Below are 57,671 nucleotides of genomic sequence, written 5' to 3' on the forward strand. Positions count from 1 at the left end.
TGCGCCTTCCCCGGCTGCGGCGCACCACCCGCACACTGCGAAGGCCACCACGTCAAACACTGGGCCGACGGCGGACCCACCGACCTCGACAACCTGGTGCTGCTGTGCCGCTACCACCACCGACTACTCCACCACTCGCACTGGGACGTCGAGATCGGCCCCGACCGGCAACCGTGGTTCACACCACCGAGTTCGGTCGACCCCTACAAGAAGCCCATCCCGGCACACAACCGGGCCGGACCACGCGCAGCATAGGCGCGTGTTTCCCGAGAGCCGTCCGTCAGGCGCGGAAGGTCTACTCCCGCGTGATCGACAGCGTCACCTTCGTGCCCGCCTTGAGCGTGCGGCCGACGGTGCAGACCTTGTCGACCGAACGCTCGACGAGTGCGATGAGGCGTTCCTGTGCCTCCGCGTCGAGTTCGCTGAGGTCGAGTTCGAGAACCTCGTCGAGCTGCGGGTAGACCTCGTTCTCGCGGTCCGCGGCACCGGAAACCCGAATGGTCGCGTCGTAGTCGTCACCCAGTCGGCGGGAGAGCGGGAAGTCGGAGCTCATCCCGGAACAGGCCGCGAGCGCGATCTTCAGCAGCTCACCGGGGGTGAAGACCCCGTCCACGGATTCCGATCCGATGCGCACCTCGGCCCCGCGGGCACTGCGGCCCGTGTAGAGGCGGGTACCGGTGCGCTCCACCCACAGTTCGGTGGGCGCGGGGGCAGGAGTCTGTTCAGCCATGAGTGGAGATCCTGCCATCCGCCGGGGCCTCGTCCCACACCTGGATGCCCGAGATCTCGGGCAGATCGTCACGCTGGAAGGATGGATCCTTGCCGGCCGCACGCTGACTGGTGTAGTGCTTGAAGAGCAGGAACGCGATGCCCGAGAGCGGCAGCAGCGCCGCGAGATTGACGGTCGCCATGACGCCCATGACCAGATCGGCCAGCGCCCACACGAGCGGCAGCGAACCGATGGCGCCGGCGAACACGCACACGACGACCAGTGCGCGGAAGCCGTTGAGCACGCGCCGGGACCCGGTGAGGAACTCGATGTTGGTCTCGCCGTAGTAGTAGTTGCCGATCACCGAGGTGAACGCGAGGAAGAAGATCGCGACGGTGAGGAAGTGCACGGTCCAGCCGCCGAGCTGCGCGCTGAGGGCGTTCTGGGTCAGCGACGCACCCGCCTTGGTGCCGTACTCGGGATTCGACAGCAGGATGATGAACGCCGTCGCCGTGCACACCAGCAGCGTGTCGAAGTACACGCCGAGACTCTGAACCAGTCCCTGCTTGACCGGGTGCGACACCGCCGCGGTGGCGCCCGCGTTCGGCGCCGAGCCCATGCCCGCCTCGTTCGAGAACAGGCCACGACGGATGCCGTTCATGAAGGCTGCCGCGAACCCGCCACTGACCACCTCGCTGATGCCGAACGCGTTCTCGACGATGAGCCGGATCATCCCGGGCACCTCGGTGATGTTGAGCGCGACGACGACGAGCGCGAGCACCAGGTACCCGCCCGCCACCACCGGCACCACCACCTGCGAGACCGACGAGATCCGGCGCACGCCGCCGAAGATCACCGCCGCGGTGAGCGCGGCGACGACGAGTCCGACGGCCACCGCGATGCCGCGGCCCTCCGAGTCGAGCGAGGTCGACACCGCGTCGACGATCGAGTTGGTCTGCACCGCGTTGAAGACGAAGCCGTAGGTCACGGTGATCACGACCGCGAAGATGACACCCATCCATCGGCGGCGAAGTCCGTGCAGCATGTAGTAGGCCGGTCCGCCGTGGAATCCGCCGTCCTCGTCGCGGACCTTGTAGACCTGTGCGAGCGTCGACTCGATGAATGCGCTCGCGGCGCCGATGATCGCCATCACCCACATCCAGAACACCGCGCCGGGCCCACCGACGCTGATCGCAATCGCGACGCCGGCGATGTTTCCCGTCCCCACGCGGGACGCCGCGGAGATCGAGAAGGCGCGGAACGCCGAGATTCCCTTGCGCCCGTCGGGAAGCGTCTCAGCGGGTTCCGCCACCGACCGCAACATGTCCGGCAGCAGCCGCACCTGGACGAATCGGGAGCGAACGGTGAAGTACAGCCCCAACCCGACGAGCAGCGCGATGACGACGTACCAGTACGTGTCGTTGATGTCGGTGACGACGTCCACAAGAGAGTCCACTCCTGGGACTATGAAGGACGACCGTCCCCGACGCCAGTCCGAAACCGACCGGTAGCGCTACTCCTGGAACCGGTATCCCATCCCGGTCTCGGTGAGCAGATGCCGCGGCTTGGACGGGTCCACCTCAAGTTTGCGCCGCAACTGGGCAAGGTAAACCCGCAGGTAGTGGGTCTCGGTGGCGTACGCCGGACCCCACACCTCACGGAGCAACTCCTTCTGCCCCACGAGCTTGCCCTTGTTGCGGACGAGCATCTCGAGCATCCCCCATTCGGTGGGCGTCAAGTGCACCTCGGCCCCATCTCGCGTGACTTTCTTCGCTGCCAGGTCCACCGTGAACGAGTCGGTGACGACCACCGGCTCGCTGGTCTCCGCCGCTGCCGCACCACGCCGGACCGCGGCCCGCAGACGGGCGAGGAACTCGTCCATTCCGAACGGCTTGGTGACGTAGTCGTCGGCGCCGGCGTCGAGGGCCTCCACCTTGTCCGACGAGTCGGTCCGGGCCGACAACACGATGACCGGCGCCGTACACCAGCCCCGCAGTCCGGCGAGGACCTCGATGCCGTCCATGTCGGGCAGGCCGAGATCGAGCACCACCACCTCCGGGTGCCGCTCTGCCGCCGCCCGCAGGGCAGCCGCGCCGGTCGAGGCTGTCGTGACCTCGTAGCCGCGCACACTGAGGTTGATCCGCAGTGCGCGCAGAATCTGTGGTTCGTCGTCGACCACCAGTACCCGCGTCATCGAACGCCTCCCCCTTCATCGGCCGACTCCACCGAGTCTCCCGAGTCTGCCGCCAGTTCGACCACCATGGTCAGGCCGCCGCCCGGCGTGTCCGTCACACCGACCGTGCCCCCCATCGCCTCCACGAATCCCTTGACCACCGACAAACCGAGCCCCACTCCTATCGTGTTGTCCCGATCGCCCAACCGCTGGAAGGCGTCGAACACCTGATCCTCGGTGCCGCGTGCCAGGCCGGGCCCCGTGTCGGCGACGGTGATCGTCATCCGGTCCCCCACTCGGGCCGCACCGATCCGGACGGGTTCGTCGGGTGCATAGCGCAACGCGTTGTCGACGAGGTTCGCCAGGACTCGCTCGAGCAGGCCGGCGTCGGCCATCACCACGGCGTCCCCCACCTCGACCTTCACCTGGTCCCGTACACGTCGCGCCGAGGCTGGCCCGCCGAACCCGGCGCCGACGAGGGCCCGGTGAACCACCTCTTCGAGGTACACCCGCCGCAGCGTCGGCTTCACCACGCCGGCCGCGAGCCGCGACGAGTCGAGCAGGTTGCCGACGAGCGCGGTGAGCTGATCCGTCGACTCCTCGACGGTGGCCAACAGTTCGGCGGTGTCCTCGGGCGAGAACTCGATGTCGTCGCTGCGCAGGCTCGACACCGCCGCCTTCACTGCGGCGAGCGGGGTGCGCAGGTCGTGGCTGACTGCCGACAGGAGCGAGCGGCGCAGCCGATCGGCCTCCGCGAGGGCGTTCGCCTGGCTGGCCTCCTCCGCGAGCTGCCGCTGCCGGATCAGGCCGACAGCCTGGTTGGCCACGGCACCGAGCACCTTGCGGTCCCGGGCGCCGAGTTCACCGCCCGCGAGCAGCAGGGTGTACTCGCCGTCGCCCGCCTCGCACGCCGTTCCGGCCTCGTCGACGGTGCCCGGCGCCGACGTGCCCGCCGAGCTGATGACGCCCTCACCGCGCCGGATGACGCTGACACCGGTCTGCGAATAGGTTTCCCGCACCTTCTCGAGAAGCGCCGGAAGATCCGCGCCGCGCAGCACCGACCCCGCGAACAGTGCCAGCAGCTCGGCCTCCTGCGAGGCCCGACGCGCCTCCCGGGCGCGCTTGGCGGCGGCGTCGACCAGCACCGCGACGGCGACCGCCACCACCAGGAGCACGATCGTGGTGATGAAGTTGTCGGGCTGCGCGATCGTGAAGCTGTAGAGCGGTGCGGTGAAGAAGTAGTTGAGCAACAGCCCCGAGATGAGGGCCGACAGGATCGCCGGCCCCACACCGCCGAGCAGCGCCACCGCCAGCACGACGACGAAGAACAGCGCGTTCTGCCCGCCGACACCGGCCACCCTGTCGATCACGGCCATGAGCACGGCCGCGAGCGACGGCACGACGACGGCGGCCAGCCACGACATCAGCCTCCGTTCACCGCGACCCAGGATCGAGATGCGGTGTCGGGTCGCGGCCTCGTCGTGCGTGACCATGTGGACGTCGATCTTCCCGGACTGCTGGACGATCGACGCACCGATGCCCTCGTCGAGGATGCGGGCCCACCGGGAGCGCCGGGAGGTCCCGATCACCAACTGGGTCGCGTTGACCTCGCGGGCGAACTCGAGCAGCGTCGTGGGGACGTCGTCGCCGACGACGCTGTGCAGGCTCGCTCCGATGCTCCCCGCCAGTTTGCGGACCCTGCCCATCTCGGCTGCGGCGACGCCCTCGAGGCCGTCGCCGCGCACGACGTGCACGACCATCAGCTCGGCGCTGGCCTTGTTCGCGATGCGGCTCGCCCGCCGGACCAGGGTCTCCGATTCGGGGCCGCCGGTGACCGCCACGACCACCCGCTCGCGGGCCTCCCACGTGTCGGTGATCTTGTTCTCGGCACGGTACTTCGCGAGCGCGGCATCCACCTGGTCGGCCACCCACAGCAGCGCGAGTTCACGCAGGGCCGTGAGGTTTCCGCGCCGGAAGTAGTTCCCCAGCGCCGCATCCACCTTCTCCGCGGAGTAGACGTTTCCGTGAGAGAGCCTGCGTCGCAACGCTTCCGGCGTGATGTCCACGAGCTCGACCTGGGTGGCGGCACGCACCACCTCGTCGGGGACGGTCTCCTGCTGCACCACGCCGGTGATCTGCTGGACGACGTCGTTGAGGCTCTCGAGGTGCTGGACGTTGAGTGTCGAGAGCACATCGATGCCGGCGTCGAGCAACTCGTAGACGTCCTGCCAGCGCTTCTCGTTGCGGCTGCCCGGGGTGTTGGTGTGCGCGAGCTCGTCGACCAGGACCACCGCCGGGCGCCGGGCCAGCACGGCCTCGACGTCCAGTTCCGGCATCGCGGTGCCCCGATACTCGATGTACTTGGGTTCGATGACCTCGAGACCTGAGAGCTGCTCGGCGGTACGGGCGCGGCCGTGGGTTTCCACCACGGCCGCGACCACGTCTCCGCCGCGCTCGCGGCGTCGGTGCGCCTCGCCGAGCATCGCGTAGGTCTTGCCGACACCCGGCGCCGCACCGAGGTAGATCCTCAGCTCGCCTCGGCGACGACTTCGCCGCTCACCGAGGGGCGGCGCACCGGGCTTCTCGGAACTGCTCACACCGCCATCATTCACCCGAGGACGCCGCACCGCATCCAGGCGCGGTGAGACCGAGCGCGAGGTTGAGTTCGAGCACGTTCACCCGTTCCGCGCCGAGGAACCCCAGCTGGCGGCCCTCAGTGTACTGGGCGACGAGGTCACGGACGCGGTCCTCGCTCAGACCGTTGGCCGCGGCGACCCGTCGAACCTGCAGCGCCGCATACTGGGGCGAGATGTGCGGGTCGATACCGGACCCGGATCCCGTCACGGCGTCGACCGGCACGTCCTGCGGTGTCACGCCCTCGCGCTCGGCGACCGCGGCGCGCCGCTCCTCGACGAAGCGCGCGAGCACCTCGCTGCTCGGCCCCTGATTGCTCGGCAGGGCCGCGGCCGGGTCACCGGGCGCGAAGGGATCGTCGTTCGCGACCGAGCCGACGACCCGGTTGTGGAAGAACGGATCCGGCTCACCGGCCGCCACCTGCGGGTCGACCCCGATCCAGCGACTGCCCACGACGCAGCCTGACGCGTCGGACACCGGCGAGCCCTCCGACGATCCTGAACTGATTCGTCCGACGCCCCACACCGCGGCCGGATACAGCACACCGACGATCGCGGTCAACGCCAGCAGGACCAGCAGTCCCGCCCACACCTGCTTGAGAAATCCGATTGCGAATCTCATTGGTCGATCACCCGATTCCAGGAACGAGACGGACGAGAAGGTCGATCAGCCAGATGCCGACGAAGGGGGTGATGACACCGCCGAGACCGTATATCAACAGGTTTCGTCCGAGCAGCTTCGACGCCGCCGCCGGCCGGTAGCGAACTCCCCTGAGGGCCAGCGGGATCAGGCCGACGATGACGAGGGCATTGAAGATCACTGCCGACAGGATCGCGGACTGCGGGCTCGCGAGGTGCATGATGTTGAGCACCGCGAGCTGTGGGTAGATGCTGCTGAACAGCGCCGGCAGGATCGCGAAGTACTTCGCGAGGTCGTTGGCGAGGGAGAAGGTCGTCAGGGCGCCGCGGGTGATCAGCAACTGCTTGCCGATCTCGACGACCTCGATCAGCTTGGTGGGATCCGAGTCCAGATCCACCATGTTGCCGGCCTCCTTGGCCGCCGACGTCCCGGTGTTCATCGCGACACCGACGTCGGCCTGCGCCAGCGCCGGGGCGTCGTTGGTGCCGTCGCCGGTCATCGCGACCAGGCGCCCGCCCTCCTGTTCCGCGCGAATCCGTTCGAGCTTGTCCTCCGGCGTGGCCTCGGCCATGAAGTCGTCGACCCCGGCCTCCTCCGCGATCGCCCGAGCGGTGAGCGGGTTGTCACCGGTCACCATGACCGTGCGAATACCCATGGCCCGCAGTTCCGCGAACCGCTCCGCGATGCCCGGCTTGACCACATCGGTCAACGCGATCACGCCGAGAACCGTCGCGGTTCCCTGCTCGGCCACGGCGACGACGAGCGGCGTGCCGCCCCCGAGGGCCACCTTCTCCACGGAATCGGTGACAGCGGGATCGACCACGGCGCCGTAGCCGGCCACCCAGGCCAGCACCGCGTCGCCGGCGCCCTTGCGGATCTGCTGCGAACCGACCGGGGTCGCGAGATCCAGTCCGCTCATCCGGGTCTGCGCGGTGAAGGGCACGAACTCGCCCCCACGCTCGTCCTCCGACGAGTCGGCCGCGAGCCCGAACCGGTCGGCACACAGGTCGACGATGCTGCGCCCCTCGGGAGTTCCGTCGGCGAGACTCGACAGCCTTGCGGCCGAGGCCAGTTCGATGTCCGAACGGCCCGGTGCCGGGTACAGCGCCGTCGCGCGACGGTTGCCGAAGGTGATGGTGCCGGTCTTGTCCATCAGCAGCGTGTCGATGTCGCCGGCTGCCTCCACCGCCCGACCTGACATCGCCAGGACGTTGCGCTGCACGAGGCGATCCATGCCCGCGATACCGATCGCGGACAGCAGCGCACCGATCGTGGTGGGGATCAGGCACACCAGCAGGGCGATCAGCTTGATCGGATCCTGCTCCTGACCGGCGTACTGCCCCATCGGGCCGATCGCGACCACCGCGAGCAGGAAGATGATCGTGAGCGACGCCAGCAGGATGTTGAGCGCGATCTCGTTGGGCGTCTTCTTCCGGGACGCCCCCTCGACCAGTGCGATCATCCGGTCGACGAACGACTGGCCGGGCGCACACGTGATCCGTACGACGATCCGGTCCGAGAGGACCGTCGTGCCACCGGTCACCGCACACCGGTCACCTCCCGATTCCCGCACGACGGGAGCGGATTCGCCGGTGATGGCGGACTCGTCGACGGTCGCGATGCCCTCGACGACGTCCCCGTCGCCGGGGATCGACTGTCCGGCCTCGACGACGACGGTGTCGCCGATCGCGAGCTGGGTGGCGGATACCTCCTCGATCGCCCCGGACAGGGTCAGCCGTCGAGCAACCGTGTCCTGCTTCACCTTTCGTAGGCTCGCCGCCTGGGCCTTGCCGCGGCCCTCGGCCACCGACTCGGCGAGGTTGGCGAACAGCACGGTGAACCACAGCCAGGCGGTGATCAGCCACGAGAACAGCGTGGGCTGCGCGATCGCCATCACCGTGGTCACGACGGACCCGACCAGGACGACGAACATCACGGGGTTCCGTGCCTGATGGCGCGGATCGAGCTTGCGCACCGCACCCGGGAGCGACGTGATCAACTGGCGCGGGCTGAAGATTCCCGCCTTGACGGGCGAGCGTCCGTGAGCAGCGTCTTCGAGGGTCACGTCGGGTACGACGTCGATCGGTTTCACGTTCATGTCAGTCCGCAGACTCATTGCAGGGCCTCCGAGATGGGCCCGAGTGCCAGGGCCGGGAAGAAGGTGAGGGCCGCGACCAGCACGACGGTGCCGGTGAGCAGGCCCGCGAACATGGGGCCGGACGTGGGCAGGGTGCCGGCGCCGGCAGGTGTCTTGCGCTGTGCGGACAACGATCCCGCGAGCGCCAGGACGAAGAGGATCGGCAGGAAGCGGCCGAGCAGCATACACACACCGAGGGCCGACTGGAACCAGTCGCTGGTCACGGTGAGGCCACCGAAGGCACTGCCGTTGTTGTTCGACGCCGACGCGAACGCGTAGAGCACCTCGCTGAATCCGTGGATGGATCCCGGCGTGCCCGGATCGCCGCTGTTGCCGAGGTATCCGACGGTGGATCCGAGGATCACGGTGATCCCGGTGCCGATCAGCACCAGGGCGGGCATCACGAGCACGGACAACGCCGCGAGGGTGATCTCACGCTGTCCCAGCTTCTTGCCGAGGTACTCGGGCGTCCGGCCGACCAGCAGGCCACCGACGAACACCGCGATCAGTGCGAGCACGAGGATGCCGTAAAGACCCGTACCGACACCGCCGGGAGCGATCTCACCGAGCAGCATGTTGAGCAGCACGGCGCCGCCGCCGAGCGGCGACATACTGTCGTGCGCAGAGTTCACCGCGCCGGTGCTGGTTCCGGTCGTGGTGACCGCGAACAGCGCCGATCCGGGGATTCCGAACCGCACTTCCTTGCCCTCCATCATCGAACCGGCCGCGGTGGCCGCGACACCGCGCGCCCCGGACTCGGCGGCCAGGGTGACCGCGAGCAGTCCGAAGTACAGGGTCGACATGACAGCGAGCAGCGTCAGGCCCTGCCGGCGATCACCGACCATGGTGCCGAACGTGCGCGTCAGGCTCACCGGGATGAGGAGGATCGCGAGGATCTCGACGATGTTGGTGAGCGGGGTCGGGTTCTCGAACGGGTGCGCCGAGTTGGCTGCCAGGATGCCGCCGCCGTTGGTGCCGAGTTCCTTGATCGCTTCCTGTGACGCGACGGGCGCCAGCGCGTTGGTGACGCCGTTTCCGTCGAGCCCGGTCGACGCGAATCCGGTATGGAACGACTGGATCACGCCCTGGCTCAGCAGGATCAGCGCGATCACGAACGCAATGGGCAGCAGGATCCGCAGGCAGCCGCGGGTGAGGTCCACCCAGAAGTTGCCGATTTCACCGCCGCGCGAGACGCGGACGAATCCACGGATCAGGGCCGCGGCCACCGCCATACCGACCGCCGCGGAGACGAAGTTCTGCACCGCCAGGCCGGCGGACTGGGTGAGGTGGCTCATCGTCGTCTCGGGTACGTACGACTGCCAGTTGGTGTTCGCGACGAAGGATGCCGCCGTGTTGAAGGCCACGGCCGGACTCACACCTTCGAGCCCGCCGTTCAGCGGTAGTACTCCTTGCACGCGCTGCAGGAAGTAGAGGAACACGACGCTCGCGGCCGAGAACCCGAGCAGGCTTCCGGCGTAGCCGTACCAGGTCTGTTCGGCACGGGGGTTGATCCGGCAGAGCCGGTACAGCAGGGACTCGATGCGCAGATCGCCCGATCGGAGATCTGTGTCGGTGGTGTAGACCTTCGCCATGTAGTCACCGACGGGGACATACAGAATCGCAAGCACGGCCACGACCAGTGCTATCTGCAGTCCCGCTGCGAGAGCGGGATTCATGTGGGTATGACCTCTCGGAGACTAGAACCGCTCGGGGTTCAGGAGCGCGATGAGCAGGTAGATCACCAGGGCAGCGGCGATCACGACGACGGCTACGGTGACCGTCCCCGCGACGGTCACCGCATGCTCCGCGCCTGAAGACCTCGCAGCACGAGCGCGCAGACGGTGAAAACACCGATGATCAACCCGACGTAGGCCATATCAGCCATGGCGTTCCTCTTCGACTTCCTCATGGATCAGGGCGCCGCATCTCGACGCTCACTGTGGAGCGTGCACCCGTTTCTGCCATGCAGCCGTCGCTCTTACGCTCTACTGACGCCGCCATCCGAGGTCATTGACACGATCTTTACACGCCCTCGTGCCTCGCTGTGAGCGCGCGCACCGACGCCGGGACCGGCACGTCGTCACGGACCCAGGTCGCCCGGACCGGCTCTGCCGCAATCGTTCGCATCGGAACCAGTCCCGCCCAGACGTCAGGATTCCCATCGCCCGGGCCGGGCGGGCCGGAACGGGCCTTGACCGTCCACTGCCCCGGATCGATCGGCAACGCAATCGTCAGGGTCGCCGCAAGCTCCTTGCGGGTGGATTCCCGGACCTCGCCGCTGCGCCCGGGTATGAGGGCGTCGGACAGCGCGACGAGGGCGGTCTCGGCCACGTCGTCGGGAACCCGCTCGAGGTTTCCCCGCACCACCGCCGACCTGTAGTTCGCCGAGGAGTTGAAAAGGTTGTCGGCCACCACGATCGCGTCGAGCAGCGTGATGCTCAGGGCGGCGGGTGCGCCGGCCGCGACATGCCTGAGTGCACCGGCACCGGTCGATCCGTGCAGCAGGATCCGGTCACCGACGCGCGCGTACAGCATCGGCACGGCCCACGGGAGGCCGTCGACGACCGTCGCGAGGGTGCCGACGGCCGCCGCGTCCAGCACGGCGTCCAGGTCGGCGCGGTCGGGGCGGGAGCGTTCGGGAAGTCGGCGGATTCGCCCCAGTTCGGGGGTAGTTGTAGTCACGGTTCCAGCCTGGCCCAATTCCGGTCTCGTATACAGAACCAGAATCGGCGATCATTGCAGACCAGTATTGTGACGGCATGGCCCGCACCTCGCGCGATGTACACCTGCATCTCGAACTCGCGCCGGCCGGCGAACCTCTGCGCCGGCGCGTCGCCGCCGCGATCGTGGAGGCCGTGCGCACGGGCGCCCTCGGCCCGGGAGACGTCCTCCCCGCCTCACGGTCCCTGGCCGCCGATCTCGGGATCTCACGGACGGTGGTCGTCGACGCCTACGACGAGTTGGCGGCCGCGGGCTACGTGCTCACCCGGGCCGGGTCCGATACCCGGATCGCTCCCGGCGCCGACGCCGCGGCCCGTGCCGGCGTCGGTTCGCACGTCGCGCCGACCGTCCTTCCCGACGAGAATGCGCCGAACGACCACCGGGACAACACGATCGATCTCTCCCCCGGATACCCCGACACCGGCCTCATCTCGGACCGGGACTGGCGCAGCGCGTGGCGCGGCGTGACCTCCGCACCCGTCCCCCACCGCGTTCCGGGGCCGGACGAACACCTGCTTCTGCGCGAGGCGCTCGCGGTGCACCTGCGTCGGACCCGCGGGATCGCCGTTCGTCCGGACGAACTCGTGATCGTGCCGGGAGTGCTGTCGGCACTTCGCGCCCTCGCCGCGGCCCGCGGACTGTCCGGCCGTCATCTCGCATTCGAGGAACCCGGATACTCGAGGGCGCGACACACCCTCGAATCCGCGGGCGCGCTCGTCCGCCCGGTCCCGGTCGACCACGACGGCCTGGACCCGGCGCTGATCCGGCAGACCGACGCTGCGGTGTACTGCACACCGGCACACCAGTATCCGATCGGTGCACGGATGCCGGCCGCACGCCGCGCACGACTCGTCTCCGATGCACTCACCGCGGATCGCCTCCTGATCGAGGACGACTACGACGGCGAATTCCGATACGGCGTTTCGACACTGCCGGCGCTGCGGTCGATCGACGGGGGCCACGACTGCGTGGCGTACGTCGGTACCGCATCGAAGATCCTGTCCCCCGCCCTACGGCTCGCGTGGCTCGTCCCGCCGAGACCGATGCTGACCGCGGTCCGCCAGGCGCTGCAGATCAGCGGGGAATCCGCCTCCACGATCACCTCCGCCGCTCTCGCACGGTTCATCGAATCCGGCTCGCTCAGCAGGCATCTGGCCCGTGCCGCGCGAACCTACTCGGCCCGCAGACGGTCGTTCGTCGACAGCCTGCGCAGACACCTGCCCGACGTCGAGCCGAGCGGCGTCGAGGCAGGATTGCACGTGGCGCTGCGCCTGCCCGACGGGGTCGACGATGCCGCGATCGCGGCGGAACTGGAACGACGGGGAGTGACGGTTCGGGGGCTGGGGGCGTATCGGATACGCGACGACGGCCCGCGCGGACTGTTGTGCGGCTACGCGCGGTTGCCCGAATCGCGGGCCGATGCCGCGGCGAGGGTGATCGCCGATGTCATCCGCGAATCGACCGGGGCCGCGGCCGGCACTTGGGACAGCTGCACGACGAACGGTTCGTGAACCTGCCCTGGTCGTACAGGTAGTCGCGTGCTCCCAGCGCATGCGTCCGCACTGCCCTACTCGGAGTCGAGTCCACTTGCCGGGGCCCGCACGACAATCGGTCGGGACGGTGTGCCCGCCTCCGTCATCGGCTCCCGAAGCCCGAGCCGCTCTTCCTCGGCAGCAGATTCGGTCACGGCGGATATCGCCTGTTGCAGCCGAAGGAAATCCGCCCATCCACCGTCGCACTCGATCGAGGGCAGCCCGAAGCTCTCCGCTCGTCGCGCCCAGGTCAAATGCACCTCGGTGAAGCGTTCGGGATCCTCCACGTGCTGGCAGAGAACGTCGTCGAAGGCGACATCGTGCGCTACCACCTCAACCGCCACCCCGAACAACGGATGCTCGGCTGACACTTCTACAGCGACTTCCTCTGCGATCCCCGAGTGCGACATGTCGCATTCTTCACTGGGCCGGGCAGTGGCGCACCAGCCTTCGGGCAATGCGGAGAGCTGTGACTCGGTCAGGGGCATGCGCTTCATCCGCGAACGAGGCGGGGCCGCGGCTGGCACTTGGGACAGCTGTACGACGAGCGGTTCATGAACTTCTCGCGCCGGATGGGCGCACCGCATCGCCGGCACGGCAGATTCTCCTGCCCGTATGCGGCGAGCGAGCGGTCGAAGTAGCCGGACTGCCCGTTCACGTTGACGTACAACGCGTCGAACGACGTGCCGCCCTGTGCGAGCGCCTCGGTCATGACGGATTCGACCGCCTCGAGGAGGCTGCGCAGTCGCGGTCCACTGATCTTGTCCGTCGGGCGATTACCGTGAATTTCGGCGCGCCACAGGGCCTCGTCGGCGTAGATGTTCCCCACGCCCGACACGACCGTCTGGTCAAGCAGGGCCCGCTTGATCTCGGTGTGCTTGCCCCGCAACACCTTCACGACCCGGTCGGGGTCGAATCGCGGATCCAGTGGGTCGCGGGCGATGTGCGCCACCGAATCCGGTAGTTCCGTGCCGTCGACCGTGACGAGATCGGCGAGCGCCCACCCACCGAATGTGCGCTGATCGACGAAGCGCAGGTCGGTTCCCGACGCGAGCCGGGCCCGGATCCGCAGGTGCTTCTCGTCGGCGGCCGAGGGTTCCTGCACGAGCATCTGGCCGCTCATCCCGAGGTGAACGACCAGCGCGACGTTGCTCGGCTCGAGGATCAGCCAGAGATACTTGCCGCGACGCTCAGCGGCGGCGATGGTCTCGCCCTCGATCCGACGGGCCATGTCGATCGAACCGGGCAGGTGCCGACGGACCGCACGGGGATGCAGCACGTCGACCCTGTCGACGGTGTGGCCGACGACGTGAGCCTCGAGGCCACGTCGGACGACCTCGACCTCGGGAAGTTCGGGCACGGTCCGTCTCGCTCGATTCGAAGGGTTACTTCTCGGCGACGGACTCGTCGGCCCCGGCAGGTCCCGAAGACTGGGCGGCCTCGGTGGACCCGGCCGCCTCGGACAACGCACTCCAGGCCGTGCTGGCGGCCTTCTGCTCCGCTTCCTTCTTGGAACGACCCACACCCACACCGAGGGCACCACCGGCGACGACGACCGTCGCGGTGAATTCCTTGTCGTGGTCCGGACCGGTCGCGGTGATCTCGTACACCGGCACGCCGACTCCGCGTTCCGCGGTGAGTTCCTGGAGGCTGGTCTTCCAGTCCAGGCCGGCACCCAGTTTCGGAGCGCGGGCGAGCAGATCGGCGAACAGGTCGAGCACTACCCGACGGGCGGTGTCGATGCCGTGTTCCAGGTGGATCGCGCCGAGGAGCGACTCCATGCCGTCGGCGAGGATGCTGGGCTTGTCACGGCCGCCCGTCATCTCCTCACCCTTGCCGAGGAGTAGATGCGCACCGAGCCCGCCCGGGCCGAGACCACGCGCGACCTCGGCCAAGGCATGCATGTTCACGATGCTGGCGCGAATCTTCGCGAGTTCGCCCTCGGACTTCTCCGGGTGCGCGAGATAGAGCCGCTCGGTGATCGTCAGTCCGAGGACCGAGTCGCCGAGGAACTCGAGACGCTCGTTGGTGGGCAACCCGCCGTGCTCGTACGCGTACGAGCGGTGCGTGATCGCCAACGTCAACAGCGGCTCCTGCAGAGGCACGCCAAGAGCGGCGAGGAGCGATGCGTGATCCCCCTCGCCGCCGGCGGGTGCTGTATTGCTTTTTATGCTGGTCACAGCGCCACAGAACAGACTAGACCGCGGCGGTAACCTGACGGCCCTTGTAGGTGCCGCAAGACGGGCACGCGACGTGGGGCAGGGTCTTCTCGCCACAGCCACGGTTGGGGCAGGTGATGAGGGTGGGCGCAGTGGTCTTCCACTGGCTCCGTCGCGACCTCGTGTTGGACCGCGACATTCTGCGCTTGGGAACAGCCACGTCTACTTCTCCTCGTTGATCTTGCTGGCATCAGCATGTGCATTGCTGGCTTCGGATCCTGCACCGAATTTGGCTGCGAGCCCAGCCCAGCGAGGATCCATTGTCTCATGACTGTGTCCCGATTCGGCAATCGCCAGGCGAACGCCACATTCGGGGCACAGTCCCTCACAATCGTCGCTGCACAACGGCTGGAGCGGAAGCTCCAATCCGACGGCATCGACGATCACCGACTCGAGGTCGATCTCGTCGTCCACGATCCGGTAGACCTCATCCTCCTCGGTGGTCTCCTCGGTGGCGCTGTCCGGGTACGCGAACAGTTCCGTGAGGTGAAGATCCACCGTGTCGGTGAACGGCTCGAGGCACCGTGAGCACTCGCCCACCGTGTCCGCGTGAACGGACCCGGTGACGAGGACACCCTCGGACACCGACTCGAGCCGTAGGTCGAGCTCCACGTCCGTGCCCTTTTCGATCGCGACCAGGTCGAGACCGATCCGATTGGGAGCCGGTACCACCCGCGACACAGTGTGCATCGAACCTGGACGACGGCCCAGCGAGAGCGTGTCCAGCACGAAACCCGCGTCCCGAGTGGGGCGCGAGGAACTGCGATGATGGGAAGGCAACGAATTCTCTTTCAGGAAGCACATGGAACGGGCAACCATTCCACGGTACGCGATCAGGTGCCCAGGAAGGAAATCGGTAGGAAATCGGCCGGAAATCGGCCGGAAACCAGTAGAAAATCGGCCGGAAGACGGCCGGATTCGGGGTCGCCGGAAAGGCCGGTACTACGGGCCTACTACCGCCGACGTTCGCCGTAGCCGGCGTCGTAGTCCGGAACCCCGGTACCGGTCCGCAACTGCTGCCGACCCCGTCCGACCGACCGGATGGTGCCGTTCAGGAAGTCCTCGAACTCGGCGAGCTTGGTGTCGACGTACAGGTCGCACTCCGAACGCAGGCGATCCGATTCCGCGTGGGCCGCATCGATCACCCGCGCCGACTCGGCGTTGGCGGCCTGTACGACCTCGGCCTGCGAGACGAGCCGTTCCTGCTCGGCGACACCGTCGGCGACCGACCGCTCGTACGACGCCTTGCCGGACTCGATCATGCGGTCCGACTCGGCCCGCGCACGGCCTGTCACCGAGTCGTACTCGCGCTGGCCCTCGGCCACGGTGGCGTCCGCCTCGTCGCGGGCGTCGTGCACCAACTGTTCGGCGTGCGACCGCGCCTCGGCGACCATCCGGTCGGCCTGCGCCTTGGCATCGGCGAGGATGCGGTCCGCGTTCTCGCGGGCATCGGTGACCGTCTCGTGCGCCTGCGCGTTCGCGCTCGACACGGTCTGCTCCGCGTTCTGGCGTGCGTCGCCGACGAGCTTGTCCCGGTGGTCCAGGACGTCCTGCGCGTCGTCCAGCTCGCCAGGAATCGCGTCCCGCACGTCATCCAGTAGCTCGAGCACGTCGCCACGCGGAACGACGCACCCCGCGGTCATCGGAACTCCACGCGCCTCCTCGACGATCGCGACAAGCTCGTCGAGTGCCTCGAATACCCGGTACACGCACAACCCCAATCGTCAGTGCCATCGCTGGTGCTGGAATCCAGTCTGCCCCAGTTGCGGCGGCTCAGCCGCCGCGGCTGCCGGTGTGTCGGCCGTTGTGTTGCGCTCGACAGCCGGACGGCGCGGCCGAGCGGGACCGTCCGACCCGTTCAGGAGTTCTCGGCGGCCCGTTCGGCGATCCTGCTCATCAGCCGCGCATGCACCTTCTCGGGGACCATGTCCGCCACGTCGCCACCGAACGTCGCGACCTCCTTGACCAGCGAGCTGGACAGGAAACTGTAGGTGGGATTGGTCGGGATGAAGAGGGTGTCGACACCCGAGAGCTTCTGGTTCATCTGCGCCATCTGCAGCTCGTAGTCGAAGTCGTTGGCACCGCGCAGGCCCTTGACGATCGCCGAGATCCCTTGCGACTTGGCGTAATCCACCAGCAGTCCGTGCCACGACGCGACCCGCACGTTGGACAGGTGGCTGGTGGCGTCCTCGAGCATCTCGATGCGCTCGTCGACGGTGAACAGACCACGCTTGCTCTTGTTGATCATCACGGTCACGATGACTTCGTCGAACAGCGCCGCGGCGCGTCCGATCACGTCCAGGTGACCGTTCGTCACGGGGTCGAAGGATCCAGGGCACACAGCGCCAGTCATGAATCCAGACCGTAGCAGGTGGCGACCTCGATTCTGGTCTCGCCGTAGCGCTTGACGCGCTCGGCGCGCATGCCCTCGGGCCACGACGTCTCCGGCGAGCGCGACGACCGTTCGACGACCACGATCGATCCCTCCCCGACCCAGCCGTTGTCCAGCAGCGCGGCGAGGGCGGCAGTCACCGCGTCCTCGCTCACGGCGTACGGCGGATCGGCCAGTACGACGTCGTATTCACGTTCCGCCGTGCCGCCCACGACGGCCGCGACCGGTGCGGTCCGCACGACCGCACCGGACAGGCCGACGTCCGCCACGTTCTGCTTGATGACGGCGGCCGCCTTCGTATCCGACTCGACGAGCAACACGTGCTCGGCGCCGCGGGAGAGCGCCTCGAGCCCGAGGGCGCCGGAACCTGCGTACAGGTCGAGCACGGCGGCGCCCTCGAGGTCGATACGGCTGTCGAGCGAACTGAACAGGGCCTCGCGGACTCGTTCGGACGTCGGCCGGGTCCCGCTCGCGGGAACCTTCAAACGTCTGCCTCCGGCACGGCCGGCGACGATTCTTGTCACGCTGCAGTCCTGTTCACTCGCCTGGTCGTCAGTCGTTGCCGGCGGTCTCCCGTGTCGAGACGACCGCCAGGAGGTCGCCGCCCTCGACCTGCTGGACGCCGCCGATGGCAACGCGCGTGACGATACCGCTGCGGGGTGCTGTGATCGCCGCCTCCATCTTCATGGCCTCGATCGTCGCGACGGTGTCGCCCGCGGTGACGTGCTGCCCCTCGCCGACGACGAGGGTGACGACGCCGGCGAACGGCGCAGCGATGTGGGCGGGGTTGTTCTTGTCGGCCTTCTCCGCGGCCGGGACCTCGCTGGCGATGGAGCGGTCACGGACCGACACCGGGCGGAGTTGGCCGTTGAGGATGCACATGACGGTGCGGTAGCCGCGCTCGTCAGGTTCGGAGATGGCCTCGAGTCCGATGAGCAGTTCGACGCCCTTACCGAGCTTGACACGGTGTTCCTCGCTGCGGCGCAGGCCGTAGAAGAACTGGTTGGCCGAGAGCTGCGAGGTGTCGCCGTACTTGTCGCGGTGCTCCTCGAACTCCTTGGTGGGGCCGGGGAACAGCAGCCGGTTGAGCGTGGCCTGGCGTTCCTTCGACGACCCCGACAGACCCTTCTCGTCCTCCGCGGTCAGCGGGGTTTCCGGCTTCGCGGCGCCGCGGCCTTCGAGGGCCTTGCTGCGGAACGGTTCGGGCCAGCCGCCGGGCGGGGTGCCGAGTTCGCCGCGCAGGAATCCGACGACGGAGTCGGGGATGTCGAACTTGGCGGGGTCGGCGGCGAATTCGTCGGCCGCGACGTCGGCGCCGACGAGGTGCAGGGCGAGGTCGCCGACGACCTTGGACGACGGGGTGACCTTGACGAGGCGGCCGAGCATGCGGTCGGCGGCGGCGTACTTGGCCTCGACCTCCTCGAACCGGTCACCGAGCCCGAGGGCGATGGCCTGCTGGCGCAGGTTCGAGAGCTGCCCGCCGGGGATCTCGTGGGTGTAGACGCGTCCGGTCGGGGCCGGCAGGCCGGACTCGAACGGCGCGTACACCTTTCGCAGGGCCTCCCAGTAGGGCTCGAGGTCGCACACGGCCTGGAGGTCGATGCCGGTGTCGTGTTCGCTGTGCGCGGCGGCCGCGACGATCGCCGAGAGCGCGGGCTGGCTGGTGGTGCCGGCGAGCGGGGCGGCGGCGCCGTCGACGGCGTCCGCACCGGCCTGCCAGGCGGCGAGGTAGGTCGCGAGCTGGCCACCGGGGGTGTCGTGGGTGTGCACGTGCACGGGCAGGTCGAAGTTTGAACGCAGCGCGGACACGAGCTTCGCCGCGGCCGGGGCGCGCAGCAGTCCGGCCATGTCCTTGATCGCCAGGATGTGCGCACCCGCCTCGACGATCTCCTCGGCCAGGCGGAGGTAGTAGTCCAGGGTGTAGAGGTTCTCGTTCGGGTTCGACAGGTCGCCGGTGTACGAGAGCGCCACCTCGGCGACGGTGGTGCCGGTCTCGCGGACGGCCTCGATCGCCGGACGCATCTGGTCGACGTTGTTGAGGGCGTCGAAGATCCGGAAGATGTCGATACCGGTGTCGGCGGCCTCCTGCACGAAGGCGCGGGTCACCTTCTCCGGGTAGGGGGTGTAGCCGACGGTGTTGCGACCGCGCAGCAGCATCTGGAGGTTGATGTTCGGCACGGCCTCCCGCAGCGCGGCGAGGCGGTACCAGGGGTCCTCGTGCAGGAAGCGCAGCGCCACATCGTAGGTCGCGCCGCCCCACGCCTCGATCGAGAGCAGTTCGGGGGTCATCCGCGCGACGTGGCCGGCGACGTCGAGCAGACCGGAGGTACGAACGCGCGTCGCGAGCAGCGACTGGTGGGCATCGCGGAATGTGGTGTCGGTGACCGCGAGGGCCTTCTGCTCGCGCAGTGCCTTCGCGAACCCCTCGGGACCGAGCGCCAGCAGCCTCTGGCGGGAGCCGTCCGGGGCCGGAGCGGACAGGTCGATCGCCGGCAGTTTGTCCTGCGGGTACACGGTGGTCGGCCGGGCGCCGTGCGGCTTGTTGACCGTGACGTCCGCGAGGTAGTTGAGGATCTTGGTGCCGCGGTCAGCCGAGCTGCGCAGGGTCAGCAGCTCCGGGCGCTCCTCGATGAAGGAGGTCGTGACGCGTCCCGCGCGGAAGTCCGCGTCGTCCAGCACCGCCTGCAGGAACGGGATGTTCGTCGACACACCGCGAATACGGAACTCGGTGACGGCGCGACGGGCCCGCGCGACGGCGGCCTCTAGATCGCGGCCGCGGCAGGTGAGCTTGACGAGCATCGAGTCGAAGTAGGCGCCCACCTCGGCGCCCAGGTTCGCGCCGCCGTCGAGTCGGACGCCCGCGCCGCCCGGGGTGCGGTACGCGGTGATGCGGCCGGTGTCGGGACGGAATCCGTTGGCCGGGTCCTCGGTGGTGATGCGGCACTGCAGGGCCGCGCCGCGGATCGTGATCGCGTCCTGGGACAGGCCCAGATCTTCGAGGGTCTCGCCGGACGCGATGCGCAGCTGCGCCTGCACCAGGTCGACGTCGGTGATCTCCTCGGTGACCGTGTGCTCCACCTGGATCCGCGGATTCATCTCGATGAACACGTGATTGCCGCGGGTGTCGAGGAGGAACTCGACGGTGCCGGCGCACTGGTAGCCGATCTGCTTCGCGAACGCGACCGCGTCCGCGCAGATCCGATCCCGCAGTGCCGGATCGAGATTCGGTGCCGGCGCCAGCTCGATCACCTTCTGGTGACGGCGCTGGACCGAGCAGTCCCGCTCGAAGAGGTGGATCACCCCGCCCTGGCCGTCGGCGAGGATCTGCACCTCGATGTGGCGAGGGTCGATCACCGCCTGCTCGAGGAACACCGTCGGGTCACCGAACGCCGACTCGGCCTCACGCGAGGCGGCCTCGATCGATTCGCGCAACTGTGCCCGCTCGGCGACCCGGCGCATGCCGCGTCCGCCACCGCCGGCGACGGCCTTGACGAAGACCGGGAACTCCATGTCCTCCGCGGCCGCGAGCAACTCCTCGACATCCGCCGACGGCTCGGACGACGCCAGCACCGGCAGGCCCGCCGCCTTCGCCGCCGCGATCGCGCGCGCCTTGTTTCCGGTCAACTCGAGGATCTCCGCCGACGGGCCGACGAAGGTGATGCCCTTCGCCGCGCACGCCGCCGCGAGGTCCGGGTTCTCCGACAAGAACCCGTAGCCCGGGTAGATCGCGTCCGCGCCGGCCCGCTCGGCCGCCGACACGATCTCCTCGACCGACAGGTACGCGCGGACCGGGTGGCCGACCTCGCCGATCTGGTAGGCCTCGTCGGCCTTCAGACGGTGCACCGAGTTGCGGTCTTCGTACGGGAACACCGCGACCGTTCCGGCGCCCAGTTCGTAGGCGGCACGGAACGCGCGGATCGCGATTTCGCCGCGGTTGGCGACGAGAACTTTGGTGAACATGGGAAGAAAAGTACCGTGCCGCAGGCCACTCCGCGGAGGCACCCTCTCACGATGCGGGATGCTTCGCAAGCTTCACAAATCTCGCCCCTGACGTGCAAAATTGGCAAGTTTGCAAACAAGAGAAGAACCGTGCTGGACAGACACCCGCCAGACCGTTCGTGCGGTTCCGCGTGGCCGGATCCTGCACGGTTCTCCGGCTAGGACTTCTCCAGGAATTCGATCTTCTCGGCGTCCAGCGCGGACGTCACCATCGCCGCCAGTCCGGGATGCTCGGTGAGGTCCGGATCGGACTCGGTGACCCGGCGCGCAAATTCCTGCGCAGCGGCGATGACGTCCTCGTGCTCGAGGAGCGAGAGCAGTCGTAGTGTCGTGACACTGCCCGACTGCGCAGACCCCAGGATGTCGCCCTCGCGCCGCTGCCGCAGATCGAGCTGGGCCAGTTCGAATCCGTCGTTGGTGCCTGCGACGGCACTGAGCCGCTCGAAGGCAGGTGACCCCGGAAGCATCTCGGTGATGAGGATGCACAGCCCCTGATGGCCACCGCGGCCCACACGGCCACGCAACTGGTGCAACTGGCTCACGCCGAAGCGGTCCGCGTCGACGAGCACCATGACCGTGGCGTTGGGGACGTCGACACCGACCTCCACCACCGTGGTGCAGACCAGCACGTCGATCGCGCCTTCCGAGAAGTCGCGCATCACCGCGTCCTTCTCGTCCGACGGCAGCCGCCCGTGCAGCAGACCGACCCGCAGGTCGCGCATGGGACCGGACCTCAACTCGTCGAACAGCTCGACCGCGGACTTGGTGTCCGGCGGCTCCTTGCCCGCCTTGATCATGTCGGCTTCGCTGTCGCCGTCACCGATCCGCGAGCACACGACATACGCCTGGCGGCCGTCCGCGACCTCCTCTCGGATCCGCTCCCACGCCCGGGCCACCCACTGCGGTTTCTCCCGCGCCGCGACGACATTGCTCACGATCGGCGAGCGGCCGCGCGGCAGCTGCCGGAGCGTCGACGTCTCGAGGTCACCGAGCACCGTCATCGCGATGGTGCGCGGAATCGGCGTCGCGGTCATCACCAGCAGGTGTGGGCTCAGTCCGTCACGGGCCCGGGAGCGCAGTTCGTCACGCTGTTCGACGCCGAACCGATGCTGCTCGTCGACCACGACGAACCCGAGGTTGAAGAACTGGACATTGTCCTGGATCAGCGCGTGCGTACCGATCACGATGCCGGCGTCGCCGGTCACGATGTCGAGCAGGGCGGCGCGCTTGACGGCCGTCGACATCGATCCCGTCAGCAGGGTGACTTTGGTGGCAAGGTCCTCGGCGCCGAGTTCACCCGCGATCCCGAGCGGTCCGAGCATCGCGCGCAGCGACCGGTCATGCTGCGCGGCGAGCACCTCGGTGGGTGCGAGCAGCGCGCACTGGTACCCAGCGTCGACGGCCTGCAGCATCGCCCGCAGCGCGACGATCGTCTTTCCCGAGCCCACCTCGCCCTGCAGCAACCGGTTCATCGGATGTGGGCAGGCCAGGTCGGCGGAAATCTCCTGCGCCACCTCCTTCTGCCCGTCGGTCAGCTCGAACGGCAACCGCCGGTCGAACTCCGCGGCCAGGCCGTCCGGCTTCGCCGGACACTGCGGCGCGACGCGGGCCGCGACGTCCCGCCGACGCCGGGCCAGGACCAGCTGCAGCGCCGCGGCTTCGTCGAACCGGAGACGCTCCTGCGCCCGCGCGATGCCGTCACGGGTGTCGGGGAGGTGGACCGTGCGCAACGCCTCGTCGAGCCCGATCAGCCCGTGCTCATCCCGGATCGATCGCGGCAGGGGATCTTCCACCTCGTCGAGCTGATCGAGCACCTGACGGACGCACCGCAGCAGGGTCCAGCTCTCGACCTCACGAGTGGCCGGGTAGAGCGGAATGAGTTCGCGATCGAAGATGGACATGTCCACCGCCGCCCCGGAATCCTGCGTGGCGCGCGCCAACCCGGCCAGCGCCCCGGCGCCCTGCACGTGTGCCATGGGCACGATCGGATCCTCGGACTCTTCCGGCTCCGGCAGGATCAGGTAGCTGGGATGGGTCAGGCTCCACTTGCCCCGGAAGTACTTGACGGTGCCCGAGAACATCGCGCGCACCCCCTTGCGGACCGCGTGCTTGACCTTGTGCGGATTGAAGAAGGTGACGTCGACGCTCTGCGACTCCGCGGCGAGTACGACCTTGAGCATCTGCCCGCGTCGGCTCTTCATGTTCACGACATCCGCGGACACGACGCGGGCGATGATCGTGACGTGGGAGCCCTCCTCGGGTTCCTTCTCCGTCAGTTCCCGACCCTGCGCCGCGTACCGGTGCGGATAGTGCCGCAGCAGGTCCTCGACCGAACGGATGTCGAACGCCTCACCGAGGGCGTCGGCGGTCTTCGCACCCAGCAGGTGGTCGAGCCGGTCGCTCAGCGTCGCCATGCCAAGTCCTCCTGACCGCGCGCATCCCGTTCCGTCGCCCATCGCATCCCCGTTGCCCATCGCATCGACACAGTCGCCATCCACTCGCCCTCTACTCGACCCCGAACTGCAACAGGTCGCGGCTCTGCCCGCCTGTATAAACCATGACCTCGACACCGGGGTGCCGGGACGTGATGTAGCCGGCGACCCGCTCCCCCAGCTCGTCGGTGGCCTTTGCGCCCAACAGAATGGTCACCAGTTCGCCGCCGGCACCCAGGACGAGATCCACGAGACGACATCCCGCCGCCGCGACGTCCCGCTCGATCACCACCACCTCGTGACCGACCAGCCCCAGCCCGTCGCCCGGCTCGCAGGTCCCGACGTAGGTGAGCGCGCGTTCGTCGGCGATCCGCAGCGAGCCCCACCTCGTGGCCGCAGCGGCCTCCGACATCGCGAATGCGTCGTCGACCGCGATCCGATCGGCGTCGTGGACCGCGATCGCCGCCAGCGCCTGGACCGTCGACGAGCTCGGCAGGAACACGACCTCCCGGTCGTCCGCACGCGCCTGGGCGCCGACCGCGACCAGGTCCTGGGCGGCGAGTGCGCCGTTGGGCAGCACCATCACCTCACCGTGACCGGTGGCGCGGATCGCGGCGAGCAGTTGCGCCCGCGTGATCGTGCCGTCGGACCGCAGCACGTGCGCACCCTCCTGCGCGAACAGTTCCGCCGCACCCTCACCCTCGACGACCGACAGCACGGCGCGCGGAGCCGCCCCCAGCTCACGCGGTCGTTCGGTGCGGGTGGCGTCGAGCACGAAACACGTGATCCGGACACCGCGCAGGCGGCCGGCGTCCAGCCCCGCCTCGACCGCGGCACCGGCGTCGCTGCAGTGCACGTGCACCGACCAGGTGGCCGAACCGTCGCTGCCGTCACTGACGATGACCACCGAGTCGCCCAGTTCGCACAGCCGCGCGCGCAGTCGCGCGATGTGGTCCGCGTCCGTCTCCGCGACCAGGTACATCACCTCGTAGTCCTGGCCCGACACGGCATGCGCGACGTGGTCGACGACGCAGGTGTTCTCGCCGTCTCGCTCGTCCGCGCCCGGAGTCCGGAACGGGGCACGCTCCGGGGCCTGCCCGGTGACGACCTCGACCAGGGCATCGAGGATGACGACCAGCCCGCGGCCGCCCGCATCGACCACACCGGCCGCACCGAGGACGTCCAACTGCGTCGGCGTGCGCATCAACGCTTCGGCGGCCGCGTCCGCGGCCAGCGTCGCGATCTCGGACAGCCGCGCGTCCGCGTGCCCCTGCTCGGCCGCGTCGGCGGCCGCCGCCAGAACGGTCACGATCGTGCCCTCCATCGGAACACTCACGGCCTCGAGCGCGAGGGCCGCGGCATGCCGCAACGCCGAGCGCAGTGTCCGGGCATCGATCAGATCGGTGTCCGCGGCCTCGGCCACCCCGCGCAGAACCTGGGAGAGGATCGCCCCCGAGTTTCCGCGGGCACCGGTCACCGCGCCGCGCGCGAGCGCCTTCGCGACGCCGGACGCGCTCGCCGCGGCACTGCCCAGAGAAGACAGTGCGTCGACCGCCGACCTCATGGTCGCCAACAGATTGGTTCCGGTGTCGGCGTCCGGCACGGGGAAGACATTGAGGTCGTTGATCTCGTCGCAGTGCTTCTCGATACCGGCGGCACAGGCGCGGGCCCATCGGTGCAGCGCCGTGCCGTCCACCGTCTCCAGGACCTCGAGCAATCGCCTGTCCTCTCCCTGCACCGGTTCCACACGCTGACGGGACGCGCTCCCTATAGAAGAGGTGGCCCCGGCAGCCAAGCCTAGCGGTGGGTCCGACATACCCGTGGTGGCCCGAGCGCGGCGACCGTGTACGTTCGTTCGCGTCCTTCGTTCTTGGGCCCGACGGTGTGTGTTTTCTCCGTGGGTCCGATGATTTGGCCAATCCGTGCAGATGCGGTTACCCTTGCAGGGTTGCCTCGCACGAGTGGTTCTACTTCGCGTGTTCGTAGGCAAGCACAAGACAATGTTTCACTATCACAAGGAGTTCGCGACTATGGCTGCCGTCTGCGACGTATGCGCCAAGGGGCCCGGCTTCGGTAAGTCGGTCTCGCACTCGCACCGGCGTACCAACCGTCGCTGGAACCCGAACATCCAGACCGTTCGCGCTCAGGTTGCCCCCGGCAACACCCAGAAGCTGAACGTCTGCACCTCCTGCCTCAAGGCAGGCAAGGTCGTCCGCGGCTGATTCGGCCACCAGGACAGTCTTCGACTGAACCCCCGACACCCTCGGTGTCGGGGGTTCAGTCGTCTTCGGGGCAGATCAGGCAGGTCGGGTACGGATCCGTCGCGGTAGGTGGGACCGAACTTCCGGTCGGTTCGGGTCCGGCGGCTACTGTGCTCACGTGACTGCAACTGACGCACCGAGCAATGTCCGCATCGAGGACGGTGTCCTGCGGGTGGCCGTGGCCACCTCCGCGAACGGAACCTCTCTCGACATCGACGGAATCACCGAAGCCACCACCGCCCTGCGCGAGGCCGGCAGCGAGATCGGCGCCGTGCTACTCGCCGGCGACGGCGCGAACTTCTGCGCGGGCGGCAACGTACGGGCATTCGCGTCGGCGGAGAAGCGTGGCGAGTTCGTCGGCGAGGTGGCGGCCGCGTTCCACGAGTTCGTCCGCGCGCTCGACGCGACGACCGTTCCGATCGTCGCGGCCGTCCACGGGTGGGCGGCCGGCGCCGGCATGAGCATCGTGTGCCTGTCCGACATCGCGATCGGTGGAACGTCGACCAAGCTGCGTCCGGCGTACCCGTCCATCGGGTTCACCCCGGACGGCGGCATGTCGTGGACGCTCCCCCGGGTCGTCGGCGCGTCCCGGGCCCGCGAGATCCTCCTCACCGACGCGGTGCTGAACGGCGAGGAAGCCGTGCGTCTCGGAATTCTCAGCCGCCTCGTCGAGGACGATCAGGTGTACGACGAGGCGCTGCGCGTGGCGCGCACCCTCGCCGCCGGACCGACCGCTGCATACTCGGGCATCAAGACACTGTTCACGAGCAGCCGCACCAACACGCTGTCCGAGCAGCTCGACGCCGAGACCGCGTCGATCTCCGCGGCCGCCGACGGCCCGACCGGACGCGAGGGCGTCGACGCGTTCGTCGAGAAGCGCCGCCCGGACTTCTCGTCCGTTCGCAACGCGTAGTTGCGATCTGCGGATCCCGGTCGCCCGTCAGGCCTCCACGGTCACGGCGACCGGGGTCCGGTCCGCACGAAGGTGCACCTTCGGCCAGTAGCCATCCATGAAGGCCTGCTCGAACAATCCCTCGTCGTCGGAGAGATCGATCCCGAAATCGCCCGAGTGGTAGACGGTGACGGCCTCCACGCCGAACCCGGCGACGAACCGCGCACGATCTTCGTCGGTGTCGCCTTCGTCACGCCCCCACTCCCACAGGTAGCCGACGGCCGCATCGTGAACCGCCGTCAGATCCGCCAGGATGTCACGCACCACCGGTAGCAACTCTTCGATCCGCGCGCGGCTCACGCCGTCGAACAGCACCCCGACGGGCCGACCGCCGAACCTGCCGGCCTCCGGGATCTCCGCCGTGTAGCCCATGACCGACGGCACTCGCACGACGATCTCACCCAACACCGGATCGCTCAGCGGCACGTCCGAACCCGACACCTCGATATCGGCGGCCGGAAGGTTCGGAGCATCGAGGAAGGCCCGCTCGTCCTGCTCCTCGTAGTGCGGATTTTCCTGGGCCGGCACGAGGTACGGGACGATGGACAACTGCCCGGGCGACGCGGCGAGGATCCGGCCGTCGTCGGAGTGCAGGTGCACTCGGTTCGCCTCGTGGGCGACCGTCGCGACCCGGAACCGGCGGGGAACCGGGCGCGACCGCCTGCCGATCTCGAGGACCTGACCGTCTTCCGTGTCCAGCACGCGGACGGATTCGACAGGTGTGGTCATGATCGACACCCTGACGACGAACCGGTCCTCAAGGCAGCCGCCAATCCACCGGGTCCGCACCGAGATCCGCGAGCAGTTCGTTGGCGCGACTGAACGGGCGCGACCCGAAGAATCCGCGCCGCGCCGACAGCGGCGACGGGTGCGCCGACTCGATGGTCGGGACGTCGCCGAGCATGGGCTTCAGCGTCGACGCATCGCGCCCCCACAGGATCGCCACCATTGGCGCCTGCCGTTCCACCAGTGCCCGGATTGCCTGTTCGGTCACCGTCTCCCAGCCCTTGCGACGGTGCGAGCCGGCGTCACCGGGCGCGACGGTGAGCACCCTGTTGAGTAACAGCACGCCGTGCTCGGTCCACGGCGTGAGGTCGCCGTTGGACGGGGTCGGGTAGCCGAGGTCCTCGGTGTACTCGGCGAAGATGTTGTTCAGGCTCCGCGGCACCGGCCGGACGTCCGGCGCCACCGAGAAGCTCAGTCCCACAGCATGACCCGGAGTCGGGTACGGATCCTGACCCACGATCAGCACCCGCACGTCCTCGAACGGGTTCGTGAAAGCTCGCAGGACGTTCTCCCCGCTGGGAAGGTAGCTACGACCGTCCTCGATCTCCGCGCGCAGGAACTCCCCCATCTCGGCGATGCGATCCTCGACGGGCGCGAGGGCCTTCGCCCATCCGGGATCGACCAGATCGGCCAGCGCCTTGGCCCCCATCAGTCGAGCCTGCGCAGCGCGTCACGGTAAAACGCGGCATTGGCCTGGTACAGCTTGACGTTGAGGTCGAGGTGTCCCTCGGGAACCTCGTACCCCTCGCGGACCTTCGCCGGCACGCCCAGCGCCATGCTGCGCGGCGGCACCTCGAACTTGAACGGGACCACCGCTCCCGCACCGATGACCGAACCCGCGCCGACGACGGATCCATTGAGGACGACCGATCCGGACGCGATGAGGCAGTTGTCGCCGATCGTCGCACCCTCGATGTGCGCATTGTGTCCGACGACGCACCCGGCGCCGATGATCGTGGCGTCGATCGACGTGCAGTGGACGATCGTGCCGTCCTGGATGTTGGTGCCCGCACCGACACTGATGGTGCCGTAGTCGCCGCGCAGGACTGCCTGCGGCCAGATCGAGGCGCCCGACCCCAGCGTGACGGCGCCGATCACGACGGCGTCGGGATGGACGTATGCGTCCGGCGCGATGTCCGGCTCGCGATCACCGAGTGCGTAGATAGCCATGCCTGCAACCTATCCCGCGTCGAAGCTCTGCCAGCCGCCGGACACCGTCCACGGGTGTCCGTCGACGAGCACCGCGGGACCGTCCTCATCGCCGGCGACCTCGCCGATCACCGTCCACCCGTCGGGCGGGGCCGTCCCGGCGGGGAACGTCGCGGCGAGGGCGTGGTCCTCGCCGCCGGTCAGGACCCAGTCCCACGGATCGACCCCCACCCGCTGCGCCGCGGCGACCAGCATCCGATCGAGCTCGATCCGGTTCCGGTCGATCCGGATCCGGACTCCGGACGCCTCCGCGATGTGACCCAGATCCGCGACGAGTCCGTCGGAGATGTCGGTCATGGCCGACGCGCCACCGCGGGCGGCCTCGATGCCGGCGCGGTACGGCGGCGTCGGCACCCGGTGTGCGGCGACGAGCGCAGCAGACACCTCGTCGGTGTCCTCCCCCGGACGCGCGAGATCGGCGAGCAGCAGCGCGAGCCCCGCGGCCGACCGCCCGAGCGTGCCCGCAACCGCGACGACATCGCCCGGAACGGCTCCCGACCGGAGAACGGGCGCGCGCCCCTCGAGGTCCCCGAGCACCGTGATCGACACCACGACGTGGTCGGACTGCACCAGGTCGCCGCCCACCACTCCGGCACCCAGCGCCTCGGCCGCGAGCCCGATTCCTTCCGAGATCCCTGCAGCCACCGACACCGGGGTGTCGGAGGGACAGCCCAGCGACACCAGAAAGGCCGTCGACCGGGCACCCATCGCGGCGATGTCCGCGCCGTTCTGCGCCACCGCTTTTCGACCCACCTCCTCGGGAGTGGACCAATCGAGGCGAAAGTGCCGGCCCTCGACCAGCATGTCCGCCGACACCGCGACCCTGCCGTCGGCCGCGCGCACCACCGCGGCGTCGTCCCCCGGCCCGAGGAGCGTGGTCGCCGGCTGCCGGCGGCCCTCGACCGCCCGTCCGATCACCGCGAACTCGCCGATGTCGGCGACCGTGCGATCGGCGTCGTCGCGCCTGGGTCCTGCGGTGTCGATGATCGGCCTCCCAGCGTCGGTCCCGGTGGTGGATGGGTCCAGCCGTGCCGGGTCACGGGTTCGAGTCCCGCGACTGCGGTACCTTTTAATTTGCGGCCGGTATCCCGGCACGGAATGCCGGAGGCGGCGTTCCGGGGTCCCGGATCTCTCGAGACTCTACCGAGATACCGGCGCACGACGACGGGAAGGGACGGACCCGCGGTGCAGGCTTTCGTACTGATTCAGACCGAGGTCGGCAAAGCCGCTGCAGTCGCGGCCACGCTCTCGCGCATCCCGGGCGTCGACTCCGCCGAGGACGTGGTCGGACCCTACGACGTGATCGCCCGCGTGGGCGCACACGGCGAGAACGGACTGTCCGACGTCGTCGACGACATGAAGAAGGTTCAGGGCATCACCCGAATCCTGACCTGCCAGATCGCGGCACCGACCGCACCGACCGAGAACTGAGATGTCCGAACCCGAACACACCCCATCCGAGCAGACCGAACAGCACCGTGCGGAGCCGCAGGAGAAGGAGAAGCGCAGCCCCGCACTGATCGCGACAGCCATCGCGCTTCCCGTCGCCCTCGTCGTCGGCGTGATCGCCGCAGCTGCCATCGCCGGCCGCACACCGGTGACCGAGCCCGTCGGCCTCGGCCCCGTCCAGGCGCCCGCCGCGCAGTCGGCCGAGTGCAACGCATTGATGGAGAACCTGCCCGAGGACATGGGCGACTACACCCGTGCCGAGCTGCGCGATCCCGCACCCGAGGCCACCGCGGCGTGGCAGCCGTCCGAGGGCGAGCCCGTCGTGCTGCGGTGCGGTCTCGAGCGCCCGCCGGAGTTCCACCAGGCGTCCGTGCTCAACGTCGTCGACGGCGTGCAGTGGTTCGAGATCTCGGGCGCCGCGCAGGGCATCGACGCGAGCACGTGGTACGCCGTGGACCGCGGCGTCTACGTCGCGCTCACGGTTCCGAACGGATCCGGCCCGACGCCGCTGCAGGACGCCTCCGCCGCGATCTCCGCGTCGATGCCGCAGAAGCCGCTCGACCCCGCCCCGGTTCCCAACCCCTAGAAGTACCCTGCCAGGGCGAGTTCGGCTCGAGCTGAGCTCGGGCCGAACTCGCGTGTCGGTCGGGCGCCGGCCTCAGCGCAGTCCCGTCCCGCGGGCGAGTGCGGTGTCGACGAGGGTGGAGACCAGCGTCGCGTACTCGACGCCCGCGGCGTCCCACATCCGCGGGAACATCGAGATCGACGTGAAGCCGGGCATCGTGTTGATCTCGTTGATGACCGGCCCGTCGGCGGTGACGAAGAAGTCGACACGCGCCAGGCCCTGGCAATCGAGGGCGCGGAACGCGCGGACGGCGAGTTCTCGGATCTCCGCGCTCACGTCGTCGTCGAGCTTGGCCGGGACGTCGAACTCACAGATGTCGTCGAGGTACTTGGTGTCGAAGTCGTAGAACGCGGACTCGTCGCCGTCCGTGTCGGGCATACGGATCTCGGCCACGACGCTCGCACGCACGTCGCCGTTCGGGAACTCGAGGACACCGCACTCGACCTCGCGGCCGACGACACCGGATTCGACGATCACCTTGGGATCGTGCGAGCGCGCGTGCTCCACGGCGGCGTCCAGCTGCGACCAGTCGGCGACACGGGTGATCCCGATCGACGAGCCGCCCCGCGCCGGCTTGACGAACACGGGCAGACCGAGCCGCTCCTTCTGTTCGTCGGTGAGCGTCGGGGTGCCCGGGCGCAGCACCACCTGGAAGCCGACCGGCAGACCCTCGGCCGCGAGCAGCTTCTTGGTGAACTCCTTGTCCATGCCCGCCGCGCTGGCCAAGACGCCGGGGCCCACGTAGGGAATGCCAGCGAGCTCGAGCAGCCCCTGGATCGTGCCGTCCTCGCCGTACGCGCCGTGCAGGACGGGGAACACGACGTCGACAGAGGCGAGCGCCTGGCCGGCCTGCGTCTCGTCGAGGCTCACCAGCGCGCCCGCACGAGTGGGGTCCGCGGTCAGTGCCAGGGCGGTACCCTCCGCGTCGACCGTCGGCATCGACCGGTCCCGGATCGCGAGGTCCGCGGGATCCGTGGAGCCCAGGACCCAGGCGCCGTCCGTGGTTATGCCGATCGGTACCACTTCGTACCGGTCCGGGTCGAGGTTCCTCAGGACGCTGCCGGCGGAGACACAGGACACCGAATGCTCGTTACTGCGGCCACCGAAGACGACGGCGACCCTGGTACGCGGATTGTTCACGCCCCAAACCGTACCGTCGAGGGCGGCATCACATCGAACCGACCGAGTATGCCGATTGCGGTCGCCCGAGAGCTATTCGGGTTTGATGCGGCGACCGAGCAGGAGACCGACCGCGTCGTGCACGGACATCCCCTCGTGGCACACCCGGTGGACGGCGTCCGTCAGCGGCATCTCGACGCCGTGCGCGGCCGCCAGCGCACGCACCGAGGTGCAGGACTTGACGCCCTCGGCGATCTGCCCGTTGGTCGCGGCCTGCGCGCTCTCGAGGGAGCCGCCGAGCCCCAGGCGCTCACCGAACGAGCGGTTGCGCGACAGCGGCGATGCACACGTCGCGACCAGGTCGCCCACCCCGGCGAGTCCGGCCAGCGTCGCCGCGTTCGCGCCGAGCGCGACACCGAGACGGATGATCTCGGCGAGCCCCCGCGTGATGAGCGTCGCGATCGTGTTCTCGCCCAATCCGATTCCCGATGCCATCCCGCACGCCAGGGCGATGACGTTCTTGCACGCGCCGCCGATCTCGCAACCGATCACATCGGTGTTCGTATAGGGCCTGAAATACCCTGTAGCACAAGCCTTCTGAACTGCGAGCGCGCGAGCCTCGTCGGAACACGCGACAACCGTGGCGGCAGGCTGACCCAACGCGATCTCCCGCGCCAGATTGGGCCCCGACAGGACAGCGACGCGGGACGGATCCACCTGGGCGACCTGCGAGATGACCTCGCTCATCCGCAGCAGCGTCACGCTCTCGATGCCCTTCGCGAGGCTGAGCAGCGTGGCGTCCGAACCGATCGCCCCGGCCCAACCCTGCAGGTTGTCCCGCAGCGACTGCGACGGCACCGCCAGCACCACGATGTCGGCGCCGTCGAGAGCCGCCTCGTGATCGGCGGTCGCGGACAACGTCGACGGAAGGACGATCCCGGGCAGATAGTCGGGATTCTCGTGCCGGGACACGATCGCGTCGGCCACCTCGGGCCGCCTCGCCCACAGGGTCACGTCCGTGCCCGCGTCCGCGAGCACCTTCGCGAACGCCGTCCCCCACGACCCCGCCCCGAGTACCGCTGCTCTGCTCACGCCGTCCCCTCCGATCTGCGCTCACCGCTCGTGCCGTTCACTGCCCACACCGTTCCGCCACCGACCCTGCCCACGCCGCACACTGCTTTGGAACACGATATCTCCCCGGCTCCCCAGCTCGCCGGTCGCGAGCCACCCTCGACACGACTGGCAAGATTGCGTCCCATGAAGGCGGAGCACCGATCGCAGCGGCCGGTGCACACCCATGTCCTGATCGCGGTCAAGGAATTACGGCTCGCGAAGTCGCGGCTCGCCGAATCCCTGTCGGCCGCCGACCGCACCGACCTCGTCGTCGCCATGCTGCACGACACGTTGGCGACCCTCGTCGGCGCGGGCGTCGGCCCCGGACCCGACAACTCGTTCTCGGGAATCACGGTCGTGACGCCCGATCCGATGGTGGCGACGATCGCGGATCAGTACGGCGTGAGCCACCTCCCCGACCCTGTCCGGGCGGTCCCCGGGGAGTCGAGTCTCAATGCCGCGCTGGCCGCGGCGGAGTCCTCCGTGCAGACCGATCCCGACCGGACGGATCTGGTGGCGCTGCAAGCGGATCTGCCCGCGCTGCGCGCCGACGAGTTGCTCGAAGCGCTCGCTGCCGCCCGGAAGGTGGGGCGCGCGATCGTCGTCGACCACACCGGCACCGGCACGGCAGCCCTCTTCGCGTGCGGGCCGGGCAACGCGCTGGATCCACGTTTCGGCACCGATTCCGCGGCCCGCCACATCGCCTCCGGCGCGTACGCACTCGACGGTGACTGGCCGGGATTGCGCCAGGACGTGGACACGGTCGCGGATCTCGCGGCGGCCGCGCGACTGGGGCTCGGGCCCGCTACACGCGCAGCGCTCGAGCACATGAGGTGTACGCCCGGTGTCCGGCGGCTCTGAATACTGTGAACTGCGCGTGATCGATTGTCGCGCCTGCAATTCTCGAGGGATGATCGGAGAGTGAGCAACGGGAGAGCACTCGAACGACGCACAGACTCCGATCGGGCGACCGAGGACGGCTCCGGCGCGGACCGCAGGGTTCCGGCCGGCGGCCCGGACAGCGGCCACCGGCCGAGCATCCCGACCGCGCCGCCGGCCGCCACGCCGGACGGCACAGAGGACGTCGGACTGCCCGTGGCTCGCTACCTCAATCGCGAGCTGAGCTGGCTCGACTTCAACTCTCGCGTGCTCGCGCTCGCCGAGGACACGTCGCTGCCGCTGCTCGAGCGCGCGAAGTTCCTCGCGATCTTCGCGTCCAATCTCGACGAGTTCTACATGGTCCGCGTCGCGGGCCTCAAGCGGCGGGACGAGACCGGCCTGTCCGTACGGTCCGCGGACGGACTCTCACCGCGCGAACAGTTGGCACTGATCGGAACCCGGACGCAGGAGATCTCGTCCAAGCACGCTCAGGTCTTCCTCGACTCGGTGCGTCCGGCGCTCGCCGAAGAGGGAATCTCGATCATCGGCTGGCCCGAACTCGACGCCGAGGAACGCGGACGGCTCTCGGATCATTTCCACGAGCAAGTCTTCCCGGTCCTCACCCCGCTGGCCGTCGATCCCGCGCACCCGTTCCCCTATATCAGCGGCCTGAGCCTGAATCTCGCGGTGACGGTGAAGGACGCCGCCACCGGTGGCGAACACTTCGCCCGTGTGAAGGTGCCCGACAACGTCGACCGCTTCGTACGCGTCAAGCGCACCAGCGACGCACCCGGTGCGATCGCGGCGTTCCTGCCCACCGAGGACCTCATCGCAGCGCACCTCGACGTGTTGTTCCCCGGCATGGAAGTGGTGGAGCACCACGCCTTCCGGGTCACGCGCAACGCGGATTTCGAGGTGGAGGAAGATCGCGACGAGGACCTCCTCCAGGCACTCGAACGCGAACTCGCACGCCGCAGGTTCGGCTCCCCCGTCCGACTCGAAGTCGCCGACGACATGACCGAGCACATGCTCGAACTGCTGTTGCGCGAGCTCGATGTCGACCCCGGAGATGTGATCCAAGTTCCTGGGCTACTTGATCTTTCGTCGCTGTGGCAGGTGTACGGCGTGGATCGCCCCAACCTCAAGGACGCCCCGTTCGTCCCGGCGACCCACCCCGCTTTCGGTGAGCGAGAGACACCGAAGAGCGTGTTCTCGACGCTGCGCGACGGCGACGTCCTGGTGCAGCACCCCTACGATTCGTTCTCGACCAGCGTCCAGCGGTTCATCGAGCAGGCCGCCGCCGACCCGCAGGTTCTCGCGATCAAACAGACGCTCTATCGCACCTCGGGTGACTCGCCGATCGTCAACGCGCTCGTCGCCGCGGCGGAGGCCGGCAAGCAGGTCGTCGCTCTCGTCGAGATCAAGGCCCGCTTCGACGAGCAGGCCAACATCAAGTGGGCACGCAAGCTCGAACAGGCCGGCGTCCATGTCGTGTACGGACTGGTCGGTCTCAAGACGCACTGCAAGACCTGCCTCGTGGTCCGCCGTGAAGGTTCGACGATCCGCCGGTACTGCCACATCGGCACGGGCAACTACAACCCCAAGACCGCGCGCCTGTACGAGGACGTGGGCCTGTTGACCGCCGCACCCGAGATCGGCGCCGACCTGACGGACCTGTTCAACTCGCTCACCGGTTACTCCCGAAAGTCGCAATACCGCAACCTCCTGGTCGCCCCGTACGGCGTCCGCTCCGGAATCATCGAGCGCATCGAAGCCGAGATCGAGCACAAGAACGCCGGACGGGAGTGCGGGGTCCGGCTCAAGGCCAACGCCCTGGTCGACGAACAGGTGATCGATGCGCTCTACCGCGCGTCCCAGGCCGGTGTTCCGGTACGCGTCGTCGTCCGCGGTATCTGCGCCCTCAAGCCGGGAGTTCCCGGGCTGAGCGAGAACATCGAGGTTCGCTCCATCCTCGGACGTTTCCTCGAACATTCCCGGATCATGCACTTCCGGGGCGCCAACGAATTCTGGATCGGCAGTGCCGACATGATGCACCGCAACCTCGATCGTCGCGTCGAGGTGATGGCACAGGTCAAGGACCCTCGACTCGCCCGACAGCTCGACGAGATCTTCGATTCCGCACTGGATCCCACCACCCGGTGCTGGGTTCTGCAGTCCGACGGAAGCTGGCTGGCAGCGCCTGCCCGCGGCGAGAAGGTCCGCGAACACCAGGAGGAGATGATGCGCCGTCGGCGGTCCTTCAGCTCCTGAGCAGGATCCACCACAGCCTCCGTGTGCCGCAAGAGCCGTGGCCGAAGGAAGGAACGAAGCCCTTGAGTCGCGAGAAGCCGAGTCCCGAGAAGCCCAACCCTGACAGACCGGTCAAGGCGAATATCTTCGCGGCGGGCGCAGTTTTGTGGCGTAAGTCTCCGACGAATCCGTATGAGATCGAAATCGCTCTCATACACCGGCCCAAATATGACGACTGGTCATTTCCCAAGGGCAAGCTCGACCCCGGCGAAACGTCGATTGTGGCAGCAGTTCGTGAGATCGGCGAAGAAACTGGCATAACAGCGCAATTGGGGCGACATCTATCACGTGTGACATATCCGATACCCGGTCATCGCAAGCTCAAGAGAGTCGAGTACTGGGCGGCGGAGGCCGCATCCGGCGAGTTCACCGCGAACGACGAGGTCGACGAACTTCGTTGGCTGCCACCCGATCGCGTTCCCGACCAGCTGTCCTACCCGATGGATCGGACGATCCTGAGGCGATTCATGCAGGTCCCGCCCGATACCACCACCGTCCTCCTGGTCCGGCACGCCAAGGCCGGCAGCAGCAAGAAGTACACCGGGGACGACACTGTCCGTCCACTCGATGCGAAGGGGCTGGTCCAGGCGGAAGCTCTTGTCCCTCAACTGCAAGCCTTCGGGGCCACCGCGATCTCCTCGGCCGACCGCACCCGGTGTACACAGACCATGGAGCCCCTCGCCGAAGCGCTCGGGACACCTATCCGCATCGAGCCGCTCCTCTCCGAGGAGGGCTACGCAGCCGATCCGGCGGGCGCGCGTGCCCGAGCCCGGAAGATCGCGGCGCTGGGGGGCGTCCAGGTGATCTGCAGCCAGGGCGGCGTCATCCCCGACCTCATGGAGTGGTGGGCGGAGCGGGACGGCATCCAGCTGCCGCCGGCTCGAAACCGTAAGGCGAGCACCTGGGTGTTGTCGCTGTCCGGCGGGCGTCTCGTGGCGGCCGATCACATCGACAGCCCCCTGCCGGTCATCCGTACGACCGACTGACGCGAACCCCGATCTGGTACAACCGAAAACACAACACGGCGGCCACGGGAAGATCCCGTGGCCGCCGTGTCAGTTACGGAGAATTCCGTGGGCGCCGAGGCGCCGGCGGTGTCACTTACGCGCAGTGCGCTTGGCCGGAGCCTTCTTGGCCGCAGTCTTCTTCGCCACGGTCTTCTTGGCGACGGTCTTGGCCGGAGCCTTGGCCGCCGTCTTCTTCGCGACAGTCTTCTTGGCGACGGTCTTGGCCGGAGCCTTGGCCGCCGTCTTCTTCGCGACAGTCTTCTTGGCGACGGTCTTGGCCGGAGCCTTGGCCGCCGTCTTCTTCGCGACAGTCTTCTTGGCGACGGTCTTGGCCGGAGCCTTGGCCGCCGTCTTCTTCGCGACAGTCTTCTTGGCGACGGTCTTGGCCGGAGCCTTGGCCGCCGTCTTCTTCGCCACGGTCTTGGCCGGAGCCTTGGCCGCAGTCTTCTTCGCCACGGTCTTGGCCGGAGCCTTGGCCGCAGTCTTCTTCGCCACGGTCTTCTTGGCTGCGGTCTTCTTGGCCGCAGTCTTCTTGGCCGCCTTCTTCACCGGCTCAGCAGCGCCACGCTTGACGGCCGGACCCGAAGCCGGAAGCTTCTGGCCACCGGCGATGAGCGCCTTGAACTGTGCACCCGGACGGAAAGCCGGAACCGAGGTCGGCTTGACCTTGACCGTCTCACCGGTGCGCGGGTTGCGTGCGACGCGGGCCGCACGGCGACGCTGCTCGAAAACGCCGAATCCGGTGATGGTGACGCTCTCACCGGAGTGCACGGCGCGCACGATGGTGTCGACGACATGCTCGACGGCCTCGGTGGCGGTACGCCTGTCCGAACCCAGTTTCTCGGTCAGAACATCGATGAGCTCTGCCTTGTTCATGGAAATTCCTCCGCAAACTAATGGTCCACCGTCGGACCGACTACGAACTACGGTAAACCCGAAATCGGCAAGAGTCTATGTGCCACGCCAATTCTCATCAAGCGCGGCCCCCCCATCTGTGGTAGATGAGGGGGCCGAGCCAGTTATCAGATTGGGTCAATTGTCGTTCGCGACACGGGCCGGAAGCGTCTCAGGTTTCCAAGAAGGCCTTGACTTTTCGAACTCGGAAATCGCGTCTACCTGGCGCAATGTCAGCCCGATGTCGTCCAGGCCCTCCAGCAGACGCCACCGCGTGTAGTCATCAATCTCGAACGGCACCACCGTCGTTCCAGCGGTCACGGTCTTCTTCTCGAGGTCGACGACCAACTCGAGACCGGGCTGCTCGTCGAGCAGCTTCCACAGCAACTCGACGTCGCTCTGATCGACCTGCGCGGCCAACAGACCGGCCTTGCCGGCGTTCCCGCGGAAGATGTCCGCGAACCGCGACGCGATGACGACGCGGAAACCGTAGTCCGACAACGCCCACACAGCGTGCTCGCGTGACGAACCCGTGCCGAAGTCCGGTCCGGCGACCAGGACACTGCCCTTGTCGTACGGCGCGGTGTTGAGAATGAAGTCCGGATCGGTGCGCCAGGCCGCGAAGAGCCCGTCCTCGAATCCGCTGCGGGTCACACGCTTCAGGTACACCGCGGGGATGATCTGATCGGTGTCCACGTTGGACCGGCGCAGCGGAACACCGATTCCCTTATGGGTGGTAAAGGCTTCCATCGTTTTTCTCCTAGTTCCCTTGCGCCCTATGCCAGATCTGCCGGTGCCGCCAGCGTGCCCCGCACGGCCGTGGCTGCGGCGACGGCCGGAGAGACGAGGTGCGTACGCCCGCCCTTGCCTTGGCGGCCTTCGAAATTGCGGTTGGACGTCGACGCGGAACGCTCACCGGGGGCGAGCTGATCCGGATTCATACCCAGGCACATCGAACATCCGGCCTGACGCCACTCGGCTCCCGCAGTGGTGAAGATCTCGCCCAAGCCTTCCTCTTCGGCCTGTGCGCGAACGCGCATCGAACCCGGGACGATCAGCATCCGGACGCCTTCGGCGACCCGACGGCCATTCAGGACATCCGCAACGGCACGCAGATCCTCGATGCGCCCGTTGGTGCACGAGCCGACGAAGACGGTGTCCACGGACACATCCCGCAGCGGCGTTCCGGCCTCCAAGCCCATGTACGCCAGCGCCTTCTCGGCCGCGTTCCGCGCGCTCTCGTCGGCGATCTCGGCCGGATTCGGGACCGAATCTCCCAGCGGAGCGCCCTGTCCGGGGTTGGTGCCCCACGTGACGAACGGGGTCAACGAGGCCGCGTCGATGTGCACCTCGGCGTCGAAGACGGCGTCGTCGTCGGTCTTCAACTGTTCCCAGGCCGCTACTGCGGCATCCCAGTCGGCACCCTGCGGCGCGTGCGGGCGACCCTTGATGTATTCGTAGGTGATCTCGTCCGGCGCGATCATTCCGGCGCGAGCGCCGGCCTCGATCGACATGTTGCAGATCGTCATCCGGGCATCCATCGACAGCTTGCGGATTGCCTCGCCGCGGTATTCGAGGACATACCCCTGTCCCCCACCGGTACCGATCTTCGCGATCACCGCGAGGATGAGGTCCTTGCTCGTGACACCGGACGGCAACTCACCGTCGACCGTGATCGCCATCGTCTTGAACGGCCGCAGCGAGAGCGTCTGCGTCGCCATGACGTGTTCGACCTCACTGGTACCGATTCCCATTGCGAGAGCACCGAAAGCGCCGTGCGTCGAGGTGTGGCTGTCACCACACACGACGGTCGTACCGGGCTGGGTCAGGCCGAGCTGCGGGCCCACCACGTGCACGATGCCCTGGTCGAGATCGCCCATCGGGTGCAGGCGGACGCCGAACTCCTCACAGTTCTTCCGGAGAGTGTCGACCTGTGTGCGGGAGACCAGGTCCGCGATGGGCTTGTCGATGTCGATCGTCGGGACGTTGTGGTCCTCGGTGGCGATCGTCAGATCCGGCCGACGCAGCTTGCGGCCCGCGAGCCGGAGCCCGTCGAATGCCTGCGGGCTGGTGACCTCGTGAACGAGATGCAGGTCGATGTAGATGAGGTCCGGCTGCCGCGCCGCACCCTCACCTTCGCCGCGCACGACTACGTGCTCGTCCCACACCTTCTCGGCCAGAGTGCGTCCTCTGTTCGCCATCTTCTCCACCTCTGTATCCGGATGTCGCGCCGCCGGGCTTCAGGGCCGGCCCGTGTCGCGTGATGTGCCGAACCGTCGCTCGCGAAATCGGCTATGATCCCAATATGCGAGAACGGAGTATCGACCTATGAGACAGCATAGCGGCATCGGAGTGCTCGACAAAGCAATGGGCGTCCTGCATGCAGTGGCCGAACAACCTTGCAGCCTCACCGAACTGTGCAACCGCACAGGACTCCCCCGCGCTACCGCCCACCGTCTCGCCGTCGGGCTCGAAGTGCATCGGCTCCTCACTCGCGACGCGGACGGGCTGTGGTGCACGGGCCCCGGTCTGGGCGAACTCGCTGCGAGCGCCAGCGACACCCTCGTCGATGCCGCCACGCTCGTCCTGCCACGGCTGCGCGAGATCACGGGCGAGAGCGTGCAGTTGTATCGACGCGAAGGCACGCACCGGGTGTGCGTCGCCTCGATGGAACCGCCCACCGGCCTGCGCGACACAGTCCTCGTGGGCGCGCGCCTGCCGATGACGGCCGGCTCGGGCGCCAAGGTCCTTCTCGCATGGGCGGACCCCCAGACGCAGCGGGCGATCCTGCCCGACGCCTCGTTCGGTGAACGCGTCCTCGTCGAGGTGCGCCGCCGCGGTTGGGCGCAGAGCGCGGCAGAACGAGAGCCGGGTGTCGCGAGCGTCGCCGCACCCGTCCGGGATGCCGCAGGCAACGTCGTCGCCGCAATCTCGGTGTCCGGGCCGATCGACCGGATGGGTCGCCGCCCGGGCGCACGCTGGGCCGCCGATCTCCTGGCGGCGGCGGACGCCTTGCACAAGCGCCTCTGAATTCCACGACGCACCCCACTCGGCGGTCCGTGTAGTGATTCGTGGCACAGTTCTCGCCAGAACGAATTCCAGCCGAGTGGAGGAACTGCAGTGGGAACCAACCAGCGCGGTCAGATCACGATGACGGATGCCGAGATCACCGAGTTCGTCGAGCGGAGCCGGGTGTCGACCATGGCAACGGTCGGACCGAACGGCATGCCGCATCTCGTGGCCATGTGGTACGCGGTGATCGACGGTGAATTGTGGTTCGAGACCAAGGCCAAGTCCCAGAAGGCCGTCAATCTTCGCCGCGACGGCCGGCTCACCATGATGATCGAGGACGGCGACACGTACGACACCCTGCGCGGAGTCTCGATCGAGGGTCGCGGCGAGATCGTCGACGATCCGGAGGCGCTGTTCAAGGTCGGCATCAGCATCTGGGAGCGCTACACCGGCCCCTACTCCGAGGACGTCAAGCCGGCCGTCGAGATGATGCTGCACAAGCGCGTCGCGGTCCGAGTGGTCCCGGAGCGGGTCCGGTCGTGGGATCACCGCAAGCTCGGCCTGCCCGCGATGCCCGTCGGCGGATCCACCGCCGCGTATCTGTAATCGCAGGGGAAAACCACGCGACGTCTCCCCCTCCTCGGCGGTAGATTCCGACAGACGAGTCACCACCGAGGCAGGGAGGAGGACGACGTGAGCGAGCCCCGCAACGACGAGATCAAGCGCAAGTTCCGCGAAGCACTCGATCGCAAGAATCATCAGCAGTCGAATTCCGCAGCGCATCTGGACGGACAGTCGAAGGTCCACGACGCGCACGGCAGCGCCGAGCACAAGCGCGAGTTCCGCCGGAAGAGCGGCTAGGAACTCTGGACAACCCCCGAGAGCCCCAGAGAGCCCCAGAACTCCCAGCGAACGAAAAAGACCCTCCGATCAATGATCGGAGGGTCTTGCTTTGTAGCCCCGACGGGATTCGAACCCGCGCTACCGCCTTGAGAGGGCGGCGTCCTAGGCCGCTAGACGACGGGGCCAGGAACTTTGTTCTTTACATGCTGTGCACCAGGATAAATGCTCTCACCGAAAGAGAACTCCCTGATCCAGGATCGGAGGGTGCTTCCCTTGGTAGCCCCGACGGGATTCGAACCCGCGCTACCGCCTTGAGAGGGCGGCGTCCTAGGCCGCTAGACGACGGGGCCAGAACATTTTCAAGGTGTGCCGCCGCATGCGTGCGACACGATGGAACGCTTCCAATTTCGATCCGACCCTTTCGGATCCGATCTGCGATGGAAGCTCGGCCAGCTGAACTAACCGGAGTTCGGAGTGAAATTCACTCGAACTCTCCGCTGGGGTACCAGGACTCGAACCTAGAATGGCGGTACCAGAAACCGCTGTGTTGCCAATTACACCATACCCCAATGCTCTTCCGGGCTTCCCTGACCTTGCGGCCGGGGGCTTGCCTTTCGAACGAGGAGAACAATATCAAAGCCCCCCACTGTTTCTCCAAATCGGCTGGTCAGAGGGCTGAAATGGCCCTCTGACCGCCGACGGGAGGCTAGCTGCTGACCTGAGCGCGGGCGGAACGCAGGCGCGCGAGCGTCGCCTCCCGACCGAGCAGTTCCATCGACTCGTACAGCGGCGGGCTGATGTGCGAACCGGTGACCGCGACGCGCACCGGTGCGAACGCCTTACGCGGCTTCAGTTCCAACTTCTCGATCAGCGCGGCCTTGAGCGATTCCTCGATATCCGCGGTCACCCACTCCGACAGGGAGTCCAGCGCCTCGATCGTGGCATCCAGGACGGGCGCCGCGTCCGCACCGAGGTTCTTGGACGCGGCAGCGGGGTCGATCGCGAAGTCCGCGTCGGACACCAGCAGGAACTTCAGCAGGTCCCACGCGTCCGACAGGACGACGATGCGCGTCTGGACCAGGTCGGCTGCAACAGCGAACTGATCGTCGGTCAGCGCGTCGACAGGATGCCCGTGCGTCGTGAGGAACTGGCGCAGCCGCGCAGCGAAGTCCGCCGGCTCGAGCAGACGGATGTGCTCGGCGTTGATCGCGTCGGCCTTCTTCTGGTCGAAGCGCGCGGGATTCGAGTTCACCTTGGAGATGTCGAATGCGGCGACCATCTCGTCGAGCGAGAAGACGTCGTGGTCGTCGGCGATGCTCCACCCCAGCAGCGCGAGGTAGTTGAGCAGGCCCTCCGGAATGAACCCGCGGTCCCGGTGGATGAACAGGTTCGACTCGGGGTCACGCTTGGAGAGCTTCTTGTTGCCCTGCCCCATGACGAAGGGGAGGTGTCCGAACTCCGGGGTGAAGTCGGCGACGCCGACGCGCTGGAGCGCCTCGTAGAGGGCCAACTGGCGCGGCGTGGACGACAGCAGGTCCTCGCCACGCAGGACGTGGGTGATCTTCATCAACGCGTCGTCGACCGGGTTCACCAGCGTGTAGAGCGGGATGCCGTTGCCGCGCGTGAGCGCGAAGTCCGGCACCGTGCCGGCCTTGAACGTGGTCTCGCCGCGCACCAGGTCGTTCCACGCCAGGTCGTGGTCGGGCATGCGCAGGCGGACAACGGGCTTACGTCCCTCGTCCAGGTACGCCTGACGCTGCTCGGGAGTGAGGTCCCGATCGAAGTTGTCGTAGCCCAGCTTGGGATCGCGTCCGGCCGCCTTGTGCCGCGCCTCGACCTCCTCGGGGGTCGAGAACGACTCGTAGGCCTCGCCCGCGTCGAGCAGCTTCCGCACGACGTCGAGGTGCAGGTCGCGCCGCTGCGACTGCCGGTACGGCTCGTACGGGCCGCCGACCTCGGGCCCCTCGTCCCACGACAGACCGAGCCAGCGCAGGGCATCGAGGATCGCCTGGTACGACTCCTCCGTGTCGCGGGCGGCATCGGTGTCCTCGATGCGGAACACGAACTTGCCACCGTGGTGCCGCGCGAAGGCCCAGTTGAACAGGGCGGTTCGGACGAGCCCGACGTGCGGGGTGCCGGTGGGTGACGGACAGAAACGGACGCGTACTTCGCTGGTGGTCATGGCTCACTTCGATACACGCTGCTAGGCGCTGGGAAAGGACCCCTACAGGCTAGTACCGCGCCGGTTCCGTGCACACCCGGAAGGCGATCCGATCAGCGCTTGGCGGCAACCGGATTGGTCAGTGTGCCGATCCCCTCGACGGTGACACTCACTGTCTGGCCGTCGACGATCGGCCCGACGCCCTCGGGCGTGCCGGTGAGAATCACGTCGCCCGGCAGGAGTGTCATGACACCGGAGATCCACTCGATGACCTTCGGGATGTCGTGGAGCAGCAGCGAAGTGCGGCTGCGCTGCTTGATCTCGCCGTCGACCTCGGTCCTGACCTCGACGTCCGAAACGTCGAGGTTCGTCTCGATCCACGGTCCCAGCGGGCAGAACGTGTCGTACCCCTTGGCCCGCGTCCACTGGCCGTCGTGACGCTGCTGATCGCGCGCCGTGACGTCGTTCGCGACGGTGTAGCCGAGGACCACGTCGAGGGCCTTCGCCGCGGGTACGTCCTTGCACGGACGGCCGATGACGACCGCGAGTTCGCCCTCGTAGTGGACCTCGTTCGACGACGGCGGCAACAGGATCGGCGCGCCCGGCCCCACGATCGACGTGTTGGGCTTGATGAAGATGACCGGATCCTCCGGCGCCTCGCCGCCCATCTCCGCAGCATGCGCCGCGTAGTTCTTGCCGATGCAGATCACCTTGCTCGCCAGGATCGGCGCCAGCAGGCGAACGTCGGCCAGCGGCCAGCTGCGACCGGTGAAAGTCGGTGTGCCGAAAGGATGTTCGGCGATCTCCTTCGCGGTCTGCGCGTCGCCCTCCCCTTCGATCGACACGAAGGCAACTCCATCGGGACTGGCAATTCGACCAAGGCGCATGTGCCCGAGTCTATCCACCCACCGGCCCCGCGTGCGGGACACCCGGCACCGGCGGCCCCCGAAGAGGTCTACACTCCGAACAGTATCCACACTATAAGACTCTCATTTCACATACTGGGATGGCAACGTGAACCAGGCAGCACAGCAGGAAACGCAGGCGAGCACGCTGCACCGCTGGTCGATGCTGGCGCTCGGCGTACTCGCGCAGGCAGCGGGAGCCATGTTCGCCAACGCGCCCGCTTTCCTGATCCCGACCCTGCAGAGCGACTATGGCGTGAGCCTCAGTCGCGCCGGACTGATCGCCGCGGCCCCGACGCTGGGCTTCCTCGTGAGCCTCATGGCCTGGGGTGCCGTGGTCGACCGCATCGGCGAACGGCGTGTGCTGGTGATCGGTCTGTCCGTCACCGCGCTCGCGAGCGCCGGCGCGGCACTGAGCCAATCGTTCGCACTGCTGGGCGTATTCCTCGTGCTGGGCGGCATGGCCGCGTCGAGCGCCAACGCCGCGAGTGGACGCGTCGTCGTCGGATGGTTTCCGCCCGAGCGCCGCGGCCTGGCGATGGGCATCCGGCAGATGGCGCTGCCGCTCGGTGTCGCTTTCGCGGCACTGACCGTCCCGCAGATCGCCGAATCACACGGTGTGGGTTGGGCGTTGGCACTTCCGACCGCCGTGACCATCATCGCGGCGGCAGCGTGCCTGCTGATCGTCGACCCGCCCCGGCCGACGCGCGCAGCCGCGAAGGAGAGCGGGCTGCTCGACAACCCGTACCGCGGCCGCGGAATGCTCTGGCGGATCCACGGCGTCTCGGTGCTGCTGGTGGTCCCGCAATACCTGGTGTGGACGTTCATGCTGGTGTGGCTGATGACGGATCGGAACTGGTCCGCCGCGTCCGCCGGCATCCTCATCACCTTCACGCAACTCCTCGGCGCGGCCGGTCGGATCGGCGCAGGCTTCTGGTCCGACCGGGTCCGCAGCCGAATGGGCCCCATGCGGTGGGTTGCGGTGGCCGCCGCCGTCTCGATGCTCGCGGTCGCGCTCACCGACTGGCTGGACTCCCCCGCGGCGGTTGCGCTCATGGTGATCGCGTCCGTGATCACCACCGCCGACAACGGGTTGGCCTTCACGGCGGTCGCGGAGATCGCGGGGCCGTACTGGAGCGGTCGTGCACTGGGCGCCCAGAACACCACCCAGTATGTGGCCGCGACACTGGTCCCCCCGATCTTCGGCGGGTTGATCGGCCTCGTGAGCTTCCCTCTCACGTTCGCGATCGCGGCACTGTTCCCACTCGCTGCGGTACCGCTGGTGCCGGAGGACCCACCCGAACGTGTGTGAGAAACAACACGACCGCCGCCCGGCTACCGGGCGGCGGTCGTGTCGTGTGGAACTCGATGAACCTAGACGGCAGCCGCGATCCGGTCGCCCACCTCGGCGGTGACGATCGGGGCGTCGCCACGCGAAGCCAGATCAGCCTCGACGGCAGCCTCGATGCGGACGGCGTCGTCCTCACGGCCCAGGTGACGCAGCAGCATCGCGGCCGACAGGATCGCTGCCGTGGGATCGGCGATCCCCTGGCCGGCGATGTCGGGTGCGGAGCCGTGGACGGGCTCGAACATCGACGGGTTCGTGCCCGACGCATCGATGTTCGCGCTCGCGGCCAGGCCGATGCCACCGGTGACGGCACCCGCGAGGTCGGTGATGATGTCGCCGAACAGGTTGTCGGTGACGATCACGTCGAAGCGCGTCGGGTCGGTGACCATGTAGATGGTCGCCGCATCGATGTGGCAGTAGGCCGTCTCGACATCCGGGTACTCGGCGCCGATGGTCTCCATCGCGCGGGTCCAGATCCGGCCCGCGTTGGAGAGCACGTTCGTCTTGTGGATGAGCGTCAGGTGCTTGCGGCGGGTCCGCGCCAGCTCGTACGCGGCGCGGACGACGCGCTCGGCGCCGAACCACGTGTTGACCGAGACCTCGGTCGCAACCTCGTGCGGGGTGCCGACGCGGATCGACCCACCGTTGCCGGTGTACGGACCCTCGGTGCCCTCACGGACCACGATGAAGTCGATGTCCGGGTTCGCGGCCAGCGGCGAGCTCGACCCCGGGTAGGTGCGGGCCGGACGCAGGTTCACGTGGTGGTCGAGCAGGAACCGCATGTTCAGCAGGAGCCCGCGCTCGAGGATGCCCGGCGCGACGAACCGCGGATCGCCGATCGCGCCGAGCAGGATCGCGTCGTGCTGACGGATCGCGTCGAGCTCGGCCTCCGGCAGCAGGTCGCCGGTCTCGTTGTAGCGCTTGGCACCGAGGTCGAACTCGGTGGTCTCCACGTCGGGAACCAGCTTCCGCAGCACCTTCAGCGCTTCCGCGGTGACCTCGACACCGATGCCGTCACCGGGAATGACCGCAAGCTTCATGGACACACTCTCTTCTCGTAGAACCGACAGCGGGAGAATCCGACGGTGGCCGCGACCGTCCTCGACGATCGCGGCCACCGGTACAGACTGGGAAGATCAGGACAGGTCGACCTGCGCGACGCGGGCGTCGAGCTGCTCCACGATCTGGGCGACCTCGGCGTCACCGACGACCTGGTTGACGCGCAGGATGACGGTGGCACCGGTGCCCTCGACGTCCTGGCTCAGGGCGGCGGCCTGGATGTCGATGCCGGCGTTGCCGAGCACGGTGCCGAGCACACCGAGAACGCCCGGGCGGTCCGCGTAGTGCACGACGATGTTGTGGCCCTCGGCGCGCAGGTCGAAGCTGCGGCCGTTGACGTTGACGATCTTCTCGACCTGCTGCAGGCCGGTCAGGGCGCCCGCGACGGCGGTGACGGTGCCGTCTGCGGCAACCGCGCGGACCTCGACGGCGCTGCGGTGCGTCTGTGCCTCGCTGTGCTTCTCGACCTCGACGCTCACGCCGCGCTGCTCCGCGAGCTGCGGGGCGTTGACGAACGTGACGGCCTCGTCGCTGCTCGCGGAGAACAGGCCACGCAGGGCGGCCAGGCCCAGGATCTCGACGTTCTCGGCGGACAGCTCACCGCTGACGACGACCTGGACGTTCTGGACGGCCTCGGGCGACAGGGTGCCGGCGAGCAGACCCAGCTTGCGGACCAGCTCGAGCCACGGCGCGACCTCTTCACCGACCGGGCCGCCGGAGACGTTGACGGCGTCCGGCACGAACTCGCCGGCCAGGGCCAGCAGGACGCTCTTGGCGACGTCGGTGCCGGCGCGGTCCTGGGCCTCCGAGGTGGAGGCGCCGAGGTGCGGGGTGACGACGACGTTGTCGAGGTCGAACAGCTTGGAGTCGGTGCACGGCTCGGTGTTGAACACGTCGAGGCCGGCGGCGCGGACCTTGCCGGAGACGAGCGCATCGTACAGCGCGTCCTCGTCGATCAGGCCACCGCGAGCGGCGTTGACAATGATGACGCCGTCCTTGGTCTTGGCCAGACGCTCGGCGTTCAGGAGGCCCGCGGTCTCCTTGGTCTTGGGCAGGTGCACCGAGATGAAGTCGGCGCGCTCGACGAGCTGGTCGATGTCGACGAGCTCGATGCCCAGCTGCGCGGCGCGAGCGGCCGGCAGGTACGGGTCGTACGCGATGATCTCGGTCTCGAACGCGGCGAGGCGCTGCGCGAACAGCTGACCGATGCGACCCAGGCCGACGACGCCGACGGTCTTGCCGAGGATCTCGGTGCCGTTGAAGCTCGAGCGCTTCCAGGTCTTCTCACGCAGCGTGCGGTCCGCGGCCGGGATCTGACGCGCGGTCGACAGCAGCAGCGAGACGGCGTGCTCGGCGGCCGAGTGGATGTTGGAGGTCGGTGCGTTGACGACCATGACGCCACGCTCGGTGGCGGCCGGGATGTCGACGTTGTCGAGGCCGACACCGGCGCGGCCGACGATCTTCAGCTTCGTCGCGGCGGCGAGCACCTCGGCGTCGACCGTGGTGGCGGAGCGGACGAGCAGCGCGTCGGCCTCGGGCACAGCCGCGAGCAGAGCGGGACGGTCGGGGCCGTCCACCCAGCGCACCTCGACACCGTCACCGAGCGCATCGACGGTCGATTGTGCGAGCTTGTCGGCGATCAGGACAACGGGACGGCCATTCTGGCTCACGAGGAACTCTCCTGTGTTGGGTGCGGGCTGTTTCAGGTCGAGCAAATGTCCACGGCCGGGCACCTCGAGGGCGCACACGGATGGCCGTAGTCGGGATCAGTTTAGTTGGCACGGCGCAGCTATTCCGCAGGGCGGGTATCCGCTACCACATAGTGGACACCGAAGGGAAGCATTTCGGAGATCCACGCCACAATCCGGAAACGACTTCGGCCCGAGGCCGTGCGCACAGAACGCACGGCCTCGGGCCGAAACTGTCAGCTGTGGATCAGGCCGTCTCGGTGATCGGGCGATCGACCCAGCTCATCAGGTCGCGCAGCTTCTTGCCGGTGACCTCGATGGGGTGCTCGGCGTTGGCCTTGCGCAGGCCCTCGAGCTCGGTGTTGCCGTTCTCGACGTTGGCGACCAGGCGACGGGTGAACTCACCCGACTGGATGTCGGCCAGGATCGCCTTCATGCGCTCCTTGGTGCCGGCGTCGATAACGCGCGGGCCGGACAGGTAGCCACCGAACTCGGCGGTGTCGGACACCGAGTAGTTCATGCGGGCGATGCCACCCTCGTACATGAGGTCGACGATCAGCTTGAGCTCGTGCAGCACCTCGAAGTAGGCCATCTCGGGGGCGTAGCCCGCCTCGACCATGACCTCGAAACCGGTCTTGACCAGTTCCTCGGTGCCACCGCAGAGCACGGCCTGCTCACCGAAGAGGTCCGTCTCGGTCTCTTCCTTGAACGTGGTCTTGATGACGCCGGCGCGGGTGCCACCGATGCCCTTGGCGTAGGACAGAGCCAGGGCCTGGCCCTCACCCTTCGGGTCCTGGTGGACGGCGATCAGGGCCGGGACGCCCTTGCCGTCGACGAACTGACGACGCACCAGGTGGCCGGGGCCCTTCGGGGCGACCATGCCGACCGTGACGTTCTCCGGAGCCTTGATCAGGTCGAAGTGGATGTTGAGGCCGTGGCCGAAGAACAGCGCGTCGCCGTCCTTCAGGTTCGGCTCGATGTCGTTCTTGAAGATCGACGCCTGAGCGGTGTCGGGGGCGAGCACCATGATGACGTCGGCCCACTCGGCAACCTCGGCCGGCGTGCCCACGGTCAGGCCCTGCTCCTCAGCCTTGGCGCGGGACTTCGAACCCTCCTTGAGGCCGATGCGCACATCGACACCGGAATCGCGCAGGCTCAGCGAGTGCGCGTGGCCCTGGCTGCCGTAGCCGATGACCGCGACCTTGCGGCCCTGGATGATCGACAGGTCTGCATCGTCGTCGTAGAACATCTCGACTGCCACAGTTCTTACCTTCCCTCTGGGTTCTATGAACGCTTGATTGTCTGTTGTTGTCGGGTGTGACGGTACTAGCGGGTGGCCGTGATGGACTTCGGCCCACGGCCGACCGCCACCACACCGGACTGCACGATCTCGCGGATGCCGAACGGATCGAGCATGCGCAGGAGCGCATCGAGCTTGGAGTGGGTACCCGTGGCCTCGATCGTGACGGCCTCCGGCGCGACGTCGATCACCTTGGCGCGGAACAGGTTCACCGTCTCGATGACCTGCGTGCGCACGCTGGCATCTGCGCGCACCTTGATCAGGATCAGCTCGCGCGCCACCGACGCGTCGGTGTCCTGCTCGACGATCTTGATCACGTTGACCAGCTTGTTGAGCTGCTTCGTAACCTGCTCGAGCGGGAACTCGTCGACCGTCACGACGATCGTCATGCGCGAGATGTCGGGGACCTCGGTGCCGCCGACGGCGAGCGACTCGATGTTGAATCCCCGGCGGGAGAAGAGTGCGGCGACGCGCGCCAGCACGCCCGGCTTGTCCTCGACGAGAACACTGAGGGTGTGACTGGTGCTCACTGGCGATCCTCTCCTGCTGCGGCCTCGCCGGCACGCTGCTCGCGTTCCATGGCCTCGTGGATGGCGGCGGGCTCGGACACAGCCTCGTCGTCGTCGAACAGCGGCCGGATTCCCCGGGCCGCCATGATCTCGTCATTGCTGGTGCCGGCGGCGACCATCGGCCACACCTGGGCGTCGGCGCCCACGATGAAGTCGATGACGACGGGCTTGTCGTTGATCGACTGTGCGGTGCGGATCGCGTCCTCGACGTCCTCCTCGCGCTCGACCCGGATGCCGACACAGCCGAGAGCCTCCGCCAGCTTCACGAAGTCCGGGATCCGCACCGCGCCATGGGTGCCCAGGTTCGTGTTGGAGTAGCGCTCGTCGTAGAACAGGGTCTGCCACTGGCGGACCATGCCGAGGTTGCCGTTGTTGATCAGCGCGACCTTGATCGGCACGCCCTCGACGGCGCACGTGGCCAGTTCCTGATTGGTCATCTGGAAGCAGCCGTCACCGTCGATTGCCCACACCTCGGTGCCGGGCATGCCCATCTTGGCGCCCATCGCGGCGGGCACCGCGTAGCCCATGGTGCCCAGGCCGCCCGAGTTGAGCCACGTGCGCGGCTTCTCGTAGTTGACGAACTGCGCGGCCCACATCTGGTGCTGGCCGACACCGGCACAGTAGATCGCATCGGGGCCCGCGAGGCGGCCGACGGTCTGGATCACGTACTCGGGCGAGAGCGCGCCATCCGCCGGGCGGTCGTACGCCAGCGGGTAGGTGCGCCGGATGCCGTCGAGGTACGCCCACCACTCGGTGAGGTCGAGGGTGGTGCCCGTCGCCTGGTCGGCACGGATCGCCTCGATCAGCTCGGTGATGACCTCCTTGCAGTCGCCTACGATCGGGACGTCCGCATGGCGGTTCTTGCCGATCTCGGCAGGGTCGATGTCCGCGTGGATCACCTTGGCGTCGGGCGCGAACGAATCGAGCTGCCCGGTGACGCGGTCGTCGAAGCGAGCGCCGAGCGTGATCAGCAGGTCACTCTTCTGCAGCGCCGCAACGGCGGCCACGGTGCCGTGCATGCCCGGCATGCCGCAGTTGAGCTGGTGGCTGTCCGGGAACGCGCCGCGCGCCATGAGCGTGGTGACGACGGGGATGCCGGTGAGCTCGGCCAGTTCGAGCAGCTCGGGCGAGGCGTCGGCCTTGATCACGCCGCCGCCGACGTACAGGACCGGCGACTTGGCGTCGGCGATGAGGCGCGCAGCCTCACGGACCTGCTTGCCGTGCGGCTTGGTGACCGGGCGGTAGCCGGGCAAGTGCATCTCCGGCGGCCACGAGAACGTGGTCTGCGCCTGCAGGATGTCCTTGGGGATGTCGACGAGAACCGCGCCCGGGCGGCCGCTCGACGCCAGGTAGAACGCCTCGGCCAGGATCCGCGGGATGTCGACGCCGTCGGTGATGAGGAAGTTGTGCTTGGTGATCGGCATGGTGATGCCGGAGATGTCGGCTTCCTGGAAACCGTCGGTCCCGATCAGCGAACGCGCCACCTGGCCGGTGATCGCGACGACGGGGACCGAGTCCATCTGAGCATCGGCGAGCGGGGTCACCAGGTTGGTCGCACCCGGACCCGACGTCGCCATGCAGACGCCGACCTTGCCGGTCGCCTGGGCGTAGCCGGTCGCGGCGTGACCCGCGCCCTGCTCGTGACGCACCAGGACGTGCCGAACCTTCTGCGAATCGAAGAGCGGGTCATACACCGGCAGAACGGCACCACCCGGGATACCGAACACAGTGTCGACCTCGAGCTCCTCGAGGGCGCGGACCACGGACTGCGCGCCGGTGACCCGCTCGGGGGCGACCTGACGACGGTTACCGGTCGGCGTGGCGGCGGCCGCGGTTGTCGGGCTGGCTGCTCCCGACTTGCGCGGCGTGGGTTGAGGCCGTGCGGTTGGTGCGCTCACTGGAAAGTCCTCTGATTCTGGCTCCGGGCAACAAAAAACCCTCGTCAGCATCCGCTGTACGAGGGTGGCGCGTCGTTATCTGGCGAGTTGTAAGAACCGGCTCAGGCGACGACGCGCCGGCCGATTACGAGCAACTCATTCTGCTTCACGCGCTCGACGGTAGGCGCGTCAATGGTAGACAGTCAACTTTGGTGAGTGCGCTGTCCCAGAATGTAAGATGCCTCGGCTGCAGTGCGAAGATGTAGAGGTGTCATCTCCTCAGCAGCCCGTGCCACCGGTGCCATCATCCCATACGCCCTCAGACGACCGACAGGTCATCCGGATTTCCCCACTCGCCCTGATGGCGTGCTTGTTCCTGTTGTTCTGCTTGAGCTTCCCGGTTCTCGGATGGCCGGCCGCGTTCGGCTGGACGCTGGTGATCCCGTTCCTGATCGGGGCCTGGGTCCTGCGCGTGCGGACCACTGTCGGCCCGGACGGCCTCGAGCTGCGCCGAGCCTTCTCTTCGCAGTCCATATCGTGGGATCAGATCAAGGGCTTCCGCTTCCCCAAGCGCGGCTGGGCACGCGCCGAACTCCTCGACGGCAACGAGGTCTCCCTGCCCAACGTGACCTTCGGACGCCTCCCGCAGCTCGCGTCGGCGAGTGGCGGCCGCGTCACCGACCCGTACGCCGCAGCCCGCGAGGCACAGGCGGAGAAGTCTCGCGCCGAGGCCGCGGCGGCCGACGAGGCCGCCCAGTCCGTCGAATCTCCGGGGGCCGCGAAGCCCGAGTCCGCCGGCGATTCGGAGCCGGATACCGACTAGCTCGCGCGCGGGGGTAGCGTCCAACCAGGATGTCTCTCGCTCCCACCGGAGATGACGAGGCTGCCACACCAGCCGAAATCGGGTCCAGCGACCAGCACCTTCACGGACCCACCAGTTCACGTATTACGCCGCGCTCGGCGAGCACAGCCCGCCGCCGAGAACCGCTGATCGACGAAGGAATTCGCCCATGCCCCCGCTGAGGTCACGCACCACCACCGTCGGACGCAACGCTGCCGGAGCCCGTTCGCTCTGGCGCGCAACCGGTATGACCGACTCCGACTTCGGTAAGCCGATCGTCGCGATCGCGAACTCCTACACGCAGTTCGTGCCCGGCCACGTTCACCTGAAGAACGTCGGCGAGATCGTCGCCGAGGCCGTCCGCGCAGCGGGTGGCGTGCCGCGCGAGTTCCACACCATCGCCGTCGACGACGGCATCGCGATGGGCCACGGCGGCATGCTCTACTCGCTGCCGAGCCGCGAGATCATCGCCGACTCCGTCGAGTACATGGTCAACGCGCACACCGCCGACGCCCTGGTGTGCATCTCGAACTGCGACAAGATCACCCCCGGCATGCTCAATGCCGCGATGCGCCTGAACATCCCGACAGTCTTCGTCTCCGGCGGCCCGATGGAGGCCGGCAAGGCCGTCGTCGTCGGCGGCGTCGCGCAGGCCCCCACCGACCTGATCACCGCGATCTCGGCGAGCGCCAACGACTCCGTGTCCGAGGAGGGCCTGGACGAGGTCGAGCGCAGCGCGTGCCCCACGTGCGGTTCGTGCTCGGGAATGTTCACCGCCAACTCGATGAACTGCCTCACCGAGGCACTCGGACTCGCACTGCCCGGCAACGGTTCCACGCTGGCCACCCACGAGGCGCGTCGCGCCCTCTTCAGCAAGGCCGGCACCACCGTCGTCGAGGCGGCGCTGCGCTACTACCGCGACGAGGACGAGTCGGTTCTGCCCCGGAACATCGCCTCCCCCAAGGCGTTCCGCAACGCGATGGCACTCGACGTCGCGATGGGCGGCTCCACCAACACGGTGCTGCACACCCTCGCGGCCGCGCAGGAAGGCGAGGTCGACTTCGACCTGAGCACCATCGACGAGATCAGCCGTCGCGTGCCGTGCCTGTCGAAGGTCTCCCCCAACTCGGACTACCACATGGAGGACGTCCACCGCGCCGGTGGCATCCCCGCTCTCCTCGGTGAACTGCGCCGCGCGAACCTACTCGAGACCGACGTCTCGACCGTCCACACCAAGAGCTTCGACGAGTGGCTCGACACGTGGGACATCCGCTCCGGCAAGGCGTCCGACGAAGCACTCGAACTGTTCCACGCAGCCCCCGGCGGTGTGCGCACCACCGAGCCGTTCTCGACGAACAACCGCTGGTCCGCGCTCGACACCGACGCCGAGGGCGGCTGCATTCGCGACCTCGAGCACGCGTACACCGTCGAGGGCGGCCTGTGCGTGCTGCGCGGCAACATCGCCGTCGACGGCGCGATCCTCAAGACCGCGGGCATCGACGAGGAGCTGTTCTCGTTCCAGGGTCCGGCCGTCGTCGTCGAGTCCCAGGAGGCGGCGGTCTCGGTGATCCTCCAGAAGCAGATCAAGCCGGGCGACGTCATCGTCGTGCGTTACGAGGGCCCCAAGGGTGGTCCGGGCATGCAGGAGATGCTGCACCCCACTGCCTTCCTCAAGGGTGCCAGTCTCGGCAAGGTGTGTGCACTGGTCACCGACGGTCGCTTCTCGGGTGGCACGTCCGGCCTGTCGATCGGGCACATCTCCCCCGAGGCTGCGTCGGGCGGTGTGATCGGTCTGGTCGAGGACGGCGACCAGATCCGCATCGACGTCGCGACCCGCACCCTCGAGGTCCTCGTCGACGACGAGACGCTCGCGCAGCGCCGCGCCAAGATGGAGGCCTCCGAGCGCCCGTGGCAGCCGGTGGATCGTCAGCGCTCGGTCACCACCGCACTGCGCGCCTACGCGGCGCTGGCCACGTCGGCCGACAAGGGCGCCGTCCGCCACGTGCCGTAAGAGGTCCTGCCGCTCCGCTTTTCGCTGTGCCGCGTCCCCGATCGGGGGCGCGGCACAGCCGTTTCCGGAGCGGCAGATCTGTGGATACCGAGAAATCCATCCACAGATCGCGGATCGAGCACCGTCGACGGCTCCGGCGACGTCAGGCTCGATACATGGATTTCGACGGCACACCACTGGTGTTCAGGTCCGACGCACTCGGTCGCGGCTTCACCGACCACGAACTACGCGCGGCCCGACGGTCGCGGGAACTGCTCGCGGTCCGACCCGGGGCGTACGTCCGCGCCGCCGACCTCGCCCGACTCGATTCCGTCGCGCAACACAGACTGGCGGTCCTCGCCGCGGCGTCGTCGTGCCCGGATGCCGTCGTCAGCCACGTGTCGGCGGCGGTACTGCACGGGATCGCCGTGTGGGCCGTGCCGCTGCGGCGGGTGCACTCCACCCTCGACCGCGCCTCCGGCGGCAAGATCACCACTCGTCGACATGTGCACGTCGCACGCTGCCCGCCGAGGACATCGTCGTCGTGGACGGTGTGCCGGTCACAGCGCCCGCCCGAACGATCGTCGACCTCGCGCGGACGACGCCGTTCGAGAGCGCGGTGGTGTCGGGTGACAACGCGCTCGCCACCGGACTGGTGACGCCCGAGGATCTCGACGACGCGCTCGTCCGGTGTCGTGGCCGACGCGGGGCGGCACAGGCGGCGCGGGCGGTCGCGTTCATGGACGGTCGGAGCGAGAGTGTCGGCGAATCCCGCAGCCGTGTACTGATCCACCGCGCCCGGCCGCCGGCGCCGGAACCAGCGGGACCTGTTCGACGGCGATTCCTGGATCGGCCGTGTCGACTTTCTGGTTCGAGGGCGAGCGCGCGGTCGGCGAGTTCGACGGGCTCGGCAAGTACGCCGAGCATCTGCGCCCCGGTCAGACCACCGAACAGGCGGTCATCGAGGAGAAGCTGCGCGAGGACCGGATCCGCACGGCCGGATACGGCGTCGCGCGATGGGGTTGGCGGGAGCTGAGCACACCCGAGGAGGTGGTGCGACGGCTGCGGCGCGCATTCGGCTGAGCCCGCCGCCGCTCCGGAAATGGTCGTGCCGCTCCCCCGATGGGACGAGCGGCACGACGAGAACCGGAGCGGCAGGCGTCAGATGACGGGGTTGGCCCCGTTGAGGAAGATCCACACGCCGACACCCACGGCCGCACCGAGGATCAGGATCACCGTCGATCCGACGTACGGGCGGGTGGCCCACTTGCGGCGGCCGTCCAGGGAGATCCGGCCCGGACCGGTCAGGATGATCGCGGCCGCGGCCGCACCGAGCACCGTCTCGTACTCGATGCCCTCGGGCGCGAAGTACTCGAGGCCGGGCACCATGGACTGCTTGAGGCACCACGCGTTGATCATCACGGCGACCACCGTGGCGGCCGCGATCGGAGTGAGCAGGCCGAGGATCAGCAGTGCACCGCCGGCCACCTCGCCGACCGCGCCGGCCACCGCGAGAACCCGCGCGTGGTCGAAACCGGAGTCCACCAGGATGTCCCGGTAGCCGCCGAGGCCCGGCCCGTTCCACCATCCGGTGAGCTTCTGCAGGCCGTGCGCGAGCAGCGTGCCGCCGACCACGAGTCGCAGGACCAGCAGACCGAGATCCAGCGTGCCGCGCCGGTTGTCCGCCCCGCCGTCCGAGCCCGGCATCGGCGGGACCGCGACCGGGGCGGCGACCGTCGACGCATCGCCGATCGGCTCCGACACGATCGGCTCGGACACGATCGGCGGGGACAGGGTCGGCGTCGGCACGGTGGCGTCGTCGCGCTGGATCACGGTGGTGGGCTGGTCCTCGATGCCGGTCGGCGCGGGAGCGGGGCGGAAGGCGGG

Annotated in this window: 54 protein-coding genes and 3 tRNA genes (1 of these 57 running past the window's edge); 17 read left to right on the forward strand and 40 right to left on the reverse strand. The window is 68.1% G+C overall.

Annotated elements, in window-relative coordinates; all coding sequences use genetic code 11:
* On the forward strand, positions 1 to 255 hold a 255-nt coding region (locus tag DEU38_RS16370; protein WP_147283534.1), incomplete at its 5' end, for an HNH endonuclease signature motif containing protein.
* Positions 256 to 295: 40 nt separating this feature from the next.
* On the opposite strand, the gene DEU38_RS16375 is transcribed toward DEU38_RS16370, so the two are convergent.
* The 9 genes from DEU38_RS16375 to DEU38_RS16415 all read right to left on the reverse strand — a co-directional run bounded on the left by DEU38_RS16375 (position 296) and on the right by DEU38_RS16415 (position 10,953).
* A complete protein-coding gene (locus DEU38_RS16375; protein ID WP_114722473.1) occupies positions 296 to 730 on the reverse strand; it encodes an OsmC family protein in 435 nt (144 codons plus the stop codon).
* The gene (locus DEU38_RS16380; protein WP_114722474.1) at positions 723 to 2,165 is read right to left on the reverse strand and encodes a sodium:alanine symporter family protein; all 1,443 of its coding nucleotides are present in this window, start codon (positions 2,163 to 2,165) and stop codon (positions 723 to 725) included. The genes DEU38_RS16375 and DEU38_RS16380 overlap by 8 nt, the downstream gene beginning before the upstream one ends.
* Before the next feature lie 57 nt (positions 2,166 to 2,222).
* Positions 2,223 to 2,903: a response regulator gene (locus DEU38_RS16385; protein WP_114722475.1), complete on the reverse strand. Its 681-nt coding sequence runs from the start codon at positions 2,901 to 2,903 to the stop codon at positions 2,223 to 2,225.
* On the reverse strand, positions 2,900 to 5,479 hold the full coding sequence (locus DEU38_RS16390; protein ID WP_114722476.1) for a sensor histidine kinase KdpD: 2,580 nt from the start codon (positions 5,477 to 5,479) through the stop codon (positions 2,900 to 2,902). Before DEU38_RS16390 ends, DEU38_RS16385 begins: the two co-directional genes overlap by 4 nt.
* A 7-nt stretch (positions 5,480 to 5,486) precedes the next feature.
* Positions 5,487 to 6,137 carry a potassium-transporting ATPase subunit C gene (locus tag DEU38_RS16395; RefSeq protein ID WP_114722477.1) on the reverse strand — a complete coding sequence of 217 codons (651 nt, stop codon included), beginning with the start codon at positions 6,135 to 6,137 and terminating at the stop codon, positions 5,487 to 5,489.
* A gap of 7 nt (positions 6,138 to 6,144) precedes the next feature.
* A complete protein-coding gene (gene kdpB, locus DEU38_RS16400; RefSeq protein ID WP_114722478.1) occupies positions 6,145 to 8,253 on the reverse strand; it encodes a potassium-transporting ATPase subunit KdpB in 2,109 nt (702 codons plus the stop codon).
* A 14-nt stretch (positions 8,254 to 8,267) separates the two neighbouring features.
* Positions 8,268 to 9,968, reverse strand: a complete 1,701-nt coding sequence (gene kdpA / locus DEU38_RS16405; protein ID WP_114722479.1) for a potassium-transporting ATPase subunit KdpA — start codon at positions 9,966 to 9,968, stop codon at positions 8,268 to 8,270.
* A 21-nt stretch (positions 9,969 to 9,989) separates the two neighbouring features.
* Positions 9,990 to 10,088: a K(+)-transporting ATPase subunit F gene (gene kdpF, locus DEU38_RS16410; RefSeq protein WP_114722480.1), complete on the reverse strand. Its 99-nt coding sequence runs from the start codon at positions 10,086 to 10,088 to the stop codon at positions 9,990 to 9,992.
* A gap of 226 nt (positions 10,089 to 10,314) precedes the next feature.
* A complete protein-coding gene (locus DEU38_RS16415) occupies positions 10,315 to 10,953 on the reverse strand; it encodes a pyridoxamine 5'-phosphate oxidase family protein (protein WP_114722598.1) in 639 nt (212 codons plus the stop codon).
* Between the two features lie 98 nt (positions 10,954 to 11,051).
* Between DEU38_RS16415 and DEU38_RS16420 the strand changes: the two genes are divergently transcribed.
* Positions 11,052 to 12,524: a PLP-dependent aminotransferase family protein gene (locus DEU38_RS16420; protein ID WP_114722481.1), complete on the forward strand. Its 1,473-nt coding sequence runs from the start codon at positions 11,052 to 11,054 to the stop codon at positions 12,522 to 12,524.
* A 56-nt stretch (positions 12,525 to 12,580) separates the two neighbouring features.
* Here the strand turns inward: DEU38_RS16420 and DEU38_RS16425 are convergent, their stop codons facing one another.
* The 11 genes from DEU38_RS16425 to DEU38_RS16475 form a co-directional block, all read right to left on the reverse strand.
* Positions 12,581 to 13,033 carry a hypothetical protein gene (locus DEU38_RS16425; protein ID WP_147283535.1) on the reverse strand — a complete coding sequence of 151 codons (453 nt, stop codon included), beginning with the start codon at positions 13,031 to 13,033 and terminating at the stop codon, positions 12,581 to 12,583.
* Positions 13,034 to 13,038: 5 nt separating this feature from the next.
* Complete coding sequence (gene mutM, locus DEU38_RS16430) at positions 13,039 to 13,905, reverse strand: bifunctional DNA-formamidopyrimidine glycosylase/DNA-(apurinic or apyrimidinic site) lyase (RefSeq protein WP_114722483.1); 867 nt, start codon at positions 13,903 to 13,905, stop codon at positions 13,039 to 13,041.
* Between the two features lie 25 nt (positions 13,906 to 13,930).
* Complete coding sequence (rnc, locus tag DEU38_RS16435) at positions 13,931 to 14,725, reverse strand: ribonuclease III (RefSeq protein ID WP_114722484.1); 795 nt, start codon at positions 14,723 to 14,725, stop codon at positions 13,931 to 13,933.
* 16 nt (positions 14,726 to 14,741) lie between these two features.
* A complete protein-coding gene (gene rpmF / locus DEU38_RS16440; protein WP_081880878.1) occupies positions 14,742 to 14,924 on the reverse strand; it encodes a 50S ribosomal protein L32 in 183 nt (60 codons plus the stop codon).
* 2 nt (positions 14,925 to 14,926) lie between these two features.
* Positions 14,927 to 15,568 (reverse strand): DUF177 domain-containing protein, encoded by a 642-nt coding sequence (locus DEU38_RS16445; protein WP_114722599.1) that lies wholly within the window; start codon positions 15,566 to 15,568, stop codon positions 14,927 to 14,929.
* Between the two features lie 149 nt (positions 15,569 to 15,717).
* Positions 15,718 to 16,473: a DivIVA domain-containing protein gene (locus tag DEU38_RS16450; protein ID WP_114722485.1), complete on the reverse strand. Its 756-nt coding sequence runs from the start codon at positions 16,471 to 16,473 to the stop codon at positions 15,718 to 15,720.
* Positions 16,474 to 16,622: 149 nt separating this feature from the next.
* Entirely contained in the window at positions 16,623 to 17,117 is a 495-nt protein-coding gene (coaD, locus tag DEU38_RS16455; protein ID WP_114722486.1) for a pantetheine-phosphate adenylyltransferase, read from the reverse strand.
* The gene (rsmD, locus tag DEU38_RS16460) at positions 17,114 to 17,680 is read right to left on the reverse strand and encodes a 16S rRNA (guanine(966)-N(2))-methyltransferase RsmD (RefSeq protein ID WP_114722487.1); all 567 of its coding nucleotides are present in this window, start codon (positions 17,678 to 17,680) and stop codon (positions 17,114 to 17,116) included. Before rsmD ends, coaD begins: the two co-directional genes overlap by 4 nt.
* A gap of 28 nt (positions 17,681 to 17,708) precedes the next feature.
* Entirely contained in the window at positions 17,709 to 21,116 is a 3,408-nt protein-coding gene (locus tag DEU38_RS16465) for a pyruvate carboxylase (protein WP_114722488.1), read from the reverse strand.
* A 197-nt stretch (positions 21,117 to 21,313) separates the two neighbouring features.
* A complete protein-coding gene (gene recG / locus DEU38_RS16470) occupies positions 21,314 to 23,569 on the reverse strand; it encodes an ATP-dependent DNA helicase RecG (protein WP_114722489.1) in 2,256 nt (751 codons plus the stop codon).
* A 91-nt stretch (positions 23,570 to 23,660) separates the two neighbouring features.
* Positions 23,661 to 25,304: a DAK2 domain-containing protein gene (locus DEU38_RS16475; protein WP_258557956.1), complete on the reverse strand. Its 1,644-nt coding sequence runs from the start codon at positions 25,302 to 25,304 to the stop codon at positions 23,661 to 23,663.
* Positions 25,305 to 25,617: 313 nt separating this feature from the next.
* Here DEU38_RS16475 and rpmB point away from each other — a divergent pair, with 313 nt between their 5' ends.
* Together rpmB and DEU38_RS16485 are read left to right on the forward strand one after the other, a co-directional pair.
* Complete coding sequence (rpmB, locus tag DEU38_RS16480) at positions 25,618 to 25,809, forward strand: 50S ribosomal protein L28 (protein WP_031940602.1); 192 nt, start codon at positions 25,618 to 25,620, stop codon at positions 25,807 to 25,809.
* A 157-nt stretch (positions 25,810 to 25,966) separates the two neighbouring features.
* Entirely contained in the window at positions 25,967 to 26,761 is a 795-nt protein-coding gene (locus tag DEU38_RS16485; protein ID WP_114722491.1) for an enoyl-CoA hydratase/isomerase family protein, read from the forward strand.
* Positions 26,762 to 26,788: 27 nt separating this feature from the next.
* Here the strand turns inward: DEU38_RS16485 and DEU38_RS16490 are convergent, their stop codons facing one another.
* Genes DEU38_RS16490 through DEU38_RS16505 form a run of 4 tightly spaced genes read right to left on the reverse strand, consistent with a single transcriptional unit; the run spans position 26,789 to position 29,779 of the window.
* Positions 26,789 to 27,529 carry a hypothetical protein gene (locus DEU38_RS16490; protein WP_147283536.1) on the reverse strand — a complete coding sequence of 247 codons (741 nt, stop codon included), beginning with the start codon at positions 27,527 to 27,529 and terminating at the stop codon, positions 26,789 to 26,791.
* A gap of 28 nt (positions 27,530 to 27,557) precedes the next feature.
* A complete protein-coding gene (locus DEU38_RS16495; protein WP_114722493.1) occupies positions 27,558 to 28,235 on the reverse strand; it encodes a uracil-DNA glycosylase in 678 nt (225 codons plus the stop codon).
* Complete coding sequence (locus DEU38_RS16500; RefSeq protein WP_114722494.1) at positions 28,235 to 28,756, reverse strand: gamma carbonic anhydrase family protein; 522 nt, start codon at positions 28,754 to 28,756, stop codon at positions 28,235 to 28,237. The genes DEU38_RS16495 and DEU38_RS16500 overlap by 1 nt, the downstream gene beginning before the upstream one ends.
* Before the next feature lie 9 nt (positions 28,757 to 28,765).
* On the reverse strand, positions 28,766 to 29,779 hold the full coding sequence (locus DEU38_RS16505) for a thiamine-phosphate kinase (protein WP_114722600.1): 1,014 nt from the start codon (positions 29,777 to 29,779) through the stop codon (positions 28,766 to 28,768).
* A 201-nt stretch (positions 29,780 to 29,980) separates the two neighbouring features.
* Here DEU38_RS16505 and DEU38_RS16510 point away from each other — a divergent pair, with 201 nt between their 5' ends.
* Together DEU38_RS16510 and DEU38_RS16515 are read left to right on the forward strand one after the other, a co-directional pair.
* Positions 29,981 to 30,226: an Lrp/AsnC ligand binding domain-containing protein gene (locus DEU38_RS16510; RefSeq protein ID WP_114722495.1), complete on the forward strand. Its 246-nt coding sequence runs from the start codon at positions 29,981 to 29,983 to the stop codon at positions 30,224 to 30,226.
* A 1-nt stretch (position 30,227) separates the two neighbouring features.
* Positions 30,228 to 30,830, forward strand: coding sequence for a DUF3515 domain-containing protein (locus DEU38_RS16515; protein ID WP_114722496.1), 603 nt, complete (start codon positions 30,228 to 30,230; stop codon positions 30,828 to 30,830).
* A gap of 72 nt (positions 30,831 to 30,902) precedes the next feature.
* On the opposite strand, the gene DEU38_RS16520 is transcribed toward DEU38_RS16515, so the two are convergent.
* Both DEU38_RS16520 and DEU38_RS16525 read right to left on the reverse strand, forming a co-directional pair.
* Complete coding sequence (locus tag DEU38_RS16520) at positions 30,903 to 32,009, reverse strand: D-alanine--D-alanine ligase family protein (RefSeq protein WP_114722497.1); 1,107 nt, start codon at positions 32,007 to 32,009, stop codon at positions 30,903 to 30,905.
* Positions 32,010 to 32,081: 72 nt separating this feature from the next.
* Positions 32,082 to 33,080: an NAD(P)H-dependent glycerol-3-phosphate dehydrogenase gene (locus DEU38_RS16525; RefSeq protein ID WP_114722498.1), complete on the reverse strand. Its 999-nt coding sequence runs from the start codon at positions 33,078 to 33,080 to the stop codon at positions 32,082 to 32,084.
* 165 nt (positions 33,081 to 33,245) lie between these two features.
* Between DEU38_RS16525 and cofC the strand changes: the two genes are divergently transcribed.
* From cofC to DEU38_RS16540, 3 genes are all read left to right on the forward strand, one after another.
* Positions 33,246 to 33,962 carry a 2-phospho-L-lactate guanylyltransferase gene (gene cofC, locus DEU38_RS16530; RefSeq protein WP_114722499.1) on the forward strand — a complete coding sequence of 239 codons (717 nt, stop codon included), beginning with the start codon at positions 33,246 to 33,248 and terminating at the stop codon, positions 33,960 to 33,962.
* Positions 33,963 to 34,022: 60 nt separating this feature from the next.
* Positions 34,023 to 36,251 (forward strand): RNA degradosome polyphosphate kinase, encoded by a 2,229-nt coding sequence (locus tag DEU38_RS16535; RefSeq protein WP_114722500.1) that lies wholly within the window; start codon positions 34,023 to 34,025, stop codon positions 36,249 to 36,251.
* 62 nt (positions 36,252 to 36,313) lie between these two features.
* On the forward strand, positions 36,314 to 37,276 hold the full coding sequence (locus tag DEU38_RS16540; RefSeq protein ID WP_114722501.1) for a bifunctional NUDIX hydrolase/histidine phosphatase family protein: 963 nt from the start codon (positions 36,314 to 36,316) through the stop codon (positions 37,274 to 37,276).
* Positions 37,277 to 37,387: 111 nt separating this feature from the next.
* On the opposite strand, the gene DEU38_RS16545 is transcribed toward DEU38_RS16540, so the two are convergent.
* From DEU38_RS16545 to leuC, 3 genes are all read right to left on the reverse strand, one after another.
* Positions 37,388 to 38,173 carry an HU family DNA-binding protein gene (locus DEU38_RS16545; protein WP_114722502.1) on the reverse strand — a complete coding sequence of 262 codons (786 nt, stop codon included), beginning with the start codon at positions 38,171 to 38,173 and terminating at the stop codon, positions 37,388 to 37,390.
* 156 nt (positions 38,174 to 38,329) lie between these two features.
* On the reverse strand, positions 38,330 to 38,941 hold the full coding sequence (gene leuD / locus DEU38_RS16550; RefSeq protein WP_114722503.1) for a 3-isopropylmalate dehydratase small subunit: 612 nt from the start codon (positions 38,939 to 38,941) through the stop codon (positions 38,330 to 38,332).
* 26 nt (positions 38,942 to 38,967) lie between these two features.
* Entirely contained in the window at positions 38,968 to 40,401 is a 1,434-nt protein-coding gene (gene leuC / locus DEU38_RS16555; protein WP_114722504.1) for a 3-isopropylmalate dehydratase large subunit, read from the reverse strand.
* Positions 40,402 to 40,519: 118 nt separating this feature from the next.
* On the opposite strand from leuC, the gene DEU38_RS16560 reads away from it, so the two are divergent.
* From DEU38_RS16560 to DEU38_RS28530, 3 genes are all read left to right on the forward strand, one after another.
* Entirely contained in the window at positions 40,520 to 41,221 is a 702-nt protein-coding gene (locus tag DEU38_RS16560; protein ID WP_114722505.1) for an IclR family transcriptional regulator, read from the forward strand.
* 90 nt (positions 41,222 to 41,311) lie between these two features.
* Positions 41,312 to 41,809 carry a pyridoxamine 5'-phosphate oxidase family protein gene (locus tag DEU38_RS16565; RefSeq protein WP_114722506.1) on the forward strand — a complete coding sequence of 166 codons (498 nt, stop codon included), beginning with the start codon at positions 41,312 to 41,314 and terminating at the stop codon, positions 41,807 to 41,809.
* Positions 41,810 to 41,896: 87 nt separating this feature from the next.
* On the forward strand, positions 41,897 to 42,064 hold the full coding sequence (locus DEU38_RS28530) for a DUF5302 domain-containing protein (RefSeq protein ID WP_181818819.1): 168 nt from the start codon (positions 41,897 to 41,899) through the stop codon (positions 42,062 to 42,064).
* Between the two features lie 94 nt (positions 42,065 to 42,158).
* Here DEU38_RS28530 and DEU38_RS16570 read toward each other — a convergent pair.
* The 5 genes from DEU38_RS16570 to DEU38_RS16590 form a co-directional block, all read right to left on the reverse strand.
* Positions 42,159 to 42,231, reverse strand: a tRNA-Glu gene (locus DEU38_RS16570).
* Positions 42,232 to 42,320: 89 nt separating this feature from the next.
* Positions 42,321 to 42,396, reverse strand: a tRNA-Glu gene (locus DEU38_RS16575).
* A gap of 147 nt (positions 42,397 to 42,543) precedes the next feature.
* Positions 42,544 to 42,615 (reverse strand) — tRNA-Gln (locus DEU38_RS16580).
* 137 nt (positions 42,616 to 42,752) lie between these two features.
* Positions 42,753 to 44,228 (reverse strand): glutamate--tRNA ligase, encoded by a 1,476-nt coding sequence (gltX, locus tag DEU38_RS16585; protein WP_114722507.1) that lies wholly within the window; start codon positions 44,226 to 44,228, stop codon positions 42,753 to 42,755.
* 92 nt (positions 44,229 to 44,320) lie between these two features.
* Complete coding sequence (locus DEU38_RS16590; RefSeq protein WP_114722508.1) at positions 44,321 to 45,094, reverse strand: fumarylacetoacetate hydrolase family protein; 774 nt, start codon at positions 45,092 to 45,094, stop codon at positions 44,321 to 44,323.
* Positions 45,095 to 45,275: 181 nt separating this feature from the next.
* Between DEU38_RS16590 and DEU38_RS16595 the strand changes: the two genes are divergently transcribed.
* Positions 45,276 to 46,424, forward strand: coding sequence for an MFS transporter (locus tag DEU38_RS16595; protein ID WP_114722601.1), 1,149 nt, complete (start codon positions 45,276 to 45,278; stop codon positions 46,422 to 46,424).
* 62 nt (positions 46,425 to 46,486) lie between these two features.
* Here the strand turns inward: DEU38_RS16595 and DEU38_RS16600 are convergent, their stop codons facing one another.
* The 5 genes from DEU38_RS16600 to DEU38_RS16620 all read right to left on the reverse strand — a co-directional run bounded on the left by DEU38_RS16600 (position 46,487) and on the right by DEU38_RS16620 (position 52,974).
* Positions 46,487 to 47,500: a 3-isopropylmalate dehydrogenase gene (locus tag DEU38_RS16600; RefSeq protein WP_114722602.1), complete on the reverse strand. Its 1,014-nt coding sequence runs from the start codon at positions 47,498 to 47,500 to the stop codon at positions 46,487 to 46,489.
* A 96-nt stretch (positions 47,501 to 47,596) separates the two neighbouring features.
* Positions 47,597 to 49,189 carry a phosphoglycerate dehydrogenase gene (gene serA / locus DEU38_RS16605; RefSeq protein WP_114722603.1) on the reverse strand — a complete coding sequence of 531 codons (1,593 nt, stop codon included), beginning with the start codon at positions 49,187 to 49,189 and terminating at the stop codon, positions 47,597 to 47,599.
* Between the two features lie 265 nt (positions 49,190 to 49,454).
* Positions 49,455 to 50,456, reverse strand: coding sequence for a ketol-acid reductoisomerase (gene ilvC / locus DEU38_RS16610; RefSeq protein ID WP_174914848.1), 1,002 nt, complete (start codon positions 50,454 to 50,456; stop codon positions 49,455 to 49,457).
* Between the two features lie 77 nt (positions 50,457 to 50,533).
* Positions 50,534 to 51,037 (reverse strand): acetolactate synthase small subunit, encoded by a 504-nt coding sequence (ilvN, locus tag DEU38_RS16615; RefSeq protein WP_114722510.1) that lies wholly within the window; start codon positions 51,035 to 51,037, stop codon positions 50,534 to 50,536.
* Positions 51,034 to 52,974: an acetolactate synthase large subunit gene (locus tag DEU38_RS16620; RefSeq protein WP_114722511.1), complete on the reverse strand. Its 1,941-nt coding sequence runs from the start codon at positions 52,972 to 52,974 to the stop codon at positions 51,034 to 51,036. The genes ilvN and DEU38_RS16620 overlap by 4 nt, the downstream gene beginning before the upstream one ends.
* Before the next feature lie 268 nt (positions 52,975 to 53,242).
* Between DEU38_RS16620 and DEU38_RS16625 the strand changes: the two genes are divergently transcribed.
* The 4 genes from DEU38_RS16625 to DEU38_RS16640 all read left to right on the forward strand — a co-directional run bounded on the left by DEU38_RS16625 (position 53,243) and on the right by DEU38_RS16640 (position 56,867).
* The gene (locus DEU38_RS16625; RefSeq protein WP_114722512.1) at positions 53,243 to 53,776 is read left to right on the forward strand and encodes a PH domain-containing protein; all 534 of its coding nucleotides are present in this window, start codon (positions 53,243 to 53,245) and stop codon (positions 53,774 to 53,776) included.
* A 187-nt stretch (positions 53,777 to 53,963) separates the two neighbouring features.
* Positions 53,964 to 55,805: a dihydroxy-acid dehydratase gene (gene ilvD / locus DEU38_RS16630; protein ID WP_114722513.1), complete on the forward strand. Its 1,842-nt coding sequence runs from the start codon at positions 53,964 to 53,966 to the stop codon at positions 55,803 to 55,805.
* Positions 55,806 to 55,960: 155 nt separating this feature from the next.
* Positions 55,961 to 56,443 (forward strand): hypothetical protein, encoded by a 483-nt coding sequence (locus DEU38_RS16635; protein ID WP_114722514.1) that lies wholly within the window; start codon positions 55,961 to 55,963, stop codon positions 56,441 to 56,443.
* Between the two features lie 196 nt (positions 56,444 to 56,639).
* A complete protein-coding gene (locus tag DEU38_RS16640) occupies positions 56,640 to 56,867 on the forward strand; it encodes a hypothetical protein (RefSeq protein ID WP_114722515.1) in 228 nt (75 codons plus the stop codon).
* A 78-nt stretch (positions 56,868 to 56,945) separates the two neighbouring features.
* Here DEU38_RS16640 and DEU38_RS16645 read toward each other — a convergent pair whose 3' ends face one another.
* A protein-coding gene (locus DEU38_RS16645) for a DoxX family protein (RefSeq protein WP_114722516.1) crosses the window boundary here: on the reverse strand, positions 56,946 to 57,671 show its 3' portion. The gene runs 186 nt beyond the window's last position; 726 of the gene's 912 nt are visible here — the last part of the coding sequence; its start codon lies off the right edge, out of view; it ends in the stop codon at positions 56,946 to 56,948.

Source organism: Rhodococcus sp. AG1013 (assembly GCF_003350365.1).
Classification (GTDB): Bacteria; Actinomycetota; Actinomycetes; order Mycobacteriales; family Mycobacteriaceae; genus Prescottella.

Excerpts from the sequence above, each read along its gene's own strand:
- DEU38_RS16375 (WP_114722473.1), bottom strand. The coding sequence starts at position 730 with ATGGCTGAACAGACTCCTGCCCCCGCGCCCACCGAACTGTGGGTGGAG.
- DEU38_RS16385 (WP_114722475.1), bottom strand. The coding sequence starts at position 2,903 with ATGACGCGGGTACTGGTGGTCGACGACGAACCACAGATTCTGCGCGCA.
- DEU38_RS16395 (WP_114722477.1), bottom strand. The coding sequence starts at position 6,137 with ATGAGATTCGCAATCGGATTTCTCAAGCAGGTGTGGGCGGGACTGCTG.
- kdpB (WP_114722478.1), bottom strand. The coding sequence starts at position 8,253 with ATGAACGTGAAACCGATCGACGTCGTACCCGACGTGACCCTCGAAGAC.
- kdpA (WP_114722479.1), bottom strand. The coding sequence starts at position 9,968 with ATGAATCCCGCTCTCGCAGCGGGACTGCAGATAGCACTGGTCGTGGCC.
- DEU38_RS16420 (WP_114722481.1), top strand. The coding sequence starts at position 11,052 with ATGGCCCGCACCTCGCGCGATGTACACCTGCATCTCGAACTCGCGCCG.
- DEU38_RS16425 (WP_147283535.1), bottom strand. The coding sequence starts at position 13,033 with ATGCCCCTGACCGAGTCACAGCTCTCCGCATTGCCCGAAGGCTGGTGC.
- DEU38_RS16445 (WP_114722599.1), bottom strand. The coding sequence starts at position 15,568 with ATGTGCTTCCTGAAAGAGAATTCGTTGCCTTCCCATCATCGCAGTTCC.
- coaD (WP_114722486.1), bottom strand. The coding sequence starts at position 17,117 with ATGACTGGCGCTGTGTGCCCTGGATCCTTCGACCCCGTGACGAACGGT.
- DEU38_RS16465 (WP_114722488.1), bottom strand. The coding sequence starts at position 21,116 with ATGTTCACCAAAGTTCTCGTCGCCAACCGCGGCGAAATCGCGATCCGC.
- recG (WP_114722489.1), bottom strand. The coding sequence starts at position 23,569 with ATGGCGACGCTGAGCGACCGGCTCGACCACCTGCTGGGTGCGAAGACC.
- rpmB (WP_031940602.1), top strand. The coding sequence starts at position 25,618 with ATGGCTGCCGTCTGCGACGTATGCGCCAAGGGGCCCGGCTTCGGTAAG.
- DEU38_RS16490 (WP_147283536.1), bottom strand. The coding sequence starts at position 27,529 with ATGACCACACCTGTCGAATCCGTCCGCGTGCTGGACACGGAAGACGGT.
- DEU38_RS16495 (WP_114722493.1), bottom strand. The coding sequence starts at position 28,235 with ATGGGGGCCAAGGCGCTGGCCGATCTGGTCGATCCCGGATGGGCGAAG.
- DEU38_RS16500 (WP_114722494.1), bottom strand. The coding sequence starts at position 28,756 with ATGGCTATCTACGCACTCGGTGATCGCGAGCCGGACATCGCGCCGGAC.
- DEU38_RS16515 (WP_114722496.1), top strand. The coding sequence starts at position 30,228 with ATGTCCGAACCCGAACACACCCCATCCGAGCAGACCGAACAGCACCGT.
- cofC (WP_114722499.1), top strand. The coding sequence starts at position 33,246 with ATGAAGGCGGAGCACCGATCGCAGCGGCCGGTGCACACCCATGTCCTG.
- DEU38_RS16545 (WP_114722502.1), bottom strand. The coding sequence starts at position 38,173 with ATGAACAAGGCAGAGCTCATCGATGTTCTGACCGAGAAACTGGGTTCG.
- leuD (WP_114722503.1), bottom strand. The coding sequence starts at position 38,941 with ATGGAAGCCTTTACCACCCATAAGGGAATCGGTGTTCCGCTGCGCCGG.
- DEU38_RS16560 (WP_114722505.1), top strand. The coding sequence starts at position 40,520 with ATGAGACAGCATAGCGGCATCGGAGTGCTCGACAAAGCAATGGGCGTC.
- gltX (WP_114722507.1), bottom strand. The coding sequence starts at position 44,228 with ATGACCACCAGCGAAGTACGCGTCCGTTTCTGTCCGTCACCCACCGGC.
- DEU38_RS16590 (WP_114722508.1), bottom strand. The coding sequence starts at position 45,094 with ATGCGCCTTGGTCGAATTGCCAGTCCCGATGGAGTTGCCTTCGTGTCG.
- DEU38_RS16595 (WP_114722601.1), top strand. The coding sequence starts at position 45,276 with ATGCTGGCGCTCGGCGTACTCGCGCAGGCAGCGGGAGCCATGTTCGCC.
- DEU38_RS16600 (WP_114722602.1), bottom strand. The coding sequence starts at position 47,500 with ATGAAGCTTGCGGTCATTCCCGGTGACGGCATCGGTGTCGAGGTCACC.
- ilvC (WP_174914848.1), bottom strand. The coding sequence starts at position 50,456 with ATGTTCTACGACGACGATGCAGACCTGTCGATCATCCAGGGCCGCAAG.
- ilvD (WP_114722513.1), top strand. The coding sequence starts at position 53,964 with ATGCCCCCGCTGAGGTCACGCACCACCACCGTCGGACGCAACGCTGCC.
- DEU38_RS16635 (WP_114722514.1), top strand. The coding sequence starts at position 55,961 with ATGGATTTCGACGGCACACCACTGGTGTTCAGGTCCGACGCACTCGGT.